The 57,671-nt window shown below is 47.5% G+C and carries 51 protein-coding genes and 4 pseudogenes (1 of these 55 running past the window's edge); 50 read left to right on the forward strand and 5 right to left on the reverse strand.

Annotated features, from left to right (window positions below; translation table 11 throughout):
• Positions 1 to 121: 121 nt before the first annotated feature.
• Positions 122 to 361 (reverse strand): hypothetical protein, encoded by a 240-nt coding sequence (locus tag B1728_RS24855; protein WP_079913130.1) that lies wholly within the window; start codon positions 359 to 361, stop codon positions 122 to 124.
• A gap of 342 nt (positions 362 to 703) precedes the next feature.
• The gene (locus tag B1728_RS24865) at positions 704 to 1,249 is read right to left on the reverse strand and encodes a TetR/AcrR family transcriptional regulator (protein WP_079913132.1); all 546 of its coding nucleotides are present in this window, start codon (positions 1,247 to 1,249) and stop codon (positions 704 to 706) included.
• 227 nt (positions 1,250 to 1,476) lie between these two features.
• Between B1728_RS24865 and B1728_RS24870 the strand changes: the two genes are divergently transcribed.
• From B1728_RS24870 to B1728_RS24920, 11 genes are all read left to right on the forward strand, one after another.
• Positions 1,477 to 2,535, forward strand: coding sequence for a metallophosphoesterase family protein (locus tag B1728_RS24870; RefSeq protein WP_079913133.1), 1,059 nt, complete (start codon positions 1,477 to 1,479; stop codon positions 2,533 to 2,535).
• A 154-nt stretch (positions 2,536 to 2,689) separates the two neighbouring features.
• Positions 2,690 to 3,631 (forward strand): quinone oxidoreductase family protein, encoded by a 942-nt coding sequence (locus B1728_RS24875; RefSeq protein ID WP_079913134.1) that lies wholly within the window; start codon positions 2,690 to 2,692, stop codon positions 3,629 to 3,631.
• 176 nt (positions 3,632 to 3,807) lie between these two features.
• Complete coding sequence (locus B1728_RS24880; protein ID WP_079913135.1) at positions 3,808 to 4,647, forward strand: helix-turn-helix transcriptional regulator; 840 nt, start codon at positions 3,808 to 3,810, stop codon at positions 4,645 to 4,647.
• A gap of 144 nt (positions 4,648 to 4,791) precedes the next feature.
• A complete protein-coding gene (locus B1728_RS24885; RefSeq protein WP_079913136.1) occupies positions 4,792 to 5,505 on the forward strand; it encodes a GntR family transcriptional regulator in 714 nt (237 codons plus the stop codon).
• A gap of 199 nt (positions 5,506 to 5,704) precedes the next feature.
• A complete protein-coding gene (locus B1728_RS24890; protein ID WP_079913137.1) occupies positions 5,705 to 6,529 on the forward strand; it encodes an ABC transporter permease in 825 nt (274 codons plus the stop codon).
• A 15-nt stretch (positions 6,530 to 6,544) separates the two neighbouring features.
• Positions 6,545 to 7,591, forward strand: coding sequence for an ABC transporter ATP-binding protein (locus B1728_RS24895; protein ID WP_079913138.1), 1,047 nt, complete (start codon positions 6,545 to 6,547; stop codon positions 7,589 to 7,591).
• A gap of 30 nt (positions 7,592 to 7,621) precedes the next feature.
• Positions 7,622 to 8,812 (forward strand): extracellular solute-binding protein, encoded by a 1,191-nt coding sequence (locus B1728_RS24900; RefSeq protein ID WP_079913139.1) that lies wholly within the window; start codon positions 7,622 to 7,624, stop codon positions 8,810 to 8,812.
• 7 nt (positions 8,813 to 8,819) lie between these two features.
• Positions 8,820 to 9,656 carry an ABC transporter permease gene (locus tag B1728_RS24905; RefSeq protein ID WP_079913140.1) on the forward strand — a complete coding sequence of 279 codons (837 nt, stop codon included), beginning with the start codon at positions 8,820 to 8,822 and terminating at the stop codon, positions 9,654 to 9,656.
• Complete coding sequence (locus B1728_RS24910; RefSeq protein WP_079913141.1) at positions 9,657 to 10,985, forward strand: hypothetical protein; 1,329 nt, start codon at positions 9,657 to 9,659, stop codon at positions 10,983 to 10,985.
• A complete protein-coding gene (locus tag B1728_RS24915) occupies positions 10,982 to 11,467 on the forward strand; it encodes a hypothetical protein (protein ID WP_144028005.1) in 486 nt (161 codons plus the stop codon). Before B1728_RS24910 ends, B1728_RS24915 begins: the two co-directional genes overlap by 4 nt.
• Complete coding sequence (locus B1728_RS24920) at positions 11,454 to 12,470, forward strand: CehA/McbA family metallohydrolase (RefSeq protein ID WP_079913143.1); 1,017 nt, start codon at positions 11,454 to 11,456, stop codon at positions 12,468 to 12,470. The genes B1728_RS24915 and B1728_RS24920 overlap by 14 nt, the downstream gene beginning before the upstream one ends.
• Before the next feature lie 116 nt (positions 12,471 to 12,586).
• Here the strand turns inward: B1728_RS24920 and B1728_RS24925 are convergent, their stop codons facing one another.
• A complete protein-coding gene (locus B1728_RS24925) occupies positions 12,587 to 13,567 on the reverse strand; it encodes an aldo/keto reductase (RefSeq protein ID WP_079913144.1) in 981 nt (326 codons plus the stop codon).
• A 124-nt stretch (positions 13,568 to 13,691) separates the two neighbouring features.
• On the opposite strand from B1728_RS24925, the gene B1728_RS24930 reads away from it, so the two are divergent.
• The 20 genes and pseudogenes from B1728_RS24930 (at position 13,692) to B1728_RS25040 (ending at position 30,078) form a co-directional block, all read left to right on the forward strand.
• Positions 13,692 to 14,582: a LysR family transcriptional regulator gene (locus B1728_RS24930; RefSeq protein WP_079913145.1), complete on the forward strand. Its 891-nt coding sequence runs from the start codon at positions 13,692 to 13,694 to the stop codon at positions 14,580 to 14,582.
• A 404-nt stretch (positions 14,583 to 14,986) separates the two neighbouring features.
• Positions 14,987 to 16,519, forward strand: a complete 1,533-nt coding sequence (locus B1728_RS24940) for a dockerin (RefSeq protein WP_079913147.1) — start codon at positions 14,987 to 14,989, stop codon at positions 16,517 to 16,519.
• 248 nt (positions 16,520 to 16,767) lie between these two features.
• Positions 16,768 to 17,433 (forward strand): GntR family transcriptional regulator, encoded by a 666-nt coding sequence (locus tag B1728_RS24945; RefSeq protein ID WP_079913148.1) that lies wholly within the window; start codon positions 16,768 to 16,770, stop codon positions 17,431 to 17,433.
• Between the two features lie 19 nt (positions 17,434 to 17,452).
• Positions 17,453 to 19,138: a dihydroxy-acid dehydratase gene (gene ilvD, locus B1728_RS24950; RefSeq protein WP_079913149.1), complete on the forward strand. Its 1,686-nt coding sequence runs from the start codon at positions 17,453 to 17,455 to the stop codon at positions 19,136 to 19,138.
• Between the two features lie 155 nt (positions 19,139 to 19,293).
• Positions 19,294 to 20,000, forward strand: a pseudogene (locus B1728_RS24955) (DNA alkylation repair protein).
• A gap of 850 nt (positions 20,001 to 20,850) precedes the next feature.
• Positions 20,851 to 21,018 (forward strand): annotated as a pseudogene (locus B1728_RS24970) (RCC1-like domain-containing protein); the annotation flags it as partial.
• A gap of 127 nt (positions 21,019 to 21,145) precedes the next feature.
• The gene (locus tag B1728_RS24975; RefSeq protein WP_079913152.1) at positions 21,146 to 21,508 is read left to right on the forward strand and encodes a MerR family transcriptional regulator; all 363 of its coding nucleotides are present in this window, start codon (positions 21,146 to 21,148) and stop codon (positions 21,506 to 21,508) included.
• Positions 21,509 to 21,582: 74 nt separating this feature from the next.
• Positions 21,583 to 22,505 (forward strand): annotated as a pseudogene (locus tag B1728_RS37485) (NAD(P)-dependent oxidoreductase).
• 512 nt (positions 22,506 to 23,017) lie between these two features.
• A complete protein-coding gene (locus B1728_RS24985) occupies positions 23,018 to 24,166 on the forward strand; it encodes an MBL fold metallo-hydrolase (protein WP_079913153.1) in 1,149 nt (382 codons plus the stop codon).
• 37 nt (positions 24,167 to 24,203) lie between these two features.
• Positions 24,204 to 24,512, forward strand: coding sequence for a rhodanese-like domain-containing protein (locus B1728_RS24990; RefSeq protein WP_079913154.1), 309 nt, complete (start codon positions 24,204 to 24,206; stop codon positions 24,510 to 24,512).
• A 27-nt stretch (positions 24,513 to 24,539) separates the two neighbouring features.
• On the forward strand, positions 24,540 to 25,112 hold the full coding sequence (locus B1728_RS24995; protein ID WP_079913155.1) for a sulfurtransferase TusA family protein: 573 nt from the start codon (positions 24,540 to 24,542) through the stop codon (positions 25,110 to 25,112).
• A gap of 36 nt (positions 25,113 to 25,148) precedes the next feature.
• Positions 25,149 to 25,547 (forward strand): DsrE/DsrF/DrsH-like family protein, encoded by a 399-nt coding sequence (locus tag B1728_RS25000; protein WP_079913156.1) that lies wholly within the window; start codon positions 25,149 to 25,151, stop codon positions 25,545 to 25,547.
• A 43-nt stretch (positions 25,548 to 25,590) separates the two neighbouring features.
• Positions 25,591 to 25,818, forward strand: coding sequence for a sulfurtransferase TusA family protein (locus B1728_RS25005; RefSeq protein ID WP_079913157.1), 228 nt, complete (start codon positions 25,591 to 25,593; stop codon positions 25,816 to 25,818).
• A gap of 59 nt (positions 25,819 to 25,877) precedes the next feature.
• Positions 25,878 to 26,354, forward strand: coding sequence for a DsrE/DsrF/DrsH-like family protein (locus tag B1728_RS25010; protein WP_079913158.1), 477 nt, complete (start codon positions 25,878 to 25,880; stop codon positions 26,352 to 26,354).
• Positions 26,355 to 26,434: 80 nt separating this feature from the next.
• Positions 26,435 to 26,695: a metal-sensitive transcriptional regulator gene (locus B1728_RS25015; protein ID WP_079913352.1), complete on the forward strand. Its 261-nt coding sequence runs from the start codon at positions 26,435 to 26,437 to the stop codon at positions 26,693 to 26,695.
• 23 nt (positions 26,696 to 26,718) lie between these two features.
• The gene (locus B1728_RS25020) at positions 26,719 to 27,105 is read left to right on the forward strand and encodes a rhodanese-like domain-containing protein (protein WP_079913159.1); all 387 of its coding nucleotides are present in this window, start codon (positions 26,719 to 26,721) and stop codon (positions 27,103 to 27,105) included.
• 220 nt (positions 27,106 to 27,325) lie between these two features.
• Positions 27,326 to 27,714, forward strand: a pseudogene (locus B1728_RS25025) (DUF302 domain-containing protein).
• 223 nt (positions 27,715 to 27,937) lie between these two features.
• Positions 27,938 to 29,323: a PepSY-associated TM helix domain-containing protein gene (locus B1728_RS25030; protein WP_079913160.1), complete on the forward strand. Its 1,386-nt coding sequence runs from the start codon at positions 27,938 to 27,940 to the stop codon at positions 29,321 to 29,323.
• Between the two features lie 110 nt (positions 29,324 to 29,433).
• Complete coding sequence (locus tag B1728_RS25035; RefSeq protein WP_079913161.1) at positions 29,434 to 29,751, forward strand: hypothetical protein; 318 nt, start codon at positions 29,434 to 29,436, stop codon at positions 29,749 to 29,751.
• Positions 29,752 to 29,883: 132 nt separating this feature from the next.
• Entirely contained in the window at positions 29,884 to 30,078 is a 195-nt protein-coding gene (locus B1728_RS25040; protein ID WP_079913162.1) for a hypothetical protein, read from the forward strand.
• Between the two features lie 144 nt (positions 30,079 to 30,222).
• Here the strand turns inward: B1728_RS25040 and B1728_RS25045 are convergent, their stop codons facing one another.
• Positions 30,223 to 30,627 carry a CBS domain-containing protein gene (locus B1728_RS25045; RefSeq protein ID WP_079913163.1) on the reverse strand — a complete coding sequence of 135 codons (405 nt, stop codon included), beginning with the start codon at positions 30,625 to 30,627 and terminating at the stop codon, positions 30,223 to 30,225.
• Positions 30,628 to 30,819: 192 nt separating this feature from the next.
• Here B1728_RS25045 and B1728_RS25050 point away from each other — a divergent pair, with 192 nt between their 5' ends.
• From B1728_RS25050 to B1728_RS25110, 13 genes are all read left to right on the forward strand, one after another.
• Complete coding sequence (locus B1728_RS25050) at positions 30,820 to 32,058, forward strand: S-layer homology domain-containing protein (RefSeq protein ID WP_079913164.1); 1,239 nt, start codon at positions 30,820 to 30,822, stop codon at positions 32,056 to 32,058.
• A 66-nt stretch (positions 32,059 to 32,124) separates the two neighbouring features.
• Positions 32,125 to 33,864 carry a Rieske (2Fe-2S) protein gene (locus B1728_RS25055; RefSeq protein ID WP_079913165.1) on the forward strand — a complete coding sequence of 580 codons (1,740 nt, stop codon included), beginning with the start codon at positions 32,125 to 32,127 and terminating at the stop codon, positions 33,862 to 33,864.
• A 312-nt stretch (positions 33,865 to 34,176) separates the two neighbouring features.
• Positions 34,177 to 35,916, forward strand: a complete 1,740-nt coding sequence (locus tag B1728_RS25060; protein WP_483310994.1) for a sensor histidine kinase — start codon at positions 34,177 to 34,179, stop codon at positions 35,914 to 35,916.
• 14 nt (positions 35,917 to 35,930) lie between these two features.
• Entirely contained in the window at positions 35,931 to 37,538 is a 1,608-nt protein-coding gene (locus B1728_RS25065; protein ID WP_256865491.1) for a response regulator, read from the forward strand.
• Between the two features lie 146 nt (positions 37,539 to 37,684).
• Positions 37,685 to 39,181, forward strand: coding sequence for an ABC transporter substrate-binding protein (locus B1728_RS25070; RefSeq protein ID WP_079913168.1), 1,497 nt, complete (start codon positions 37,685 to 37,687; stop codon positions 39,179 to 39,181).
• An 85-nt stretch (positions 39,182 to 39,266) separates the two neighbouring features.
• Positions 39,267 to 41,555 (forward strand): glycoside hydrolase family 2 protein, encoded by a 2,289-nt coding sequence (locus B1728_RS25075; RefSeq protein WP_079913169.1) that lies wholly within the window; start codon positions 39,267 to 39,269, stop codon positions 41,553 to 41,555.
• A gap of 177 nt (positions 41,556 to 41,732) precedes the next feature.
• On the forward strand, positions 41,733 to 42,665 hold the full coding sequence (locus B1728_RS25080) for an ABC transporter permease (protein ID WP_079913170.1): 933 nt from the start codon (positions 41,733 to 41,735) through the stop codon (positions 42,663 to 42,665).
• Positions 42,666 to 42,678: 13 nt separating this feature from the next.
• Positions 42,679 to 43,569 carry a carbohydrate ABC transporter permease gene (locus B1728_RS25085; protein ID WP_079913171.1) on the forward strand — a complete coding sequence of 297 codons (891 nt, stop codon included), beginning with the start codon at positions 42,679 to 42,681 and terminating at the stop codon, positions 43,567 to 43,569.
• Between the two features lie 38 nt (positions 43,570 to 43,607).
• Entirely contained in the window at positions 43,608 to 45,884 is a 2,277-nt protein-coding gene (locus B1728_RS25090) for a beta-glucosidase (RefSeq protein WP_079913172.1), read from the forward strand.
• Between the two features lie 399 nt (positions 45,885 to 46,283).
• Positions 46,284 to 47,081, forward strand: a complete 798-nt coding sequence (locus B1728_RS25095; protein WP_079913173.1) for a hypothetical protein — start codon at positions 46,284 to 46,286, stop codon at positions 47,079 to 47,081.
• A gap of 57 nt (positions 47,082 to 47,138) precedes the next feature.
• On the forward strand, positions 47,139 to 47,555 hold the full coding sequence (locus B1728_RS36420) for a hypothetical protein (protein WP_256865492.1): 417 nt from the start codon (positions 47,139 to 47,141) through the stop codon (positions 47,553 to 47,555).
• Positions 47,556 to 47,606: 51 nt separating this feature from the next.
• On the forward strand, positions 47,607 to 48,029 hold the full coding sequence (locus tag B1728_RS25105) for a tetratricopeptide repeat protein (protein WP_079913174.1): 423 nt from the start codon (positions 47,607 to 47,609) through the stop codon (positions 48,027 to 48,029).
• Between the two features lie 95 nt (positions 48,030 to 48,124).
• Positions 48,125 to 48,847, forward strand: a complete 723-nt coding sequence (locus tag B1728_RS25110; RefSeq protein ID WP_079913175.1) for an aspartate/glutamate racemase family protein — start codon at positions 48,125 to 48,127, stop codon at positions 48,845 to 48,847.
• A gap of 173 nt (positions 48,848 to 49,020) precedes the next feature.
• On the opposite strand, the gene B1728_RS25115 is transcribed toward B1728_RS25110, so the two are convergent.
• Positions 49,021 to 49,926 carry an ArsR/SmtB family transcription factor gene (locus B1728_RS25115; protein WP_079913176.1) on the reverse strand — a complete coding sequence of 302 codons (906 nt, stop codon included), beginning with the start codon at positions 49,924 to 49,926 and terminating at the stop codon, positions 49,021 to 49,023.
• A gap of 322 nt (positions 49,927 to 50,248) precedes the next feature.
• Here B1728_RS25115 and B1728_RS25120 point away from each other — a divergent pair, with 322 nt between their 5' ends.
• The 6 genes from B1728_RS25120 to B1728_RS25145 all read left to right on the forward strand — a co-directional run.
• Complete coding sequence (locus B1728_RS25120) at positions 50,249 to 51,559, forward strand: ABC transporter substrate-binding protein (protein ID WP_179136196.1); 1,311 nt, start codon at positions 50,249 to 50,251, stop codon at positions 51,557 to 51,559.
• A 401-nt stretch (positions 51,560 to 51,960) separates the two neighbouring features.
• Complete coding sequence (locus B1728_RS25125) at positions 51,961 to 53,727, forward strand: glycoside hydrolase family 2 protein (protein WP_079913178.1); 1,767 nt, start codon at positions 51,961 to 51,963, stop codon at positions 53,725 to 53,727.
• A 32-nt stretch (positions 53,728 to 53,759) separates the two neighbouring features.
• Positions 53,760 to 54,713 carry a glycoside hydrolase family 43 protein gene (locus B1728_RS25130; RefSeq protein ID WP_079913179.1) on the forward strand — a complete coding sequence of 318 codons (954 nt, stop codon included), beginning with the start codon at positions 53,760 to 53,762 and terminating at the stop codon, positions 54,711 to 54,713.
• 180 nt (positions 54,714 to 54,893) lie between these two features.
• On the forward strand, positions 54,894 to 55,496 hold the full coding sequence (locus B1728_RS25135) for a TetR/AcrR family transcriptional regulator (protein WP_079913354.1): 603 nt from the start codon (positions 54,894 to 54,896) through the stop codon (positions 55,494 to 55,496).
• 1 nt (position 55,497) lies between these two features.
• A complete protein-coding gene (map, locus tag B1728_RS25140) occupies positions 55,498 to 56,247 on the forward strand; it encodes a type I methionyl aminopeptidase (RefSeq protein ID WP_079913180.1) in 750 nt (249 codons plus the stop codon).
• A 170-nt stretch (positions 56,248 to 56,417) separates the two neighbouring features.
• Positions 56,418 to 57,671: the 5' portion of an LLM class flavin-dependent oxidoreductase gene (locus B1728_RS25145; RefSeq protein WP_179136197.1), read on the forward strand. Its footprint extends 120 nt past the window's final position; 1,254 of the gene's 1,374 nt are visible here — the first part of the coding sequence; the start codon lies at positions 56,418 to 56,420; the stop codon falls past the right edge of the window.

Consider the following 57,671-nt stretch of genomic DNA (forward strand, 5'->3'; position numbering starts at 1 on the left):
TTGGCTAATGGTAGGCGCTTGCCAGCCCCCATTCCGGACTTTCACCGTAGAGATGACGCCCATGCTGGGCGTACATAGCAAAGCCCTTGAGTATCTTATGATAGACTCGAGGGCTTGTTCCTTACTGTAAATTGTTCCCATCCGTCAAAGGGTCCTCGTCTAAATCGGTTGCAGCTTCAAACACGTTGTCTTGCGGAACATTCGTAAGATCAAGCTTTTGCTTCACCTGATCGCCGATGTTTTCATACCAGGCTTCAAAGGAGTCATCTAATTGCGCCTCCCGATGGCGATCCTCATTCACATCCGAGTCCGCTTCGATTTTATTGCCAAATACCCCATAATCATCCTTAGGTTGGCTCATTGAGTGCTTCAACTCCTTCGTTGTTGGGTCTAATTAAAATCTCCCAAAAGAATCCATTTTATACATGGACTTGTTCTGCAAGATTTCGGAGATGAATATGGAATCCAAGGAGTGGCATACTTTTATCGTATTGCCATCTCAGCAAAAGGAGGTTGGAAGGATGTCTCGCAATAATGCGAACAATAACGGCAAAAAATCTCAGCCTGGAAATAACCAGGACTCTGAGGTAGCCGGATCCAATGGCAAGACGAAGAAATAAAGGAGTAAGAAACCGCCGAACCGGCGGTTTTTTTTCGTGGGGGACATCCGGAAATGCTTTGATCAGTATGATCGGGCGGGCGGCTAAAGGCTTCTCTCGAGCAGTGTCCCAACTTGTTTCGCCATTTCTTCAGGCGGGTACGGCATATCATTTCTGATCCACCATTCAATGACACCTACATAAGCGGTTCCCGCATATTGCAGCATAACATTTTCGCTTAGATCCTTATTTTTTCCGCTTTCTCTATCAATCTCGCCTTGAAACCCTTCGGTAATATAATCAAGAAGCCGTTTTCGAAATGAAGGGGCCCCTTTACTCGCTAACATAGTCGAAAAGAATACATAGTTTTTTTCAAAATATTCGAAAAAGGGCAAGAGTGCGCTGCTCCAATCCAATCTGCAAGCCCATTCACCCATCTCCCTTAATTCGTTAATGTGTGACTCTATAAGCTTGTCCAACAGATCAAATTTGTCCTGATAATGAAGGTAGATAGTACCGCGGTTAATATTCGCCCGGTCGGCTATATCTTGAATGGTAATTTCATCGAAACTTTTTTCTGTCATTAACTCAATAACCGCTTTTTTCATAGCTTCTTGTGATTTAAGAATTCTCCGGTCCACTTTGGTCATCGTAACTACTCACCAAGCTTTCATAGATATTGAGCATTTTCAAACACTGTGTTGAATAATCAACAGATTACGGATCTTTAACCATTGATAAGCATAGTCTTACTTATATAATAATAGACGTAAGTTGATTAATCAATTTAGTTTGATTAACAGTATGAAGTTAACGCTTATTTATGCCAAGGGGAACGGAATTCATAACCTTATTCTGAAAGGAAAATCATTACTCAATGACAAGACGAAACTTTATTAAATGGTTGATCGCAGCTGTTTGGGCGAGTATCCTAACCATTTCTGGACTTATTATTGCCCGTCGATTTCGAGGGGCCGCAGGCGATAATATAGCGATGCCTTCGACGGCTTCACCACCAGGCAGCGTAACAGATGAGAAGCAACCAACGGAAGACGATGGACCGTTACTTTCCTTTTTCATTATAAGCGACCTGCATATCAACTCGGGAATTACCGCCCAATCCAATCACCTGCGAAAGGCTCTTGACGATATAAAGACGTTCGGAGATAAAGTACAAGCAATCGTTATTACCGGGGATATTACCGATTCGGGAACAACGGCTGATTACAGGGAGTTCAAAAATATCATGTCACGATACGACCTTCCGCCGGTATATGCCAATATGGGGAACCACGATTATTATAATGTTTGGATCGGAAAGGATGGTGCATGGAATCAGGATTCGTTCCCGAACGGTAAGACCGATAGCATGGCTCGGCAGGCGTTCACCTCCATGTTCAATCTTGAGAAGCCTTACCATGACGTGTGGCTGAACGGGTTCCATTTTATTCTCCTGTCGCAGGAAGCGTATATTCAGGAAAGACCGGAAGTGGGCGAAGGCGCATGGTACTCGGACGAGCAAATGAGCTGGTTTCGGAGCAAAATGGCAGAAAACAATGACGGTAAGCCTGTCTTTGTTATGATTCACCAAGAGCTGCCGCCGATAGGCCAGGATGGAGGCAATCATATGCTGATCAAAGCCAAGGAGTTCCGAGAGATCTTGAAACCATACCGTAACGTATTCGTTTTTTCCGGGCATACGCATCAGGACTTTACCGTAAACACGGAGCATTATATCCAAGAAACGTTCCACTGGTTCAGGAACTCGTCAATTGGTCTCGTGATGAATACCAAATACGAAAATGTAAGGAAGGATGCTGCACAAGGCTTGTACATAGAGGTATATCCCAACAAGGTCGTGCTGCGCGGCCGTGAATTCAGCGACAGGACATGGATCAAAGAAGCAGATTGGTCTGTTCCGATTTCAGAAAGCTAATGCTGCATTTTGTATGGCAAAAGACAAATGGTCTGTCCCAGTCGAGGTGCAACCTGTTACTTTTTATACCCGTATAAACTGAACCTGTCTGTCTTAGACCCTCCTTGGTAAGATAATCCCATGAATATTACTATTTTTCCTGGAGGTTATCACAATGAAATCGGTTGTTATTGAAAGAGCAGGCGGGGCAGAGGTGCTTAAGGTCAAGGAAATGCCGGAGCTTGCACCTAGATATGGGGAGATGATCATAGATGTAGCTTATGCGGGCGTCGGGCTCGTGGATATTTTGATCCGTAAGGGCGAGTTCACCGAGCTATTTCCTTTTCCGCTGACTCCAGGAATTGAGGTGTCCGGATATGTCCGCTCCATAGGAGACGGGGTGGAGGGATTCCGGAACGGCCAGCCGGTTGTAACACCTCAGCTTACAATACCGCTAGATGCGCTGGAAGGAGAGCTGAGCATGGCCGAGGCGGCAGCCTCCATCGTAAACTTGACCACAGCCTACATGGCGGTTAAGCAAGTGAACCGGATGCGGGAGGGGGACACGGTTCTGGTTCATGCCGCAGCAGGCGGACTCGGCAGCTTTATCGGGCAAGTCGCCAAGCGGTTTGGTGCATCGAGGGTACTTGGAACGGTTGGTTCGCCGGATAAAATCAAATTGGCCGCATCGCTTGGATACGATGAACTGCTGCTGCGGTCGGATTTTGTGGAGGAAACGAAACGGATTGCAGGAGCACAGGGTGTCGATGCCGTGTTTGACCCGGTCGGCGGAGAGACGCGGGCTCGCAGCCTGGAGCTCTTGAGACCGCTCGGACAAATCGTCGCTTTGGGCAATGCCAGCGGCGGCGAAGTGCTGCACAATACGAACGATATTTGGTTGGGCAACATGAACATCGCCGGATTTAACCTGGGGGCGTATGCCGTCTATGATCCGAAAGCCGTGGGCCAAGCGGCAAGCGAGGCGATGCAGCTGCTTGCCAGCGGGAAGATCCGCTCGGAGGTGTACGGCATCTACCCGATGGAGAACGCATCCGAGGCGCACCGTCTGCTCGAGAGTCGGCAAACATCGGGAAAACTGGTCCTGCAGATGGGCTAAGAGTTATCGCTTTATTGTTCCCTGTGGTCTTGTGAACACTCGCAAAAAGGGGATTACCCTGCTGCCTCTAGCCCGCCCCAAGCGCGGACTGGAGGCTTTCTTTTGTGGCGGGAGGGATGGTATCATTTGAATGTTACAGTTGAGGAAACGTTGAACATCTCGGAGGTGCTGCTGCAATGACGCAAACCCGGAATTTGCTCGGGGAATTTTTAAAATCGCGCAGGGCTAGGCTTCAGCCAAGTGACGTCGGTATCGGCGGGGGATATGGAAGAAGGAGAACCCCAGGACTTCGCCGTGAAGAGGTGGCGGAGATTGCCAATGTCAGCACCACCTGGTACACGTGGCTGGAGCAAGGGAGAGATGTGGCCGCTTCCAGGGAAGTCATGGAAAATATCGCCAGGGCGCTGCTCCTGTCGCCCGACGAAAAGCTGCATGTCATGCGGCTGGCGGGATTCGGCGATCTTCCGGAATGGTCCGCACCATTGCCCTTCACGCCGGTGGAGCCGGGAATACAAAAGATCATTGATCAATTCATGTATCCCGCCATTATTGTCAACCGCCGGACCGAAATCATGGCATGGAATCGCCAAGCGCCGCGATGGTTGTATGACTTTCTGGCAGAACCCGGAATGGGCCGCAACATGGTCTGGTCCATCTTCATGAATCCATATTTGCGGGATCGCGTCCTGAACTGGGAACAATTTGCCGCATACAGTGCCGCCATTCTCCGTGCATACCATGGACAATCCAACGGGGACCCGTGGTATGAGATGTTTGCGCAAAAGCTTTCCGAGGAAAGTGAGGAATTCGCGGTGTTATGGGAGCGGCATGATGTCCGGGAGAAGCAGGCGCAGCCATTTCAGCTTGACCACCCGGATCTTGGCCCGCTATCCTTTGAAATCAATACCTTTGCCCATATTAACGGCAATGAGGACATTCACTGCTGCGTCTTTACGCCGATGGAGGGCACAGGAACCGAAGAAAAGCTGAAGCTTGACGTGCAAAAAATGCCGTAACCGATCATCCGGATGCCGCCTAAGCCCCGATCAATTGCAAAGGGTGGTTAGGCCGTTGTAACCGGTCAGCACAGCGTTGACAAGTTTCCATGCTTCGTTCACAATAGGAAGTGTAAAGATGTCTAGAGGAGTAGATGTTATCATATGCTAGCGAAGCAGCAATTGATCAAGCAGTCCCTGGAGTCCATGATGGAGAACGGGCAGCTGCGCGTCGGCCAGCGTCTTCCGTCCGAGCTGCAAATGGCCAAAGATTTCGGAGTCAGCCGCGAAACGTTCCGGGCTGCGGTCCGCATGCTGGAGAAAGAAGGGAGGCTGCTTGTCAAACACGGCGTAGGGACCTTCGTTATTCAGCCGCTGCCGCTTATCCCGAGTTCGCTGGAGAAGCTGACGAGCATTGGCCATATCATCCGGACGGCGCAGCTGGACGAAGGGGAAAGCCGCGTGTCTCTCAAGACGGAGGCTTGCTCTCCGGAGGCTGCGCGGGCGCTAGACATCCGTCCGGACGATGAAGTTGTTATCCTGGAACGCGTGCGCACCGCGGAGGGGGAGCCGGTCGCCTTTTCCATCAATATAATTCCGCGCAGTATTGCCGGTGATGCCTTTGACCAAGGCGAATTCCACGGTTCACTGCTGGATTATTTCGAAAGCCGCCTCGGCCGCAAAATTACGACGGCGGATTCGGAAATTTGTGTGCCGCTTCATATCGACCGCAATTGCCAGCGGCTGCTGCTCCATCCGCAAACGACAGTCCTGCTGCTAAAGCAGGTACATTATGACGACGCCAACAAACCTGTCCTATACTCGCTCGATTACTTACGTAACGATGTGTTTACGTTCCGGATTCGGCGCACAACTTAATTCCACAGCTTCCGATTAAGCCCCGGTCTGTCCTGCAGACCGGGGCTTTTCATTGATTACGAATCCATGCTTCCAACACCCTGCGTATCGTCCAAGCCTTTACAAATTATTTATCCCCGCTTGATGATCTGCTAATAATCATCGGCTACTATATTCTTATAGATGTCTATACCTCTTAGAAAATGGAAAGGAGCATTATATGAGCTGGAACCTGAGAATCTTCTCCGGCAAAGCGTGGTTCGAATGGGCTGCCCTGCTGATCTTCGCCATCTTCTTCATGGGACCGCTGCTTAACCTGTTGGTGCTGGCCTTCTCAGGAAAGTGGCAGTATCCTGCAATTTTGCCTCAGGAATGGTCGCTCTCATGGTGGACCTATGTATTGACCCAGAACGAGGTGATCGAATCCATCTCACTCTCCTTCGGGATCGCCGCGGTCGTAACCCTGTTGTCTGTCATCCTCTGTTTGCCGGCGGCTTATGCGTTTGCCCGGATCCGGTTTCGCTTAAGCAAGCTGTTTTTATTTTCGTTTTTGTTAACCCACGCTTTTCCCAAGATGGGGCTGTACGTATCGATTGCAGTTCTCTTCTATAAGCTGAACCTGATGAATACGTTTCTCGGTGTCGTGCTCATTCATATGGTCAACACGCTGATGTACATGACCTGGATTCCAGCGGCGGCCTTCAAGAGCGTCCATCTTTCCCAGGAAGAGTCGGCGCGGGATGCGGGGGCCGGTCCGTTCCGGGTGTTCTGGTACATCACGCTGCCGATGGCGCTTCCCGGTATCGTCGTTGCCTCGATCTTCACGTTTCTTTCTTCTCTGGACGAGGCCCAGGGAACCTTTATGGTCGGCATCCCGGATTTCCGTACGATGCCGCTGATCATGTATACGATCGTTCAGAACTATCCGACGACCGCAGGAGGCGTGTTCTCAATACTATTGACACTGCCCACGCTTCTTCTGCTGCTAGCCGCACGCCGTTTCATCAGCGCCGATGTATTATCGAGCGGATTTACCATCAAATAGGGGGCATAGGATGCAATGACTTTCCAACAACCTCAGTTATCGATTCAAAACTTTATGAAGGTGTTCAAAACGGGGGATGGAGTCAAGGGCGTAAGCCTGGATGTAAACAAAGGGGAGCTGGTAACGCTTCTCGGACCGTCCGGCTGCGGAAAGACGACAGTGCTCCGCGCCGTAGGGGGCTTCCTGGAACCGGACAGCGGAGACATTCTAATCGAAGGACGAAGCGTCCTCCAAGTGCCGCCGGAGAAGCGCCCGACGGCGATGGTGTTTCAAAGCTACAACCTGTGGCCGCATATGACGGTCTTCGATAACCTCGCTTTCGGATTGAAAATCCGCAAGAAGAAAAAAGAGGAGATACGCGCCGCCGTCGATAAGGCGCTGCAGCTTGTCCGTCTGCCCGGCATAGAGAGCAAGATGCCTGGTCAGCTGTCCGGCGGCCAGCAGCAGCGGGTTGCCGTCGCCAGAGCCTTGCTTCTTGAGCCGGCGGTGCTGCTGCTCGACGAGCCGTTCTCGGCGCTCGATGCGAAGCTCCGGTTCGAGATGCGCGAAGAGCTGCGGGATATACAGGCAAGCACGGGACTGACGATGGTTTTCGTCACGCACGATCAGGAGGAGGCGCTGTCGATCTCTGACCGGATCGTCGTCATGAATTCCGGACGCATCGAGCAAATCGATACGCCTCAGCGCATCTACGATCATCCGGAGACGTTGTTCGTTGCCCAATTTATCGGACGAATGAATTTCCTGTCCGGACGCGGGCACGGAGTTTCGGTCGATATTCAGGGACGGAGCTTCCCGGTCGGGCGCGAGCTGGACGGGGCGGTTACCGCAGCGGTCCGCCCAGAGGATGTGTTCATCTCCGAATGGGAGGGACAAGACCGCGCGGACGTGTTCCCCGCGACGATTCGTCAAGTGATGATCTTGGGACATTACGCCGAAGTGACGGCCGATACCACCGCCGGACCGGTCAAGCTGTTCGTACCCCGTGAGCGGGCTGTGTCGCTTCATTCCGGACAATCCATATCCATCGGTTTCACGCGGGTAACCGCATATGCAGGATAAATACGAAGCGAATTTGAGGAGGCGGCATTGATGAAAAAATGGGTGAAACAGATCAGAGTTCTTAAGGGCAAGACCTTGGTGCTTGCCGCTGCGGCGATGGTTGTCGCTCTGAGCGGCTGCGGCAAGGTAGAACAAGCCGCTACGAATGGCGGTGCGGCGGGAGCTGCACAATCCGGCGGAGCGAAGCCTGTCGAAATCAACTTTTACTTCTCCGGCTCCGCCAATGTCAAGGAAATGTGGGAGACGCTGGCGCCGCAATTCGAGAAGGCGAACCCGGAAATCAAGGTCAAGCTCGTTCATTTGCCGGACGGTCAGGCTGAGGGAGCGGCGATCGACAAGGTGCTTGGAGCCAAGAAAGCAGGTCAGAAAAGCATCGACATCGACGTGTTCGAGACCGGGCTGAGCAATCTGACCAAGGGTGAAAAAGACGGCGTATGGCAGAAGCTCGATCAGTCCGTGATTCCGAATTTGAGCAAGGTTGACTCCGCCTATATGAACGACGTTCATCAGCTGGCCGTGCCTTACCGCGCTTCCTCTGTCGTACTGGCCTACAACAGCAAGAATGTACCCGAGCCGCCGAAGACGGCGGACGAGCTGTACGACTGGATCCGCAAGAACCCGGGCAAATTCGCGTACAACGATCCGGCTACCGGCGGTTCAGGGTCGTCGTTCGTGCAGACGGCAATTTATAACTTCCTTCCTCCCGAAGCGATTCACAACGAGGATCCCGCAATCATGAAGCAGTGGGATAAAGGCTTTGCGCTGCTCAAGGAGCTCGGGCCTTCCATGTATCAAAAAGGCGTTTATCCGAAGAAAAACCAGGGCACGATGGACATTCTGGCTAGCGGTGAAGTCGACATGATCCCCGCGTGGTCAGATATGGCGCTCGAGCAGCTGAGCAAGAAAATGCTGCCGGATACGATCAAGCTGACCCAAATCCAACCGGCCTTCACCGGCGGCCCTTCCTATATTGCAATTCCGGCAATGTCGGAGAAGAAGGAAGCGGCGCAGAAATTCATTAATTATGCCCTGACCCCCGAAGCACAGACCGTCGTTATCAACAAAATGTACGGTTATCCGGGGATTAAGTGGTCCGAGATGCCGCAAGAATTACAGAAGAAGTTCGAAAGTGTAGCTAAGGGCTACCGCACCTTCACGATCGGCTCGCTCGGCGACGAAATCAACAAGCGCTGGCAGCGTGAAGTAGCCGGAGGCAACTAAGAATGCTATGAATAACAAACAGCATAATTATCTAGGGATAGCGATGGTTATCCCTTCTTTTCTCATTCTGCTGCTCGTCGTCGTTATTCCGATCGTGCTTGCGGTACTCGAAAGCTTCAAGGACGATGACACCGGAGCTTTTACGCTGAGCAATTATACCTTCTTGTTCGCCGATTCCTTCATGAGACGCAATATCGGGTTCACGCTCAGCATCACCCTGGTATCGATGGTAGTCGTCATCTTCATCAGTTATTTGCTTGCGATGTATTTGCGGTTTAACCAAGGGAAGATTGCCGATTGGATTCGGCGGCTCTATTTTATTCCCATGTTCATTCCGTCGGTTATTGGTACCTACGGCATCATCTCGATGTACAGCAATCACGGCTGGCTGGCGAGATTTGTACTGCTTGCGGGAGGAGACTACTTTCCGAAAGTTATCTACAGCTACAGCGGAATCGTTCTTGCGAATCTATGGTTTAACATTCCGTTCGCAACGATGATGCTCAGCTCCGCACTATCGGGCATACCGAATTCCATCGTGGAAAGCGCCAAGGATGCGGGCGCCGGGCGGCTGCAAATTTTGCTGCGCTTTATTATCCCGCTGTCCTACAAGACCATGCTTGTAGCGATGACGTTCGTATTTATGGGCATCATCGGCAGCTTCACCGCGCCGTTCCTGATCGGTCCGAATGCGCCTCAGGTGCTTGGCGTCGCGATGGAGCAGATGTTTGGTGTCTACAAGGAGATCGGCCGGACGAGCGCGACTGCAGTATTTATGTTCATCCTGTGCTCGTTCATGGGTTATTTCTACATTCGCAGTATGATTCAGGAGGAGCGACGATAGATGAAACAACGGATGATGATTTACGAGCCGGCGGTTCCGGTACTGGTGGATGCCGGACAGGAACTTAAACTGAAGTTCCAGATGGACAAAGCGGGGCTTGCAGAATTTGCGTTAACCGCAGCCTGCGACGGGGATTGGCTGATTGAAGGCAAGGAATCCGTCCTGCTGCAAGTGCTGCTGAACGGGGAATACAATCAGGTTGTGGTCTTGTTCTACGGCGACCGCTGGCTGAAATACCCTCGGCTGCTCGGTTATCTGGAGCCAGGCGATTACGAGCTCGAGCTGCGGTTTCACGAACAATCTTCTCCGGGCACACGACAAGCGGCCGTAAAGGCGGCGGCCATCTACCGGGTGGACCGCGATTCCTCGCTCGGCATGATTTACCGGTACGCCCCCATGCTGTACGGCAGAGATTTGGGTCATCCGGTGGAGAGCCGCTACACGGACACACCGCTATTGATGCTGTACACGCTAACGCAAGGGGAGGACAGGACGGTTATTGAATATCACGTGCTGTACAGCCACGAGGACGAGGGAACACCGGCTCCTATGCTCATGTCCAAATGGGGACGTCTGACCGATATCGAGTGGACACTTAGAATAGTGCTGGGTCGCGATGGAAAGATCATCGAGACGGTCTATCAAGGGCTTCATCATAGAACAACCCCGTTCAGGGGCGAATTTGTGCTGGGAGGTCACCCGGCGCTGCAATCGGCGAGTGCTCACGGCATGGTCACCGATGTTCCGACCTCGCGTTACCGGATGCTGCTTGCCCCGGTGTACTGCTGGAACCCGGCGATCGAGCCGCGCGAGAGGGTGATGGACGCATACCCGTACACATATCAGATGATGGCTTGGGAGTTGGAACGGCACCGCCGCTTGTCGCAAGTAATCGCCATGGGCACGGGCTCCGAGCCTTGGCAAGTGACGGATGTGAGAGAGTATTTATTCGTTCAGACATCCAAATGGGCGGAAGACCCGGCGCTGCAAAACCGCACATGCGTCGATATACGCGTTAGGCTGAAGGGAAGTACTGCGGTGTACTCCAGCTCGTTCGGGGACCTTCGCGCAGGGGAGTTCCGGGCCGCATATACAGGGCCTTACGAATGGTTCGCCACAACAGTGAAGCTCCCTGCAGGGACGGTGCTAGGCGATATTGAAGCGATTGAGGCAGAGCTGCTTGGAGGTGGCGACCATGCTGTGACGGTTCGCGGCCTGAAAGCGTTCATGCTGGAGGCCGATTATTTGCCGGGTGACGCCGTAGAGACGCTGGTGGAGCTGCGCTTGACGGTTGACGAGCCCGTCGGCTCGCTGTGGTGCGCGCCATGAGAATATTGATGGAAGCGCAAGGCACCTTGACGCCCGTGATGTCCAAGACTCAGGTCGTGTACGCGTTTCCGCTGCCGGAAGGCCTGGCCGGGCTGACAATCCATTTCCGCTACTCACCTAAATTGCTGGAGAATACCGAACGAGCCGAAGAGCTAATCCGGCAATCGGCCCCGAGGTACATGGAGGAGCCCCAGCTCAGCCGTTATTTGGAACGCTGGGAGGATGCGCTCCCGCTGTCCAACTTGCTTACGCTGTCGCTCGACGATCCGAGCGGCTTCCGCGGAGCGGCGCATCGACATTCGCCGGAGCAATCACACCGGATCGGCCGGACCCTAGCGTCGCCGGGATTTCTCCCGGGACCGACGGCCGCAGGGATATGGCGGATCACCATCAGTGCTCATGCCGTTGTCACGGAGGAATGCGGCTATTCCTTGAAGGTGACGGGCTGGAACGAAGAGGAGGCTTATGATGGGCTTGCATAATAAGGGAGAAGCTGCAGAGGAACGTTGGCTTGCCTGCGAGCTTCATACGCATACGTATCACAGCGACGGCCGCCATTCGCTGCGTGAGCTAGCGCTCGCCGCAGCGACGCTGGAGCTGGACTGGATAACTCTGACCGATCATAATACGACCTCGGGGCTGCTTCACAAGGAAGAGGCAGAACACGAATCCGGCATCTCGATAGAGAACGGGTTGGAATGGACGACCTTTTACGGTCATATGCTCGTCCTGGGTTTGCCTTCCGGGAGCTATGCGGATTGGCGTATGTTGGGCGTCAACGATTTGGCTCAGGGCTTGCGCGAGGTGAAAGCGCTCGGCGCTTTGGCCGGTCTCGCGCACCCGTATCGGGTCGGCAGTCCCATGTGCACCGGGTGTTATTGGGAATACGAAATCGAAGATTGGAGTGACATTGATTTTATCGAGGTATGGTCAGGTACGTTTCCCACCGTGAAGACAAGCAATCAGCGGGCGTTTGCCCTATGGACGGAAGCGCTGAACCGGGGCTATCGCATAGCGGCGACCTGCGGCCGTGACTGGCATGATTCGGCGCCGGACGCGGCGGAGCGGGAGCCGGTCGCCGTCACCTACATCGCTGGCGATACTCCGGTGTCGGGCATTGCCCGCGGGGCAGTCGCCGTGTCAATGGGGCCGCTGATGACGATAACGGCCTCCGGAGAGGGCGGAGAGACGGGCATCGGCGGCGTCATGAAGCTTATGGAGCGGTCCAAGACGATCGACGTATCGGTTCAATTGGATTTTGGGCGCCGGGCCGCCTGCTGGTCACTGCCTGAGCAGACGCTTGAGGTTAAGCTAGTCGGCAACGAAGGGGTTATTCAATCGATAGCGCTGCCGTCAGGCGTTCGCGAGACAATTGTCTCTCTTGATGCTTCCGCTTTATCATGGCTTCGGGCGGAGCTGTACGGCACGATGAACGGGTGCCGGACGATGATTGCTTTTACCAATGCCATCTATATCGAGATCTGAAATAACGAACTAGGCCGCCGATATTCTCGGCGGCTTTGCGTTGGCGTGCTGCTATGTCAATCGTTGGTCATCATTGCCCGTTGACATGCTAAGCTTTCTTTTCGCAGCAATTATATTTACAAGAGATCCCGCAGCTTAGCAATATCTTCATCCGTTCTGTTACCGTGGATCTCGATTTTAGCAAGTTCATTCTCAATTTGATTATATTCATCATCCGTTAGCTCGACATCAGCCGCCCCCAGATTTTCCTGAATTCGCTCAAAATTTCGTGAACCGGGGATGGGGACAATAAAATCTTTTTTATGCAGCATCCATGCCAGAGAAATTTGTGCCGGGGTGGCATTCTTTAATGCTGCAAATCGGGTTAATAAATCCAGCAGCGGCTGATTTGCTAACCTATTCTCCTTGCTGAAGCGGGTGATCACCCTTCTTGCGTCAACTCCAACAAACTCCGTATCTGCTTGGATTTTCCCGGACAAAAATCCGCTGGCAAGCGGGGAGAAAGGTACGAAGCCAATTCCCAGCTCTTCACATGTGGGGATCACATCCCGTTCAAACATCCGCTCCATGATTGAATACTCGCTCTGAATCGCAGTCAATGGAGTTACCGCATGTGCGCGTCGGATTTCATCTTCTGTGGCCTGCGACTGCCCCCAGCCCAGTATTTTTCCTTCTTTAATCAGCTCGCCCATACAGTATGCAATTTCTTCCACAGGTATGTTCTTATTCACTCTGTGTTGATAGTAGAGATCGATACGATCGGTTCCAAGCCTCTTCAGAGAAGCATCCACGCGCCCTCTAATTTGCTGCAGCATCTTTTCGGTCGAGCTCGCTTCGTCGCTTTTTTCATACATAATCTTCGTCGCAATCACAACTTGATCCCGGATCGGCCTCAGCGCTTCACCCACCAGCTCCTCATTGGACCCTATACCGTAGATCTCGGCCGTGTCGAAAAAAGTACAGCCTAATTCATAAGCCTCGTTAATCAGGCGAATCGCATCACGGCGCTCCGGTACAGCACCATATCCCATAGATAATCCCATGCAGCCATAGCCGATCGCGGACACTTCCAAATCTCTCAATTTTCTTTTATACATTGCTGTTGCTCCTTCCATTTTCTCTGAGTTCCTCTCTAATGTTACAGTTGGAGTGCTTGATACGGAAGTTCAAATAGGTTAGCATGGTATTAACTATTAGTTTATACGGAGAGAAGGCTTAATAATGAATGAACAGTTGAATACGTTTATTCAGGTGGCGGAGTCCGGAAGCTTTTCCAAGGCGGCTGAGAAGCTATTTGTTTCTCCAACCGCAGTGATGAAGCAAATGAATTTGCTGGAGAAGCAAGTAGGAGTTCCTCTTTTGACTCGCACGAATCATGGTGTTGGACTCACTGAGGCCGGAAAATCGTTTAGCAAGGATGCGGCATTTATGCTGCAGTATTTTCAAGAAGCCCTGCTGCGTACACGTCATGCCGCACAGACAAGTCAGGTTATTCGCGTTGGGACCTCTATGCTTAATCCATGCAAGGTTTTGCTGGATCTATGGAATGAAATCAGCGATCAATATCCGCAGTTCAAGATCAACATCGTCCATTTTGAGGATGATGCTTATACACTCCCAACTACGTATCGTACCCTTGGCCAAAACTTTGATTTCATCGTAGGGCCAACCCTTACAGAAAACTGGAAGGATTATTTCCGCGTGCTAGAACTAGGCAGTTACCGCTTTTGCTTTGCAGTCTCTCGCAACCATCGGCTGGCTTCCCAAAAAACATTGTCTGTCAAAGATTTATATGGGGAGAAGCTGGTTGTGGTGAACGGCGGAAAATGCGCCGCAATTGAAACAATTCGCGATTTTTTGATCAGGAACCATCCTAAAATCAAAATTAAATATATTCCGCGCCTATATGATCTTGATGTATTCAACCGCTGCGTAGAAAGTAATACAATCATGCTTACATTGGATGCATGGAAAGATATTCATCCGTCCTTGGTGACCCTTCCTAGCGATTTGGATTTCACTATACCCTATGGTTTGCTATATCCTCTGCAGCCATCCGAGGATGTCCATCAGTTTCTAGAAATCATTAAGGAAATGCAATCTAAGAACTAAGAAAAAAAGAGAATCCAATGGTGTGAGAGCAGCCCTCTTCTTGGGAACAAGATGAGGGTTATTTGGGTTCCGGGTTTTACCCGGCAAATTACTGGCACTAACATAACTTTTTCTAGGGGATTCTCTGTGTCAGCAGCTTTTTGTTAAGCAAAAAAAAGGTAACTACCCTACAACTATGATGTGTGCCCCCCATAAGGATTTTGAAATAATAGGTATAATGAAGAACTGTAAGCGCTTACTGGTAGTGGAAATTGATGAGGTCTATACCGGCAGGGCAGCGGCTTGCGGCATCAAGTTTGCAGAGCAAGGGGGGGAAGTCGAATCATTGGATGCGCCAAGCTCAATCATGGTTGTCTATTTCATTACTGAGACTCACAGCTAGATTATAATAGGAGGTTACATTTATGCTCAAATTGAATAAGTCAAAAATGAAAAAGCTATGCGGAATTTCAGTTTGCCTATCGGTGACATTATCATTATTTTGCACGACTGGCAACCATGTCAATGGTGCGGCGGCAGCTGCTCCCGCAAATGTCATTGCCTTCCCCGGAGCTGAAGGCGGAGGGAAGTTTGCAACCGGCGGAAGAGGAGGCGATGTAGTGTATGTTACTAATCTGAATGATAGTGGCCCTGGTTCATTCAGAGATGCGGTTGGCACGCCTAATAGAATCGTTCTATTTAAAGTTGGAGGAACCATTGAATTACAAAGCGATGTCGTTGTCAAATCCAACGTGACCGTAGCAGGCCAGACCGCCCCGGGCGGCGCAGGAATTACATTGAAAAACTATAAAATCGGTCTTGGCGGCGATAATATTATCCTTCGGTTTATCAGTTCAAGGCCCGGTGAACGAGGTGTTGCGAAGGATTATGATGCATTCGGAGGTTCAAACGGAAGCAACTCCATCGTCGACCATGTTTCCATTGGCTGGGCGAATGATGAGCAATGGGGGCTTTATTCAAAAAATGACAACTACACGGTACAGTACTCCATTATTGGTCCATCGAATTCATTCTCCTACCATTCCAAGGGAATTCACGGGTTTGGGGTTATGCTTGGCAGAGCTAACGCTTCATGGCATCATAATCTGATTGTGCATAACGTATCTCGCAATTTCCGAGGGAAAGTGGTAGGAACCAATCCAATCGATTTTACCAATAACGTCATTTATAATTGGGGATATGAAACGGCTTATGGAACTTTAGGTCATGAAAATTATGTAAACAACACATTGAAAACGGGTGTTTCAACCAAAGGGGGCTTCAATTATATAAGTGTCGGCGATAGCGGAACAAGTCCCGAAAACTTTTCTATTTATTTAAAGGGGAATCGTTTCCTTAATAAGGACAATACAGAATACAGCACGTTTACCTCGGATAACTGGACTGGAATTAAATACGGCTCTGGAAAAACAGAAGAAAATACCCGTTCGGATGTACCTTTCGAAATGCTCGTAAACGGGGTCAATGTATCTACAGCCGTCTACGCGGAAAGTGCGGAGGATTCCTACAATCATGTGTTGCATTACGCCGGTGCAGCGGTAAGTGCGAATCAAAGGACGGAAATTGACAAGCAGGTTGTTCAGGAAACTAGGACGGGTAAAGGATCGCTTACAGGTGCTAGACCTTATTCGGAGGCTACGGATGAACAAAAAGCTCAGCTCGATAAATATCATATTGAGACTGGAGTTAAGTACACCTATCCTGATGCAGTGTTGACCGGCGCGCCGACAGATACAGATGGAGACGGTATGCCTGACGACTGGGAGAAGGCGAGAGGTCTTAATCCGAACAGCGCTTATGCGCCTGATGGTACTCTGGAATCGAGGGGAGATTACTTGGGACAAGGATATACAAATATAGAATATTATATCAATGATCTGACGGTACATGCATTTCCAGCCAACACAGTTCAGTTATCTCCCAAGAAAAAGAAGTAAGGAAGTAGCATTTCTTACTAGATCTGGATAAATGCAAATGAGAGTATGGACGAAGCCTATGCTAAAGCGTAGGAGCGTCCATTTTTTTTGTAGATGGCAGTTTAACGTAATGGGGTCCTAAATTGATTTCAACTAGGAAGTGATGAATTCATTATTGGGTTACAAATAAATATTAAAAATAACCTATTGCATTTCACATACGTATGCGATATATTGCATATAAGATTAAAAAAGTAAGGATGATAAAATTGCCAGTACCCAAAAATTTCGTTTCGCCTGCGCGGATGTCCGCAAAAGAAAGAGCCTTTTCCCAAATTCAACGATGGATTATCGATGGTACGCTCCAACCAGGGGAAAAACTTATTGACGCTGAATTAGCGGAGTCGCTTGGAGTAAGCCGTACACCGATTCGGGAAGCATTTCAGCTGCTCGAAGTGCAAGGGCTCGTTTCGACGCATCCTGGAAAAGAAACAAAAGTGACGGAAATTGAGAAGGATGACATCTTCAAGATGTATTCAACGATGGCAGTTCTTCAGGCTTTAGCAGCTGAAATTACCTCTAAGATTATTGCACCAGAGCAAATCGAGCAGCTTCGATCGATTAATCATGATTTTGCTCGTGCCATTAATAGCGGTCAAGCTTACCAGGCCATGGAGGCGGATGAACAGTTTCATAACCTTATCATGGAGCTCTCGGACAATCCTTATATCGCTTCATTCAGCGCGTCGCTTCAGATTCATATCCGGCGCTTTAAATACGTCTTCTTAAAGCAGCCGGTTACGGCGACACAAGCTTCAGTCGATGAGCATGCTTCGATTATTTCAGCTTTTGAGCAGAAAGATAGCGATCGCGCTCAGGCAATAATGAAGCAAAACTTCATCCGTCCGATGCAGGAGCTGCACGAATTACTTTAATAGACAGGGGAGAGGAATAATGGCGAGCGGAAAGGATCTTCGTATTCGCAGTAAGGTAATCAGCGAGGGTGTGAACCGGGCACCGAACAGAGCGATGCTGCGTGCCGTTGGTTTTAAAGATGAGGACTTCAAAAAGCCGATGATTGGCGTAGCCAGCACCTGGAGTGAGGTAACACCGTGCAATATGCATATTAATGAATTGGCTGTTCAAGCTAAGCTTGGGGTGCGTAACCATGGTGGTGCTCCGCTGATTTTTAATACGATCACAGTCTCAGATGGTATTTCAATGGGCCATGGAGGCATGCTGTTCTCGCTGCCAAGCAGGGAAGCAATCGCGGATTCTATTGAGATTGTAACCGGAGCTGAGCGGTTTGACGGTCTTGTGGCGATCGGTGGATGCGACAAGAACACGCCCGCCTGTTTGATGGCAATTGGACGGTTAAATATTCCTTCCGTTTACGTATATGGAGGAACGATCCAACCGGGCAATCTTGACGGTAAAAAAGTTGATATCGTCACGGCTTTCGAAGCGGTCGGACAATATCATGATGGAAGAATGACGGATGAACAGCTCCATAAGGTAGAATGTAGCGCTTGTCCGGGTCCAGGCTCTTGCGGCGGCATGTACACCGCCAATACCATGGCCGCTGCTGCAGAAGCAATGGGCATGAGCCTTCCGGGCTCCTCTTCTACGCCAGCTATTTCGCCTGATAAAGCGGCAGAATGTGTTGAGGCTGGTAAACAAGTCATATCGCTGCTTGAGCAGGAGATCTACCCCAAAGACATTATGACGAAAAAAGCATTTGAAAATGCGATTACGGTCGTTATGGCTTTGGGAGGTTCAACAAATGCTATCCTGCATTTGCTCGCCATTGCGCATTCGGTAGGTGTCGATTTATCATTGGATGATTTTGAGCGAATCCGCCTCCGTGTTCCCCATTTGGCAGATCTGAAGCCAAGCGGCCGATTTGTTATGCAGGATTTGAACGAAATTGGCGGCATTCCGGGTGTAATGAAGTTCTTACTCGCTGAGGGTCTTCTTCACGGTGATTGCCTCACGGTCACAGGCAAGACCTTGGCAGAGAATCTATCCAAGGCAGCTCCACTTCGAACTGATCAGGAGATTATTCGCCCGTTGGATAAACCGCTGAAGCCTAGCGGACCATTGGTTGTTCTTAGAGGCAACCTCGCTCCTGAAGGCGCCGTTGCCAAAATGTCCGGTATGAAGAAGCAGCAGTTTGTCGGACCTGCAAAGGTGTATGACAGTGAAGAGGATGCAACGGAAGCCATTTTGAGAAATGAAATCCATAAAGGGGATGTCCTAGTTATTCGCTATTGCGGTCCCAAGGGCGGGCCAGGTATGCCGGAGATGCTATCTGTTACTGCACTGATTGTAGGCAAGGGTCTTGGCGGGGAGGTTGCCCTTATCACGGATGGCAGATTCTCGGGTGGTTCCCATGGCTTTGTAGTCGGTCATGTATCACCTGAAGCGCAGGTAGGCGGACCAATTGCATTGCTGAGGAATGGGGACATCATCACCATCGACAGTGAAACTCAGCAGATTAGGTTTCAAGTGACGGAAGAGGAGCTTGCTGCCCGGGCGCAATCATGGGTACAGCCTCCGCTCAAAACAAATTCGGGCGTACTGGCCAAGTACGCAAGACTAGTTTCCTCAGCATCTACAGGTGCAGTTACAGATATGTAATAAAATGAAGAATCGCCAAGCTTTTGGCGGTTCTTTTCTTTTATGCCGGCAAGGCCGTGGTCCTGATTTCATTGGATTATGGCCGATTTATGATATATTCAATGATAAGAACGGCTAAAGCACTAGCGACTATCTATAAAAAGGAAGTGCGAACAATGAATCTAGAAATGGTCATGCAAGAGCTTGAGGCTCTCGGTAAGGAGCGTACCAAGAAAATATACCAGTCCAACGGCGCGCACGAGCCCCTTTTTGGTGTAGCCACAGGTGAAATGAAGCCCCTTTCAGGAAAATAAAACGAAATCAGCCATTGGCAGAGCAGCTCTACGCTACAGGGAATTACGATGCTATGTATTTTGCCGGGATGATTGCAGATCCTGTAGCCATGTCAGAGGCCGATTTTGAACGGTGGATTGATAAAGCTTATTTTTATATGCTATCGGATTATGTGGTTGCTGTCACTTTGGCAGAAACGGAAATAGCTCAACAAGTTTCGGATAAATGGATTGCAAGCGATATAGAGCTCAAAATGTCAGCGGGTTGGAGCTGCTACTGCTGGCTGCTCGGGAATCGTCCGGATAGCGAATTTTCCGAAAAGAAAATTGCTGATTTGCTGGAACTTGTTAAACATACGATTCATGATGCCCCGGATCGTACGAAGTACGCGATGAACAATTTCATTTACACGGTGGCAGTATCCTACCTTCCGCACCATGAAAAGGCGGTCGCGATCGCAAAGGAAGTAGGACCGGTAGAAGTTCATACAGGTTCTGCAAAAAGCAAGTTTTTGAACGCTTCCGTTACGATTCAAAAAGCCGTAGATAAAGGGCAGCTTGGGTTCAAACGAAAATATGTAAGGTGTTAGAGATGTATGAGTCAATAATGATTGGCTGGAAATAGAATGGAATCAACATAAATAAAAGGTGAGCTATTCAAACTCCTAAATCCAATTGGGGGATTAGAGGACATCTAGTTCGTCATCGGCGATATCACGAATGTAGATGCATTTGCAGCGGTATTGGCGAATTGCGACGTCTTATTTCATACAGCAGCCTATTTCCGGGAATCGTTCGGATTGGGTCAAAATCAATGGCCGATGTTGGAAAAAAATCAATATTACCAATACGATTCGATTGTTCGAATTAGCTACCTCAAAAGGTGTAAATAAGATCGTACATACGCGGGTAACAGCTTTCCGGCAGGTAATTCAGTCATCAATCGGAACTATACAGCTTCAGTTTCGCATGATCATTAAAGATCCCTTATAATGATAAGTGAATAAAGTGTAAGTAGAGGTGAAAAAAATTGAGCTTGACTCCACTGCAACAATCCATTTTACTAACATTAACCACGGAATGGCAGACACCGGTACAGATTGCAGGTCAACTTACGGAAGCTGCGGATCTATCCGATGTAAATCAGTCACTAAAAGACCTTATACGTGAAGGGTTGGTACAGGTTAATCCCGTGGTTCTGGGTCTGTATCGATTATCCACTCTCGGCACGCAAAAGACGAAGGATATGGGTGAGAATCAATAAAACAGCCCGGCACAAGAGACTTTCGCATACGCTTATTCAATGAAGCTAAGTTCCAAAAACAACGCGGTTGCCGATATGCATCGGTAGCCGCGTTGTGATATCCCGTATAGGGACTGATAGAGATGCTCTAAGGATAGGGGATTATCAAGCGAGTAACCTTTACAAGCAGGTAAACGATGGATTACAATTCACCAAATGAAGCGGTGTTAAAGGTGAAACGGTGGCCTAAAGATACCATAGCGGCGGGTCGTCGTCATACCGTTCGCCTTAAGTCGGACGGCACAGTGGAGGCTGTGGGGGATAACGAGTACGGACAATGCGATGTAAGTATCTGGCGAGGCATCCAGCTGCCCGGCGTCAAAAACAATGCCCATTAGACCTATCTACATATGGGGAAGTCAATTAAGATAATGCCATTTCCGACAAGCGTCTTCTTATCCTATATCGAACATAGAAGGAGGTTCAAACGGGATGAAAATAAGCGAACTGTCGCGATTGACCCGCGTAAGTATACGGTCGATCAGGCATTATGACAACAAAGGCCTTCTGAACGCCGTTAGAATGGAGAATGATTATAGGGATTTCGGCGAATCTGCCGTAGAAAGAGTCAGAGCGATTCAACTATACTTGAAGCTCGGACTAACGACCGATGAAATCGGAACTTTGTTCAAAGGCGAGACGGCGGATCCCGATGAATATGAATTTTGCGAGGAAATGCTGGCGACGTACGAACAGAAGCTCGGGAATGTGAATCATCAGATCGAAGCGCTTCATGCTCTGAAAAGATTATTGGAGAGACAAATCGATATAACGAAGAGGAAACAAACACCGTGAAATGCTCCTGGGCTGTTTTTTTGTGTGTTGACTTTGACACTAGTGTAATCCTTTATGATGTCCTTGAGGTTATCATGAAAGGGGTTTTCACATTGAACAGGAATGCAATTACCGTTGGGAAAAGCAAATCGGTGACTATCATCGGCCTGGGTCCGATGGGCCAGGCGATGGCGGGTGTTTATCTGGAGCGCGGTTATAAGGTAACCGTATGGAACCGAACCGCCAGCAAAGCGGACGAGCTTGTATTGAGGGGAGCCGTCAAAGCATCCTCCATCAAAGAAGCGCTGGACGCTAACGAGCTGGCGGTCCTCAGCCTTACGGACTACGATGTAATGTATGCAATCCTCGAACCGGCTTCGGAACAATTGTCCGGCAAGGTTCTCGTCAATCTGAGTTCGGATACTCCGCAAAAGTTCGTACGGCAGCAAAATGGTTAACCGACCGTGGGGCCAGCCTGATTACCGGGGGAGTACAGGTTCCGCCTTCCGGTATCGGTAAGCCGGACTCTTACACGTACTACAGCGGTCCAAAAGAGGTGTTCGAGGCTCACCAGAAGGATCTTGAAGTCCTTACCGGCACTGACTATCGAGGCGAGGATCCCGGACTAGCCATGCTGTATTATCAGCTCCAGATGGATATATTCTGGACGTCCATGCTGGGCTACCTGCACGCATTTGCAGTGGCGAGTGCGAACGGCATAACGGCGGAGCAGTTCCTGCCCTATGCTTCAGCAACGCTGTCATCATTGCCAACATTTGTTAAGTTCTACACACCGCGACTTGACGCCGGTAAGCATCCTGGCGAAGTGGACCGACTGGCTATGGGGGTTGCGAACGTCGAGCACGTCGTTCATACAACAGAGGATGCCGGCATCGATATTGCTTTGCCATCTGCGGTTCTGGATATTTTCAAACGAGGGGTAGAGATGGGTCATGCTGGGGACAGTTTTATCAGTCTCATAGAAATCTTCATGAAATCATCCGATGTCCGTTCATAAATTGAAGGCCATTCCTAACGGGATGGCCTTAAAATCTTTGATCACTACAATGAAGCTGACCAAGGCGGAAGCAAGCCTGGCTGCGATAATCACCCCATGACGGTATGGCGGGAACGATTCTCCTGTGACAAGGAGACGGGAGGATGCTGTAGAGTATCCTGCTGTCGTTCTGGCATTCGCGATTTATCGGTAAAGTACTGAAACTTTCCATAAAGGGAAGTTGACAAGGAAAGGCGCGTCAAGGATGGATTGGAAGTCGGTACGGGCACAGTTACAACAAGAAGCTTGACGAACAGAACAAAAAGGATTATATTATCCACATACCCTGACGGGTATATGTATATAAGAAGAGCGTCGATACTTTAAACAAATATATTATAGTCACCGTAAACAGATTGTCAGTACAAGTAATTTATTTTTTTGTCTTTTTATATACCCTATAGGGTATTAATGAAGTGAAGAAAGGCAAGTGAAATATGGATATCGATTCTATTTTCAGGAGGAAATCAACAATGACGAATCAAATTCAACTTCAAGGAATGACTGTGGCACAGCTGACGGCAAAAGTCCTGAATCATGAGCCGCTTTTTATCTTGGATGTACGAAACGAAAGTGACTTTAACGATTGGAGAATCGAAGGGAAACAGGTAAGGATCATCAACAAACCGTATTTTGATTTGATTGACGGAGTAGAAGAGGTCCTGGATCTGATCCCAGACAATCAAGAAGTGTTGGTTGTATGCGCCAAAGAAGGCTCTTCGAAATTCGTTGCAGAGCAGTTGGTCGAAGCAGGGAAGCATCATGTTTCCTATTTAATTGGCGGTATGAAATCTTGGAGCGAGCATTTGGAGCCCGTTAAGATAGGCGATCTGAAGGGCGGCGGAGAAATTGTTCAGTTTGTCCGCATCGGCAAAGGCTGCTTGTCCTATATGGTGATTTCGAACGGTGAAGCCGCTGTTATTGACGCAGTTAGGATGACCGATGTTTTTATAGATTATGCCCAAACAAATAATGCGAAGATCAAACATACATTGGACACTCATCTTCATGCCGATCACATTTCCGGAGGAAGACAATTAGCTGAACAAACCGGTGGAACCTACTGGCTGCCGCCAAAAGATGCTGACGAAGTGAGTTTCGATTATGAAAAGCTGGAGGAAGGCAAATCCATCGTTGTAGGCAATACGCAAATCAAGATTCAACCGGTTTATTCTCCAGGTCATACCATTGGGAGCACATCTTTAATTGTGGACGATCAGTATTTGCTGTCGGGCGATATTTTATTCGTGAAATCTATCGGCCGTCCCGATCTGGCTGGCAAGGCGGAGGACTGGGTATCGGATCTAAGAGCAACTCTGTATGAGCGTTATAAACGGCTCTCGGAAGATCTGATCGTGCTTCCAGCGCATTTCGGCAAGTTTACAGAACTAGGTGAGGGTGGCAAGGTATCAGCACGTCTTGGTGATCTATATAAGGAAAATCCGGGATTAAACATTCAAGACGCTTCCGTATTCCGCAGTACGGTTACCGAAAATTTGCCGCCACAGCCAAATGCTTATCAAGAAATTCGCCAAACCAACATGGGGAAAATCACTCCAACCGAAGAGGAGCAAAGGGAAATGGAGATTGGTCCCAATCGCTGCGCAGTTCATGACGAATAATCCGGGATGATCCGATTCGATCAAGGAGGTGAAGCATATGTACAAGGAGCAAATGCCGGAAGAGGTTCTTGAGAGGCAGAAGCAGAATGAGAAGCTCGTCATCCTAGATGTTCGTGAGCCTGAGGAATGGCAATTCGGACACATTCCGGGTGCCAAGCACATCCCGCTCGGACAAATCGCAAGAGCGTTGAATGAATTAGATCCGAAGCAGGAAACCATCATCGTCTGCCGCAGCGGTAACCGAAGCGGTCAGGCCTGCGATTTCCTTTCTTCGATGGGCTTTAACGTCGTCAACATGCTAGGTGGCATGTCGAAGTGGACCGGAGATACCGTATACGGGGCTTAAGCATTTAATCAATAGGGAGGGTTTATCATGTCAACATTGCAAGTAGATCGCACTATAGAATGTGAAGGACTAGCTTGTCCTCTACCCGTTGTTAGAACCAAGAAAGCCATCGATGATATGAAAGCAGGCGAAGTATTGGAAGTCCGCGCAACAGATAAAGGTTCCGTCGCAGATCTTAAGGGCTGGTCCAGCCGTACCGGGCATCAATATATTGGCTTGAAGGAAGAGAATGGGGTGTTCCGCCACTTTATTCGCAAAGCGGAAGCAGCCGAAACGAAAGCCGAGAATAAGCACCCGCATACGGCAACGAATGAAGAGATTTACGCCAAAACGGCAGCCGGAGAAAAGTTGAATATCATCGATGTTCGGGAACCTGCAGAGTATGCGTTTGGTCGCATCCTGGGGGCGATTTCGATTCCATTGGGCCAGCTTGAAGAGCAGATGTCGTTGCTCGATCCAAATAAGGAATACTACGTAGTGTGCCGAACCGGAAACCGAAGCGATATGGCCTGCCAGATCCTAACGGAAAAAGGTTTTTCTCATATCAAAAACGTTATTCCCGGCATGTCGGAGTGGACACATGAACTGGAGCAAGATTAATATAACGAGATTAAATAAAAGGAGACTGTGTATATCATGACAAATAAAAAAGTAGCTCTTATTGCATCTTCCGGCGGTCTGGAGACAGCCTATAAGGTTCTGAACATAGCCACAGCAGCGGCGGCACTTGATGCCGAGGTAGCCATCTTTTTCACCTTTGAAGGGCTTTCTATCATTCACAAGCAGTCGGAGCAGCTGCTTCAACTGAAGCCCGGCAACGAAGGATTAGCGGAAGGCTTCAAGAATGCCAATGTCCCATCCATCGGTGAGCTCATGGAAATTGCAAAGGAATCCGGAGTACGTCTCATCGGGTGCCAAATGACGATCGATGTTATGGGACTGAAGCCGGAGCATTTTATTGATGGAATCGAGCTCGGCGGTGCAGCGACATTCCTGGATTTTGCCTTTGATGCGCAAGTGAGCTTGAATTTCTAAAAATTGAAGAGACATTAGCTGAAAACTAAGGAGAGATATCCACATGGCAAACTTGACTGTAGACGCAAAAGGACTGGCATGCCCGATGCCGATTGTAAAGGCGAAGAAGGGAATCGATACATTGGAACCCGGACAGACTATGGAGCTGCAAACGACGGATAAAGGCTCCATGAAGGATTTCCAGGCATGGGTCAACCAAACCAATCATGAGCTGGTAGAAGCAAGAGAAGACAACGGCGTCTTTACCTTTATCGTGAAGAAGGGCTCCTGATTAAATTTTTTTGGATTTCAACATACCCATACATGTATAAGTAGTGAGGTGAATGATAAGTGAATCAAGAGAAATCGACAATAGTTTTATTCAGTGGGGAATTGGATAAAGCGATAGCTGCGTTCATTATTGCTAATGGGGCAGCGGCTTACGATCATGAGGTAACCATTTTCTTCACCTTCTGGGGATTGAATGCGCTGCGTAAGGATGAATCGGTATTCGTGAAGAAAGGCTGGCTGGAGAGAATGTTTGCGAAAATGATGCCGCGCGGAGCGGATAAGCTTGGTCTCTCCAGGATGAACTTCGGAGGTTTTGGCCCCAAAATGATTAAGCACGTTTTGAAAAAGCACAACGCTTTGACACTGCCGCAATTAATCGAACTGGCCCAGGAGCAAAGGGTTAAATTAGTTGCCTGTACCATGACGATGGACCTGCTTGGGCTGCAAAAAGAAGAGCTTCTGGACGGTATTGAGTACGCAGGCGTTGCCGCCTACTTGGGTGACGCTGCAGACGCCAAAGTCAATTTGTTTATTTAACGAAGCCTGCGTGGCATTGTTTTATGATGCTGTTTTGCAATTATATACCTATTCCGGTATTAAAGAAGGGCGGTTATTCCATGCATTATGATGAGGATGTTCAAAAGAGATTAAAGCGGGTTGAAGGACAAATTCGCGGCGTACTGAAGATGATGGAAGAAGAGCAGCCATGCAAAGATGTTGTGGCCCAACTGTCAGCGGTTAGGAATGCTGCGGATAAAGCCATCGCCTACATCGTTGCCGTCAATCTGGAGCAATGTATTATGGAAGAAAAGGAAGCCGGAAGAGATACGGGTAAAGTCGTACATCAGGCTATCGAATTGCTGGTGAAAAGCAGATAAGCCCAAGAAAGGAGGCTACTCCAGTGGATGTCAATCTGATGATTCGAATTGCAGTCATCGCGCTCCTGGTTTGGTTTATTTATTCCTGGTTCGCCGGAGTCAAAGGACTTAGGAATTTAAGTACGGAGCAATTCCGGGAGGCCCTGCAAAAAAACCGCAATAATGTCCTGATCGATGTGCGGGAACCGAATGAAGTAAAGCTGGGGTATTTTCCCGGAGCGGTCAATATTCCATTATCGCAATTCAAGCTGCGGGGCGGTGAAATCCCGGCAGGGAAAAGCATTTATTTATATTGCCAAAGCGGAATGAGGAGCAAGCAGGCGGCACGAATCCTCCAGAAAAAAGGCTTCCGTGAGCTCGCCCACCTGCAAGGCGGCATCATGGCTTGGAACGGGAAACTATCGAAGTGAAGCAAAAAATCATTAGCTCCAGCGTGAGAGCTAATGATTTTTTTACATGAGTATAGAATAATTGCAAATACTTATTTAGTCGCTGTAGTGTAATGTTCTACATAGCCTTCTAGTGCGGGGTTGAATTATACCTCCAAATTCCGATTTATATACTATGAATTATTATAAAACGAGAAAAGCTTGATTGTAAATAAAATAAAGTTGAAAGGGAATACAAGACATGTTTCATTATACGATCGATACCGATCAAACAACCGCGCAAACAATAGAGAAATTGGAACAGCATCTGAAGGAAGAGAAGTTCGGTGTACTATGGCATCTGGATATGAGGAGAAGTTAAGGGAGAAAGGAGTAGAGCTTGAGCAACGCTATCACATCCTAGAGGTATGTAATCCAATCGAAGCCAAACGTGTACTTAGCGAGAATGCCATTGTAGGGTATTTTCTGCCATGCAAAATAGCCGTTTACGAGGAACAGGGAAAAACAAAAATCGGTCTGCCCAAACCAACGGCTTTAATTGGAATGGTAGATAACAGCGTACTCCAAACCATCGCGGAGGATGTAGAAAAAAGATTGATTTCTTGTATAGATCAAGCAGCATTATCTTAATGGAAAGAGACCGGACCTGTGCCGGTCTTTTTTGCTATGTGTTAGGTGCGAGAGCAATCAAAAGTTGTTCTCAATTTCTTCACACGATGTTAACCCTAATAGCCCTATCGGGTGATAGGAATTATGACCATAACGCGTAAAATTAAAATTGGAATTTGTATGGAAAGGAGCTGCTGCACGAGAGATAGCGAATAAAAATAATAGATAAGGATTGGGAAAAAAGATGGAGAAAAATAATTATAATCGTTTTTGGCGATGGCATTTTTATGCAGCGTTATTTATTACACCGCTTCTCATTACACTAACGTTAAGCGGTATCGGGTATTTGTTTTATCCAAATGTTGAAAATCTCTTGTACAAGAATGAATTTTTTAACAAAAGCAGCCAAACGGAACAAATAACGTTAGATCAAGGTATTGAGAAAGCCAAGCAAACCTATCAAGATTTTTCTGTTTCAAAAGTTATTGTTTTAGATGATCCATACAATACGCGTTTAACAATGATCAATGGAGCTGGAGAACAAAAATATGTATTTTTAGACTCCAATTATCAAATAGTGGGCAGTCAGAATCCCAAATATACGTTTTCTAATGTAATGAGGGACATTCATAGTTCTCTCTTTGTTGGGGGAACTGTTGTCAACTATCTCGTTGAATTGGCTGCATGCTGGACAATCTTCCTGTTGCTCTCCGGAATGTACATGACATTCAAAGGAAAGGTGTTGAAGAAGGAGCCGAATCTAACCAAACGGCAAACAAATCTGAAATGGCATGCGAGAATCGGTATAATCATTTCCATACCATTGATAATCCTTATTTTTACCGGGTTGCCATGGTCAGCCTTTATGGGCGATATCCTATACTCCACAGCGCAAAAGCATCCGTCTATCGGATTTCCAGTATTAAAACAAAATCCGCCGACATCGGATATGAAAGAAATTCCTTGGGCCACTCGTAAAAATGAACTACCGGCATCAATCGGTGGATCTCATGAAGAACATAACGGCGTGGCACATCAGAATATTATGTCTGTACGAAACGGAATGATAAACCTCCAGCAATTAATGAACGAAATTAATCAGGCCAATATTTCCAAGCCGTACTCCATCATTTATCCTAAAGACGAACATGGTGTATTCATTGTCTCTAAAGGAAGTAATTCAGGAGTGACAGGATTAGACGTTAGCCCTAATGATGAAGTAACCGCATATTTTGATGCATATAGCGGCAAAATGATTTCAAAGGTTGGTTATGAAGATTATGGGATACTAGGAAAATTGTTCACCTGGGGAATTCCTTTACATGAAGGGCATTTATTCGGATGGCTCAACAAAATTATCAATCTCCTAGTATGTGTTACGTTCCTGCTTGTTATTTTCTGGGGGTTCAAAACATGGTTGGCTCGTAAAAAGAAAAGTACTTTGTCTGCTCCGCCGAACCCAACAAGCAAGCTATCGATTGGATTTATTATTCTCATGCTGGTATTAGGTTGTATAATGCCGTTATTTGGCATTTCTTTAGTTTTGGTCTTCATGGTGGAAATCATTCTATCCTACAAAAATAGAACTAATAATGCAGGGCCTTTTAAAAATATTAATCCGCCATCTTAACTAAATAATTGGTGATAAACAAAAACTGGAAGAAACTTAATGCCGATAGATGAGGAATCATGGGAATAATGTAAACAGATATTATGGTATAAGAAGGGAGAGGAAGCCTCATGTTTGATTTATCGGAGCTCGAGAATGTTCACGCGGATATCCAGGCGGTGCACGAGATCGTTTCATCGTTTAAAGCACGCATTGACGGGAAGGAAATTGGAATTCGAATTCTAAGGAATCGGACGGATGATTACTTTTATGAGCTCAGTCACTACTATAGGGGAGCGGACCAGGCGGATCCAGAGTTTTCCGAGGAAAACCGTTTTACATCGGTGGAAGCTGCTGCAAAAGGGGCCCTTCGATCGGCTACGATGTTCTACCGAAGTACAGACGAGGGAGGAGCCTGGCATACTAACGAGTCGTACATTCTGCACTAGTTAAAATTTTGTTATTTTTTTGAAAAGCAGGACAAGCACATAGTAATCAAAAATCGTTCTTGTATAAATCCTTTACAGGCAGGAAAAAGTATTTGGGGATGAAACCTTTAAATAAGAGAGGTCTATACATTCATGCTCAAAGATAATAATAAAGAAATAAAAGAAAAAATGAACTTCCAAAAGGCAAGCTGGGAATTGCCGGAGACAGAGGCGACGGAAGCAACTATGGATCAGGACGAAGTTCCGTCCAATTACGAGAGCTTATCGACCACTAGCTATACCGATTCGACTACATTTGAAGTTAAAAAAACACCAGGCAGGCTTTAACATTTAGACTAGGAACGTTCAACTCCCATTTTAGATTATGAACCGTGACGAAAAAAAACTGAGATCGCTGTATCTCATGATATCTCTTGTCAAAATAAGCAAAGCAAAGACCCGATCTTTTCAAACGATCGGGTCTTTTTGCAATTAATCCGTAATATTCCGGGTGTAGAATTCGATGATGTCTTTACGCCGAATGATCCCAAGAAAGATGCCATCGTCATCTACGACTGGAACAAAGTTCTGATCAGCGGCAAGCGCAAGCATGTCGTCCAAATCGGCGCCAATCTTGACGCATTCGATCTTTAACCGCTTATTGATGGAAACGACGGGAATTTCATGCATCGTATCGAAAGTAAGGCCAGGTGTGGCCTTCATCTTCCATAACAAGTCTCCTTCGGAAAGCGTTCCGTAATATACTCCATTGTCCTGCAGGACCGGAATGGCCGAATAATGGCAAGCCTCCAATTTGTCTAAGGCTTCTTTCATATTGGAAGATGTCGTGATGTAAGAGACCTCATTCTTTGGATGTAGAAAAGATTTAATGTCCACAGTATCACGCTCCTTTGATATATTAAAACATATTTTGCCACGCAGTGCATATGGCAATTTCAATCAGCATCAGTAAAAATATGGTATATTTTATACATAGGCTTTAACGGAAGCATGGGGGACAGGGTATTTTTTTATAAACTGTGTGTAGCGAAAGGATCATGTTGAGTGAGAAGCAGGAGGAGAAAAAGCATGGTGAAACCAAGTAAAAATAGGATGTGGTCCGGCACGCGGCCTTGCCGTACGCGTTGCAGCGACTCAACACGCGCCGGGAGACTGAGGCTAAGCATCCTTGTTGGAGGGATATGTCTGGTACTGGCTGGTACATCGTTGATCACGGAACCGGTCCTCGCAGCCGCAGGTAAAGCATCCGCCGATTTCCACGATTTGGACAAGGCAGATGCCAAGACGAGAATGACCGTCGATAGTTGGCTAGACAAAGGATTAATCGATGGGGCGGCGAAAGATCGCTTCGGATTGACGGACCCAATCAGCCGTGCGGAATTTGCGAAATTCGTCGCACTGTCCCTAAGTCTGAAAGTGGATAAGTCGCTTTCCGTATCCCGATACACGGATGTGAGGGCGGATGATCCGCTTTACGGCGATATGCTTCCTTACATCGAAGCATTACGGGAAGCGGGTGTGATCGAAGGCGTAGGCGAGGACCAGTTTGATCCGGCCGCTCCGGTAACCAGGGAACAACTCGCCGTCTTTCTTATTCGCAGCTCATTAAAGCAGCGAGAAGCGGAAACGATGGCTGCAATAAACGACGAAACCGTATCCGACTATGCGAAACGTTACGTCACCTTGGCCGTCCAACTGTATCCGTTTTTACATGCAGACGGATTTTTCGAAGGACACAAGCCGATTACTCGGCAAATGCTGTTCCCTGCCTATGAGGTGCTGACGGCCATGCATTGCTGCACTTCCTCTAACACATTACCTAGAATAAGCAAGTCTGTACAATCGCTTGAGCAGCTTGAGAATAAAGTTTCATTATTCACTATAGCCTTTGATGAATTTATGTCCATGGACGACGCCTTAAACGACGATATGAAATACATTTCCTTACATATACAAAACATGAAAGGAGCATGGACAGAGGAGGAGCAGAAGCAGCTAAAGCAATATTTTGAAACAAAATACAAAGTGGATGTCATATTTTATTCCTACGAAGAGCTGCTTGATGGACAACGGACGGATGAAACAAAGAAAAGACTGCAAGGGATTCTTCTGAATGTAGAAAAGGTCCAATCGGACGAAACGGGCACGGTTGTGGCAATTGACGGCTACAAGTTTCGCTCTCCTTTAGGTGCCGCAGGGCAGCAGCTTATTTTAAAGAAGCAGGATAGCGGGTGGGAGGTTCAGGAAAGGAAAGGGTTCTGGATCAGCCAGATGCAGAAAAAACTTTATAAATATACATATTTATAAAGTTTTTAAAGTATGATATGGTATAAGCAAGGAAAGAACATTATACCGGGAATTGGAGGCGTTTTCATGAATGGTTGGATCCAGGCAGGTACCGTCGAAGAGCTTCGAGAGCAAGGTCCGAAGCTGATCAAAGGGGGCATTGTAGTTTTCTTTCACAAGGATGAAGTGTATGCGCTTGACAACAGGTGCCCTCACCTCGGATTTCCCCTTCACATGGGAAGCTTGTGCAACGGAATTTTGACCTGTCATTGGCATCACGCGCGGTTTGACGTATGCAGCGGCGGAACGCTCGACCCTTGGGCAGACGATGTTCCGGTGCACGAAATAGCCGTTCATGAAGGAGTGATTTGGGTCGACCCGAATTCCCGGAACGGTAATCAAGTACAGCTATATAAGGACCGGCTTCTGAGCGGTCTTGAGCAAAACATCGGCCTTGTCATTGCCAAGGCCATAGTCGGTTTAATGGAATCGGGTGTTCCCGAGTCGGAAATCGCTGCAATCGGGATCGAATTCGGGGTCAAACAGCGCAGGCAAGGGTGGGGCTCCGGATTAACGATTCTTACCGCGATGGCCAACGTCCTGCCGAAGCTTGATAAACAAGGACGGATCCTGGCGTTGTTTCAAGGCTTGCTGCACACAGCGCGCGACTCAGCCGGAAGCGGAACGCGCTTCTTGCTCGATCCGCTCCCGAATACAAGCGTCTCCGAAGCACGGTTGACGGAATGGTACCGTGACTGCATCGAGGTCCGGGATACCCGCGGCGCGGAGCGGGTGCTGCTGACCGCCGTACAGGCGGGGACGGATGAGATGCAATTATTCGCTATGATGAGCATGGCAGCAACGGACCATTTCTATATTAATGGAGGCCATACGCTGGATTTCCATAATAAAGCATTCGAGAGCTTGAAGTATGTCAGGGACGAGGAGCGCAGCTATATCCTCGCCTCACTGCTTCCGATGTTTGGAGACGCCTCACGCAGCGAAGAGCTTCACAGCTGGCAGTCGCCTGTCAATTTGGTTCAGCCGTTGATGGAAGCGTTCGAGGAGGTTTCCAAACAAGGCAATGTAACTGTAAGCGGGAACCCCGGTATCGATGATGAAGAGCTGCTCCAAGCGCTGCTCGGAGACGATCCGTTACGGACAGTTCGTGTACTGAAGGAAGCCTTGCTCGGCGGCGCTTCCCCGGTACGCATCTCGCAAATTGCCGCGTTAGCTGCGGCGGAACGGGTCGTCCGCTTCCATACGCAGAATGATTTTGGAGATTGGATTTCGGTACTGCATACGTTTACGCATGCTCATGCCGTTCATGAAGGTTTGATCCGCTCCACTAATCCATGGCTGATTCGCGGAATTTTCCATACAGCAGCTGCGATATACCTGGACCGGTTCTTGAATATCCCGGCGGCCCCAAGGCCGGTTGTGATTGAAGAGGCTGGGGAAGTGCCTCAGCCCACGGAGCTGCTGGACATTCTCGATAAGCAGCAGCAGGTAGCTCCGGCGGCGGCATGGGTGATCCGCTATCTGCGCAGCGGCGGAAAGCCTGAACCTTTATTCAACGTATTGGGTCATGCTTTGCTTAGAGAGGATGCGGAATTCCACTCCTTCCAGATGTACGAGGCGGCCGTCGCGGAATATGACCGCTGGGCTACCGAATCGGGACCGTTCGCAGAGAAAGCTCGCGAAACGATGATCCTTGCTGCTACCCGTTATTTGGCGGCTCACGCCCCAACTTCCCGCGAGAGGCCTCATACGGCAAAAATTGCATGGCGGCTCCATCGTGGCGAGAAATTATTTGAAGAAGAATAAGATGATAGGGTGTTGACAGACTTCCGAGCTTATCAAAATAATTACTTGTCGGATGACAAGATGTGAACCAATCCAGACCCGCGTATAATCGTGGGTCTTTATTTTTATCTGAACATTTCCTTGTCTCAAGTCAATGACCAGAAGCTATTCGATACAAGCTTAAATGTCGTGAAATGCATTATGCAATGTCGTGAAAACAGTAGCTTGGAAATCATTTTATTTGTTATGATTCAAAAATCGGTTCTATAATCGAAAATAGGATATAACAAGACTGTCGGGCAACGACAGTTTTTAAATTTGTAGTAGGGGTGTGTGCTTTTGAGGATCCCGCATATTTCATGGAATTCGATTCGTTTCAAACTGGTTATGGGATTACTGCTTGTAACCGTCCCTCTCATTACACTGCTGCTGTACAATAACTTCTACAGTATTCGTGTCGTGCACGACCAGGTCGCATTATCCAATAAAAATTTAATTTCTTTGTACATGGGACAGATCGATACGCAATTAAAGGATGCAGAGCGTAATCTGATCGGCTTGCTGACATCTGATTATGATATTCAATCCATGAATGCTCCGAATTCGGAAGACGAGTACCAGCTGGCCAAACATAGCGTCTCCGATAAGCTAGCAAGCGATATTGTATTATATAAATCCATCGATGCTTTTTTTGTCTATTCTCATTCCAGGAATGATTTGTTGGACGTCTTCAAGTCGACCATTTCATTTACCGACAGGGATCGGGTTGAGCAGCAATTGCGTGAATCTCTGAGCAGCGAGCCAAACCTTTCGAATAATGAAGGCAGCCGATGGTTAGTAAAGCGAATCGGAGAAGAGTACTATGCACTGCGAATTTTGAAATCGGGTGATTTATATCTCGGCGCTTGGGTCAATGTGAAGACACTGCTAGTTCCGCTCCATTTGATTGATTTAGGGAAAGAAGGAAGCGCTTTGCTCGTGAATAGTGATGGGAACGTGATGGTAAGTACAAATCCGCTGCCGGACGAGCAGATAGATTTTACAGTGGACTTCAGCGAGTATTATATGACTGGCAGCAAGAATAGTTTACTTGTTGTCGGGGAACCTTCACAGGTAGGGAATTTTAGCCTGGCTGCTGTCATTCCGGACAAGCAGATATTGCAAAACTTGCCTAATTTATCGCGGCTGACCTTGTTTATTTCTATAGTATCCATAGGATTACTGCCCATCAGTCTACTTCTCCTTCGTCATATTTTGCTAGTGCCGCTGCAGCGCTTGATTGCCGTCATGAAGAGAATTAACGACGGGAACGTCAACGTACGGGTAGAATCCTACCCTGCATCGGATGAAATTTTATTGGTTAACGAAACATTCAACCGCATGATGGGACAAATTGAAGAATTAAAGATCAACGTGTATGAAGAACAACTGAACAAGCAAAAGGCGGAGCTTCAACATCTGCAGCTTCAGATTAACCCGCATTTTTTTATGAATTCGCTTAACATCCTGTTCAATTTGGCTCAAGTGAAAAATTATGAATTGATTCAGGAGCTAACGCTATGTTTGGTTCGGTACTTCCGTTTTATGTTCCAAAGCAACCTGACATTCGTATCCTTAGGTGAGGAACTGCAGCATGTCCGTAACTACGCTCGAATTCAGGAGCTTCGCTTTCCCGGGGGCCTTACCTGTACGATAGATGTCCCGGATTTTCTTGAGCGTGTTCCGGTACCACCGCTTATCATTCAATCATTTCTGGAAAATTCAATCAAGCATGGGATCACTCTCGATCAACCGATCCATATCAGTGTATCTATCGATTTAATGGAAACTGGGTTGGAGCCTTACATTGAAATTATCGTCCGCGATACAGGAAAAGGTTTTTCTGAAGACATATTGTCGGAGATTCGTTCAGGGAATAGGGTGATAGACGAGGAGGGGGAGCACATCGGGATATGGAATGTTCAAAGGAGGCTGCAGCTGTTGTATGGCGAAGAAGCTTCTCTCTCTTGTTATAACGGTTTTCCGAGAGGTGCGGTAGTCGAGATCAGGCTGCCCTATGCTTCAGAACGGTGAGAAAGGGGATATTGATGATGCCTCAACTTTTAATTGTTGACGATGAAATTCATGCGGTTGAAGGAATATTGTCCGGGGTTCAATGGCAGAGGCTTGGGATTACGGCGGTATTAACCGCTTATACCGTGAAACAGGCAAAGGAAGTATTCGAGAGGGAGCAGGTCGACATTATGCTCTGCGATATCGAAATGCCGCAGGCTACCGGCTTGGAATTGGCGGAGTGGGTTCGAGAGAGGTATCCGCGAACGGCCACCATTTTTCTCACATGTCATGCCGATTTCAAATATGCCAAGCAAGCGCTACAGATGGGGAGTCTTGACTATATTCTCAAGCCGATACCGTTTCTTGAACTGGAAAAAACGATTCAAAAAGCGATCGAAAAAAATCTCAAAGATTCGGAGATCGAGCAGTTTAGCCAATATGGCCAATTTTGGTTTCAGCATCAACCTGTGCTGATCGAACGATTTTGGCTGGATCTTATCCATCAAGTGATTCCGGCCCGTGCGGATGCAGTGAAGCGTGCCGCGGCGGAACGTAACATCCCTTACGACGAATCTATGACTTTTATCCCGATACTGATCGGCGTTCAAAGATGGCATAAGCCGCTGACGCTCCGGGAGGAGAAAATTATGGAGTATGCTCTTAAAAATGCCGCGGAAGAAATGATTATTGGTGATCATCAAAAAGGACAAGTGGTTTCATTAGACAGAGGCCTGCTTGCTATATTACCGGCAACCAGCCGTGACGATTTTGAAATGTCGATGGAGCGGGCGTGCAATCGTTATATTGAGGCCTGCAAGCAATATTTCTCTTGCGATCTTTCATGCTATATCGGGGATGCCATTCACGGGCAAGATATGTTCGGGATGGTTAAGGCACTCCGTGACTTGGAGAGAAATAATGTAGCCTATAATAATAAAGTGTTCTTCATTTCCGACGTTTCGTTACGATCATCACTCCACGTGCTCCCGGACATGGGGGTTTGGGCCGTTATGCTCAAGGAAGGCGAGTATGGCAGGGTGCTTCAGGAGGCTACCGCTTATTTGGATGGGATGCTGCAGCGGGATACTGTGGATGCTACGCTGCTCCATCAATGGTATCAGGATTTTCAGCAAACGATGTATGTCGCTCTTCAAAATAAGGGGATTCAAGCGCATCAATTGTTTAGCGACAGCATTTCTTTAGATGCGTCGGCAAACGCGACCCGCTCCGTTACCGATTTGGTTTCCTGGATGAATCATGTCGTTAATCGAGCGCTGGAGTACGTTAACACTGTGGAGCAATCTCAGAGTGTGGTCAACCGGGTTATCGGATATATCAAGCTTCACTTGGCAGAGGATTTGTCCCGTGAAGAGATCGCAAATCACGTGTATCTAAACCCCGATTATTTAAACCGGCTATTCAAAAAGGAGACGGGAATGGCCATTTCCGATTACTTGTTTCAGGAAAGGCTTAAGCTTGCGCAGGAGCTGTTGTCGAAAACCGAGATGCCGATCAGTGCAGTTGCTTCGCATATCGGGTATGCGAACTTTTCGCATTTTTCCCGGATGTTTAAGAAGTATACCGACATGAATCCGAATGAATATCGCCAAAAACACCAGCAAAAGGGACAGAAGGATTAGATAGTCTGCAAATGCACATTGAAAAGTCGTGACCGGAGCAGTGCCATAATTGCAGCGGAAGTACAATAGGCGTATATTCACCTTTTGAATCCGCTTGCTCGCAATCGGTTTCAAGGTGAACGACACTACGCAAATGGGGGAGTACCATGAGGAAGAGATTTACAGCAGCAAGCGGGCTCGTAATAGGGTCCATGCTTTTCTTATCCGCTTGCGGCGGAAATAATGGAGGCGGCGCTTCTGGAGGGAATGCCTCGAACAAGAAATTGCCGGAATTGAACATCGCTTATCCGATTTTTGGTTCGGTGCCGAAAGACTTGCCGGTGGTGCAGGACTCTATTAACAAAATTGCGCAGCAAAAGATCAACGCTACTGTGAAACTGACGCCGATCAGCTTCGGGAATTGGGAGCAGCAGGTCAACCTGATGCTAAGCAGCAATGAGAAGTTGGATCTGATGGTGGTTACGAGCAGTCTTTACAGCAGTTTGGTTGCCAAAGGTCAAATCATCGCGTTGGATAAGTTGCTTGAAGCTCAAGGACAAGGAATTAAACAATCCATGGACCCGGCTTACTTGAATGCTGTAAAAATCGGCGGATCGACGTACGCAGTGCCCACAATTCGAGATTTTGCCGCTAGCCAGGGCTTGACCATGCGGAAGGATCTTGTCGAGAAATATCAAATTGACGTCAGCAAAATTCATACGCTGGATGATGTAGAAGCGGCATTGAAGTTAATCAAGGAGAAAGAGCCGGATTTGACCCCGCTGGTTCCTGGTAATATCGGCAGAACGATGCTCGATTCTTATCGATGGTTCGATATGCTCGGTGATTCGATGGGAGTGCTTCCAAATTACGATAATAACCTAAAAGTCGTGAATTTATACGAAACACAGGAATATGCCCAGTTCGTGCAAAAGATGAGAAGCTGGTACACATCCGGGTTGATTTTGAAGGACGCTGCCACTAATAAGACTTCTCAGTTCGATCTATTAAAATCTAACCGCGGCTTCGCATACTTTTCCAATATGAAGCCGGGATTTGAGGAGCAGGAATCGAAGAGCAGCGGCGTACCAGTGGTGACAGCCAACCTGGTTAAACCGGTCTCAACAACGACAAACGTCACGAGTATTATGTGGGGCGTACCCGTTAATTCCAAGATGCCGGAAAAAGCGATGGAATTCCTTAATTTAATGTACACCGACAAAGATATCGTCAACCTGTTCGATTGGGGTGTAGCAGATAAGCATTACGTCGTTAAATCCGGCAATGTGATTGATTTTCCACAAGGTGTAGATGCTAAAACCTCTGGCTACAGCTTGAATATGGGCTACTTATTCGGCAATCAATTCTTGTCTTACGTGTTTAATGGAGAAGACCCTAATATTTGGAAAAAGATGGATGATTTCAATAAGTCGGCTATAAAATCCAAAGCGTTGGGCTTCACGTTCGACGCTACATCGGTTAAGACGGAGTATGCCGCCGTGTCCAACGTGATCACTCAATATAAACTTCCGCTTGAAACGGGAAGCGTCGATCCGGATAAGATATTGCCGGAATTCATATCCAAGCTGAAATCCGCCGGTATCGATAAAATTATCGCTGAAAAGCAAAAACAGCTTGACGAATGGGCGAAAGGTAATAAATAAGACGAAATTCGTTGCCCGTCAACTTTCTGGTTGAACGGGCATTTTTTGCCGAGTATCGTCTAGATCCCAAGAAAAGAGGTCGTTCATGTTGAAAATAATTCCATTAAATCAGCTTTGGATGTTCACCAAAGAAAACAGTCCCTCTTATGCCAGCACCTTAATAAAAGAAGGGCAGTCAGTTACATTACCGCACACTTGGAATGATATGGACGGACAAGGGGGGACAGAGCCGTATTACAGGGGGGCCTGCTGGTATCAAAGAACACTCCATATCGCTCCAGAAGATATTGGCAAACGTTTCTATTTGGAAATCGGGGCAGCCGGCAATATGGGCCAGGTTTATATCAATGGTCATCTTGTAGGGGAAAGCCGATGCGGTTACGCAATGTTTCGTGCAGCATTGAATCCTTATTTGACGGAAGGAGATAATCTAATCTCTATAAGAGTGGACAATAGCTATGATAATGAGGTGTACCCGCTGATGGCGGACTTTACTTTCTTTGGCGGCCTCTACAGGGAAGTGAACCTGTTTGTCATGGACGACATCCACTTTGATGTGATGGATCACGGCCGAGACGGTGTATATCTAACGCAGACAAGCAGCGGCGACAATTCATTTCGGCTGGATGTACGCGGACGGGTCATTAATGAATCATGCGCACCAGCCAATGGAAGCGTCTTGATTCAACTCGCGGACCTGGAAGGAACCGTTGTGTGGGAAGCAAGCTCCGAGTTGTCCTTTGCAACCGAAACGGAGTTCTCCTTGCATGGAACCATCAGCAATCCTACGCTTTGGGACGGTGTGGATAATCCCTATCTGTATAAGGCTGTGATCACCGTCAGCGTCCAAGGAGAAGTAGCGGATGCTCGTCAAATTGAAATCGGCTTTCGAACTGTCGAGCTTACGGCCGACCGAGGCGTCATTTTGAACGGAAAACCGGTCAAGCTCAATGGAGTGTGCCGCCATCAGGATTTCGGAGGCGTGGGCAATGCCATTACGAAGGCTCACATGGAATTGGACATGGAGCTCATTCGAGAGGTCGGCGCCAACAGCATTCGGCTTGCCCATTACCAGCATGACGATTATTTTTACGGTCTCTGTGACCGTTATGGTTTGCTGGTTTGGGCCGAAATTCCGTATATCAGCATTCCTTCCACCAAGGATCCGGAAAGCCGTAACGCCTTCGAACAGTTGGAGCGTTTGATTAAACAAGCCTATAATCACACTTCTATTTATTGTTGGGGAGTTCAAAACGAAATAACGATCGCCGTTGAGACGGAGAATACGTATCGAACGATTCAAAAGCTGGTGGAGGAAGCCAAACGGCTGGATCCAAGCCGTTTCGTCGCACAAGCGAATATTAATGGAGTTGCGGACGATAGTATCATCAATAATTTCACCGACCTTGTCGGTTACAATTTATATTATGGCTGGTACTATGGCGAAATCAAGGATCTTGGGGAGAGGCTTGACGAGTTTCACAGAGTTCGCCCTGACGTTCCTGTGTTAGTCTCGGAATATGGGGTCGACACGAATCCCCGATACCATTCTTATACTCCACAGGTTCAGGATTATACAGAAGAATACCAGCTATTGTTCCATCATAACGCGCTGGAAACCTTTCAGGCGAGGCCATTCGTTCTTGGCGGATACGTCTGGAACATGTTTGATTTCGGTAGTGCGAATCGTAAGGAAGGCGGAGAAGTCGGCAAAAATTTGAAGGGACTTGTCACCATTGACCGGACCTTGAAGAAGGATGCTTTCTATCTTTGCAAGGCCTATTGGTCGAAGGATCCTTTTGTTCACGTGGCCGGACGCCGATTCTACCATCGGCATAAAGAGGGGAACGATATCATCATTTTATCGAATCTGAGTCATATCCGCTTGTATCACAACGATATATTGCTGACGGAGACTCAGGACGGTAAGCCGGTATACGTCGTTAAGGACGTATTGTTGAAGCCAGGGGATAACCGCATTAGAGTGGAAGGTGTGGATGAACAAGGTACGGTCTATACAGATGAGATCGTTTTGCGCTATGTATCGGAGATCGACACCAGCTATATTCATGTGAAGGAAGAGAAGAGCAAGCACGTCGTCAATTGGTTCGAACAATTCGACTTGTCCGAGGCCGGGCAGATTGAAGTGAAGGAAGGCTATTATTCCATCTATGATACGATCGAGGATCTGTATAGCAACGACGCTGCCAAAGCGGTGTTTCTCAAATATTTCGCACATGTGACGAGCAATCCGTTCTTTGAGGTGACTCAAGGGGTTATGTCCATCGACAAGATGTCCCAGCTCGTGTTTTACGGAATTCCTCCGGAATTGCTGCCGGTCATTAACCGGGAGCTCAACATCATATCGAAGTAAATCGCTGATGAACTCGCTCTGTTAGGCTGAAAGGCCTGGCAGAGCTTTTTTCATCCATTGACGGATGGTCGGCAAAGTGCAAATTGGAAGTCGTGTGAGCGGTAGTGAGAAAGACTGCCGATTGATTACTATAAGAGTACAACAAGAATTTCGTTACTACGGAAAGGGGAACCAGAAATGACAAATCGTTCACAGAGTGTGGCTATGAAGAAGCTATGGAAATACAGCCCGCTCTACTTCATGATGCTGCCGGGGATTGCGTATTTGCTAATCAATAACTATCTGCCAATGTTTGGCCTCATCATTGCATTCAAGGATATTAACTTTGCCAAAGGCATCTGGGCAAGTGACTGGGTAGGCTTTCAAAACTTTAAGTTCCTGTTTCAAACGTCGGATGCCTATATTATTACCAGGAACACGATACTGTACAATGCGGCTTTTATCGTTATTGGTCTCGTCGTTGCTGTCGCTTTTGCAATTCTTCTCAATGAAATCAAAAGCAAGTTTGCCTCCCGGTTTTATCAAAGCGTAATTATTCTTCCTTTTTTGATTTCGATGGTTATCGTCAGCTATTTGGTCTTCTCGATGCTCAGCATGGAGAGCGGGTTCATGAATAAAACCGTTTTACCGGCTTTGGGCATAGATCCGATTTCGTGGTATAACGAACCAAAATACTGGCCTGCGATACTAACGCTTGTGCATACTTGGAAGGGAGTCGGATACTCGTGCATCATTTACTTGGCGGCCATCATTGGAATTGATCCGGAGTATTATGAAGCAGCCAAATTGGACGGAGCATCCAAGTGGCAGCAAATCCGCACAATCACGATTCCGCTGATCACACCCGTTATTATCATGCTGACCCTCCTTCAGATCGGGCGGATTTTCTATTCCGACTTCGGCTTGTTCTACCAGGTTCCAATGAATGCAGGAGCGTTGTTCAGTACAACGAACGTCATTGATACGTATGTATTCCGCGGGTTGCTTCAATTGGGCAATATCGGGATGTCGTCCGCCGCAGGCTTTTATCAATCGCTTGTCGGATTCATCCTCGTCCTTGTATCTAACTACGTAGTACGAAAAATTAATAAGGAAAACGCATTGTTTTAGAGGAGGAATCATCGTGAACACAGAAAATCGTGCTTGGCAGTGGATTGCCCATACCATCCTGTTTTTATTTTCGCTATCGTGCTTGCTTCCGTTTCTATTGCTGATTATGTCCTCCATTAGCGATGAGAAATCCATCCTGCAGAATGGCTACTCTTTCTTTCCTAAGCAGTTCAGCCTATCCGCGTATGAATATTTATGGGAGCAATCCTCCCTAATTTTTAACGCATACGGGATTACTATTCTAATTACAGTGGTAGGAACAACGGCCAGCTTGATCATCACGTCCATGCTTGCTTACCCGCTCTCCCGGCGCGATTTGCCCGGAGGCATGTTCTTCGCCTTCCTGCTGTTCTTTACCTTATTGTTTAACGGCGGTCTTGTTCCTACGTACCTCGTCTATACACAGCTGTTGGATATAAAAAATACGATTTGGGCGCTTATTGTTCCCGGATTACTATTGAATGGCTTCAACACGCTGTTAATGCGGACGTTTTTCATGACAACCGTACCGGTGCCCGTTCTGGAATCGGCCAGTATTGACGGTGCAAGCGAATTTAAAATGTACTATAAAATCGTTTTGCCCTTGTCATTGCCCATCCTTGCCACAGTAGGCTTATTTCAGGGCCTTGCCTATTGGAATGACTGGAATAACGGGCTCATATATGTGACCGATCCCCAATTGTTCAGCCTGCAAAATGTTTTGAATCGCATCATGAGCGATATCCAATTTCTTGCAAGCAACGGCGATCTGAGCGCGAGTGCCGGCGAGAAGGTTGCTCAGCTGCCTAGCGAAACGTTCCGCATGGCCATTGCGGTTATTGCCGTCATTCCGATTCTGATAGCTTATCCGTTCTTCCAGAAATATTTCGTGAGAGGAATGACGATCGGAGCTGTGAAAGGATAAATAACAGGTTCCGTACCCATAGAGAGGAGAATATATCAATGAATCGCGACTTGAAAAAACTGATTTCCACTATGACTCTGGAGGAAAAGGCTGGACTTTGCTCCGGGTTTGATTTCTGGAATACCAAAGCCATCAAGAGACTTGACATACCATCCATCATGATGACAGACGGGCCTCATGGCCTTCGGAAACAACGAGCCTCTGCAGACCATCTGGGCTTATTCGATAGCGTGCCTGCGACTTGTTTCCCTTCAGCGGCAGGTCTGGCTACATCGTGGGATCGGGAACTGCTTCACAAGGTTGGCGTTGCTCTAGGGGAAGAATGTCAGGCAGAGCAGGTAGGCATTCTTCTCGGACCAGGGGCAAATATAAAGAGATCGCCGCTTTGCGGACGAAATTTCGAGTACTTCTCGGAGGACCCTTATTTGTCAACGGAATTAGCGGCCGAGCACATTCTAGGCGTTCAGAGTCAAGGCGTAGGTGCTTCACTCAAGCATTTTGCGGCTAACAATCAAGAGCATCGCCGAATGACAACGAATGCGGTTGTGGACGAGAGAACGCTGAGAGAGATTTATTTGGCCAGTTTTGAGGGAGCGGTCAAGAAAGGGCAGCCATGGACAGTTATGTGTGCCTATAACCAGCTTAACGGGGAATATTGTGCGGAGAATCATCGCCTGCTTACAGAAATACTGAAGGACGAATGGGGACACGAAGGCTTTGTTGTATCCGATTGGGGCGCAGTTAACGAAAGAGCCGATGGAATAGCGGCAGGACTCGAACTAGAAATGCCTGCCTCAGGAGGTGTCGGCGACCAAAAAATTATTGATGCGGTTAGGGAAGGCCGGCTTTCTGAGCAGAAGCTGGATGCCGCTGTGGAAAGAATACTGCGGGTCATATACAAAGCGGTCGATCATAGAAAACCTGCCGCCACCTACGATATGGAAGCTCATCACCAGCTGGCCCGAGAGGTAGCCCGAGAAAGTATGGTTCTATTAAAGAACGAAGATAGAATCCTTCCGTTAAAGAAGGGGGGACGTATTGCGGTCGTTGGCGCCTTTGCCAAACAACCACGCTATCAAGGTGGAGGGAGCTCCCACATCAAGCCTACCAAAATGGACGATCTTATGGTGGAACTGGCCAAGGCAGGGGGTTCAGCAGAGATATCCTATGCGGAAGGGTATACGCTAAACACGGATGATATGGATAATGTACTCTTAAATGAGGCAATTCAAGCTGCCAAGGATGCGGATGTAACTATCATTTTTGCCGGTTTGCCCGATCGCTACGAGTCGGAAGGATTTGACCGTACCCACCTGGGTCTGCCGAATAATCAAATGAAGCTCATCGAAGGGATTACCGCCATACAGAAACAGGTCCTCGTCGTGTTAAGCAATGGCGCTCCGATTGAAATGCCATGGATCGATGATGTCAAAGCCGTCTTGGAGGCATATTTGGGCGGTCAAGCTATGGGCGGTGCAATAGCGGATCTATTATTCGGCGACGCGAACCCTTGCGGCAAATTGGCAGAGACGTTCCCGGCCCAACTCAGTGACAACCCATCTTACCTCTTCTTCCCTGGGGACGGGGATACGGTGGAGTACAAAGAGGGCATCTACGTCGGGTATCGTTATTATGACAAGAAAAAAATGCGTCCTTTATTTCCTTTTGGTCATGGCTTAAGCTATACAAATTTTGAGTATTCCGACATGACAATAAGTAAATCGCAAATCGAGGATACAGAGACGCTGGTAGTAACAGTTAATGTCAAAAATATCGGAAAGCTGGCGGGAAAAGAGATCGTACAGCTGTATGTTCGTGACGTGAAAAGCAGCGTGTCGCGCCCCGATAAGGAGCTGAAAGGTTTTGCCAAGGTAAGCCTGGAGCCCGGCGAGCAAAGCACGGTTTCATTTACGTTGGATAAACGTTCGTTCGCCTATTATCATGTAGGTTTGCAGGACTGGCATGTGGAGACGGGAGACTTTGAGCTCTTGGTGGGCAAGTCTTCAGCAGAGATGGTTCTGACAGGGACAGTTCATGTAAATTCCACCACAGCAATCAAACCGCGATATACAAGAAACTCGACGGTCGGGGATATCATGGAAAACCCCCTAGCGGCACCGATCATTAAGGAGCTCGTGAATCAGACTCCATTTGGCGGATCCGCCAATACGGGAGAGAGCGATGATTCGTCATCGGATATGATGGCGGCGTTTCTGAACTATTTGCCGCTGCGCGGACTAGTGTCATTCAGCGCCGGCAAGCTGACGGAGGAGAGTCTTGATCAAGCTCTGGTCAAGCTTAACGACGAGCTGTAGGTTCTAGAAGTAGATGAACTAAAATAGAGCGTTTGTCCTGCGAACATATCACGTATTTTGTTCGGTGGTACGAACATTAGGAGACCATTAAGGTATACGGACGTGTGCCTAGATGGTCTCCTTTTTACGCAAATCTGACCATTAGTTTTCACAGTAACTTGAAGATTTATCCAATCTATTGTATAAAGATATGATAAGTATTCAGTCCGCAGAAAGACACAGGGTCTATAAAGTGAAGGTATACGAGAGTTGCTAGATCCGCTCTTTGATCCATTGAAAAAGCAAGTTTTTTTCTCCAATTGGAACGAATCCGGAGTATTGGTCTTCACTGTATCAGATGACATAATTACAAGGGAATGGGATTGGATTACACGGAGTTAATGATAGAGGTGAAAATCTATGTGTACAGGGATGGCTATGTACGACACAAGTAAAATCACTCCACTTGATGCTTGCATTGCAGGCGAGTCTTTCTTTGAAGCAATCGGTGCAAGGATTACAACTGCCGGATATTATACTTACAAGAATGGCGAAGATGGACTCGATGTTGATTTGATAGAAGCCTCACTCTCCGAACTCAAGAGTAAAATAATCTCAAAAGAAGTTACAGCATTTAGATTATATTGTGAGCAAAGCAGCTACTCTCCATGGTTTGCATCCTTTGGGTACATGACCGATGAGTTTGGCAGCTTTCATCACATCGATGGTCAGTGTGCTGTGCCTTTGGAAGAGATTTATGAAATTATGATCGGATTTGTGATGGATGTATCGAAAAAATTTAGCTACCCGTATGGAATCGTGTATGCTGCTAAAAGAGTGGCAGATGGATTTTATTATGCTCAGGGCGAGAATCTGATCAAATTATTTCCATACGAGGATTCGAGGATTTTTAAAGAAGAAACTCCCGGAAGATTTAAAGGGAAAGTTCGTTATAGAGGAGATATGCTAAGAATGGTATATCCTTGCAATATGATAAACGAAAGCCATCTGCATATAAAAATTCAAGGAACGACACTCGGAGAGTGGATTGTCAAAGAACGCGGCCGCGGTACTCTAAAAAAAATCAGCAATGAAATGTGGCTTTGGGAGGTTGGAAGAGATAATATGGAAGGAGTAACCAAATGCTGCGGAGACGCCGGAATCCTGCTAGCCTGGAAGCCGCCTCATCCAACAAAGCCATCCAGAACTTTGCCATAGAGTCTTTGCCAAATGAATCGGCGGGTTGAGAATATCCAGTACAATGGGAGAGATATTATGTCCGTAATACATGCCTACCTTGCGAAGTCATCCAATCCATACTCCCAGGAGCGTCTTGCTTCTGAGTTAAGCGCCTACTTTGATTTTGATACAAAGAATGGACTGGAAATGGGAGCGTCGGCAAATCCGTTTACGAAAGAGAAGTACTTGATTCTCCGTTGGCCGGGTTGGAATTTTACAGCGCATTTTGAAACTGGCCATAATGTAGTTGAAGATGTAAATTACATTACAAGCACCGTCGAGGATTGTCCGCCTGAAATCAAAGAATGTACCGAACGTATTCGCTTCGTATTCTCGCCTGATGAAGGAAGGGATTTCACGAATCATATCATTTGGGCGATAGACTATTTGTCGGAGATACCAGGCGCAATCCTTTTTGATGTAAGTCAAAAAACAATAATTCGCTGCTGGTAAAAAAAATAAAACATGCGGCGGATTCAAATCGAATAGATAGGAGAGATGACGGTGCAGCTTTCAGATTCCACCCATGCCGAAATTACCGCACTGTGTAAACAAGGCGATGATCTGGTTAGTGCAGGCAATCTCGAGGCGGGAAAGAATAAGTACGTCGCGGCCCTCCGATTATTGCCGGAAAGTCATCGAGAATGGGAGGCCGCAACGTGGATCTATGTGGCTATTGGGGATGTCCATTTTCAAATGAAGAACTACGATAAGGCATTCAAGTGTTTTTTTAATGCTGTACAGTGCCCGAAGGGGTTAGGGAATCCCTACATTCATCTTCGACTAGGGCAATTGTATTATGAACAGGAAAACCTTGAAAAGGCGGCAGACGAGCTGACCCGGGCTTATATGGGTGCCGGGATTGGTATCTTTATGGAAGATGATCCAAAGTACCTTGAATTTTTGGAGACAAGAATAGAGGTTTGAAGTACCAGGATAGCCATACAGGTTTATTATTTGAAGGCCATTCTGTGGCAGATTCCGCGATATATGGAACCATAATACAATGAGGTGCTTAACCAATGAAAACTATAGGTCTTATTGGTGGAATGAGCTGGGAGTCATCTCTACTCTATTACCAAATCATTAATCAATGTGTAAAAGAAAGACTTGGCGGGCATCATTCCGCTAAAAGTCTCATGTACTCGGTAAATTTTCAAGAAATCAAGACTTTACAGCATCAAGGGAACTGGGATGAGGCTGCAAAAATTATGATTGATTCAGCACAAAAACTTGAAACGGCCGGAGCAGATTTAATCGTCATCTGTACAAATACAATGCATAAGATGGCACAAGAGGTAGAAAGTTCGGTGTCCATTCCGTTAATTCATATTGCAGACTCAACAGCGATCGAAATCGTTAAAGATGGAATTAAGAAGGTCGCGTTATTAGGGACTGCATTTACGATGGAACAAGATTTTTACAAGGGCAGACTCACTGAAAAGTTTGGACTTGAGGTTATTGTGCCGAATGAAGAAGATCGATTGGTTATACATGACATCATTTATCATGAGCTTTGTCTTGGTCTAATTAATGAAGAGTCCAAGCAAGCCTACTTAAAGATCATAAATAAGCTTAAACAGCAAGGAGCAGAAGCCGTTATTCTGGGATGTACAGAAATAACGCTGCTCATCTCACAAGATGATTGCAGTATACCTGTCTATGATACAACAAGACTTCATGCTGAAAGTGCCGTTGACTTCGCTTTAAAAGGGACGACTAATAAGGATAGGATCTGGACTTGAATACCTAAATACATTCAGCCGATTAACAGCTGGAACCCTGCTGGATTAGTAATCGCTGGTGCTCCCTATGGATTGAACTAGCTCCGAAGATTGCGAAAAAAGAAACGAAAACAACCTAAAACCAATTAAATGGGGTTAGGTTGTTTAACGATCGTTTTTTTATAATTAGAGCTTTAAACTGAAATAGTTACTCGAATATCCTGCGGATAGTTGCCGAAGTTCTTGCCAAAAAGGCTGACACCTCCGCAATTCGCAGCGGATTCGGGACAAGAGATTCGGAAGAGCAGCTCCTGACCTGCTGTTACGTTCAATTGATGAATTCGAACATCAGAAAACCTTACCCCATCGATAAATGTACCCTCATCGGTAATGGAGAGGACCTTAAGAAGTCCGTACTGCGTATCCACCCACCACTCGGGTGTGTATTGTCCGCGCTTGCTGCCAAAATCCCCCGGGCAGGTCCAAGTAGCCACTTCCATGTTATTGACGGAAAAGGTAATATCCGAGGGCCAATTGTCGTTATAATAAGGGGCTTCGGAGCAAATCTCCAATGAAATGCTAAGGCTTGACGCGGTTTCTTTTCCCACCAAATAGTTCGGAATCCGATATTCGACAAAACCGCTTGCAAACCACAGGTGCTCTGCCATCGTGCGCTCAGGGTCGTCGAAATAACGGGGATCGTCCATCATGCCGATGCGCTTGTCGGAGGATGCCAAACCACAGGTTGGGTGAACCTCATACCGGATGTATTGACCGACCGGCAGGTCGACCGTAAATCCAGTTTGGTTCTGTGGCTTTTCTATTTCGGCAGTTCGGAGTACTAGCGTCATTTTATCCACATTCAATGAACAGCGCTTCTGCGTCCCTCGTTTTCCTACCGTATTCTCCGTAGAAACAATCCTGGCTTCCTCTAGCTTTTGAATATGCTTTGTAATTATGGCTGAGGACAAGCCTAAAGCCTCTGCGAGTTCACCAATGTTATAAGGTTTCTCATTCAACAATTCAATAATCCGAACTCGCGTCTCAGAAGAAAAACACTCCAATACGTTCATATTACTAGTGGTTACGTCTATTTTCATACAGCACGCTCCTAATGCTCCAATTATATAACCAAATTGTTAATTAATCAACTTTAGATTGACAACAAGTCAGGGAAGGGGATATTATATTAACAATAATAGAATAAAGATAATTAATTTATTAATTAAACGAAAAAAGGGGGGCGATGGTCCAATTTATTAAACGAAAGGGGGTTCTTTCGCAAAACGAGCAAAATTAGTAGAAAATATGTAAGCGTTTACCAGGGCTGGCTCGATGAAAAGAGGATTTTTCAAAGGCAGCGTGTGAAGTAAACTATAGAGTTTGTGCTGGATAGTTACAATGAACATGGAGGGATCTAATTTGAAACGAAAGTTAGTTCTTACTGCCACAGTTTTAACATTGCTCCTGAATGCCGGCTGCCAAAGTCAAAAGAGCCCTGGCGATAAGGGCTTGGATGTACCGGAGTCGGAGATCAGTACGGAACCCGTGACTTTAAAGTTAATGGTTGCCCACGGCTTTTTCGCGCAAGAAGATTTTGAGGCTTATTTTGCCCAACCGGTAAAAAAGAAATATCCGCATATTACATTGGAAATGGTTAGTGGCAAGCTGCAGGAGATGATAACATCGGGTGACGTGCCTGATATTTTAATAGCCGGGTTGCCTGGGATTCCTGCTTTACAGGAATTGCAAATCATAGAGGATCTCAATCCGTATATCAAAAAATTTGGATTGGACTTGTCCAAATACGAACCGGTCCCGATTGAATCCATCAAGAAGTTTGGAACAAAAGGCGAAATGGTTGCGCTTCCATTCCGAATGAACATCCCTGCCCTCTTCTATAACAAAGACATATTCGATCGATTCGGAATCGCTTATCCCAAGGAAGGCATGACATGGGAGGAGACCATCGATTTGGCGCGCAAGCTGACACGCGATGATGGAGGTGTCCAGTATTTGGGTCTGTACGCAGGCGGGGTGGACCGCTTTGCAATGGGGCTTACTTTGCCGTATGTGAATAAGCAGACGAACGAAGCCGTATTGACAACGGATAGCTGGGCCAGGGTTCTGAATATGCATAAATCGTTGTATGACATTCCGGGATATGTAAAGGACGGTAAACTTTCTAGCAACTCACACACCGTATTTGTGAAAGACCAAAAAGTTGCTATGGCCGGCTATTGGGGCACAGATGTCATCGGAGAAATCGATAAACTGGTAAAGAGCGGTCAGGAGCTTCATTGGGACATGGTAACACTCCCTACGTTTGAGAAGGACAAGGGCTATGCATGGCAGGCGGAAACGCATAATATGATTGTGACCACGACAAGCAAACATAAGGAACAAGCCTTCCAAGTGTTGTCCTATGTCGCTGGTGAAGAGGTGCAGAAGCTAATCAATAAGAGCGGAAGAATACCGGTTCTGAAGAAAACGGAAGAATTGAAGAAAGACTTTGGCGTGGATTTGGAGTTCCTGAAGGGGAAAAATACGAATGCGTTCTTTACCCTCCAGCAAGGAATACATGAACATACAAAATATGATACAAAAGGCAGAAGCTTAATTGTTGAAGCCGGCAACGATATGATATTGAAAGGTATCGATGTCAATACTGCCTTGCGGAATGCACAGGAAAAACTGAACCAGTATATCAGGGAACAATCCGCTGCCCGATAATCATTCGTTCTGAATGATAATGGAACATGGAACATACGAAGCTCCATAATATTCACATGTAGGACCTGAGGAGGACTCCGGCATATGAAGTAGTACAATGGCGGGGAATGAGGAGGATGCGAAAACATTATCGGCATTCCAAAAACATGAGATTCAAAGAAGGTTCCCCTCAAATATTTACATCATGGGGGGAACTTTGTTTTGTCGACCTTACAAGAATTATTCCTATTCCCTATGGAATAGCGGATCACAGTGAATAGTACGAACTACCACCACACTAAATAACTATAAAGTTAACATATGAACTATAAGGTTGACAAAAAGAAAGGCAACACCTATTATATTAACATAATAGTAATTATATTAATTATTATATTAATCATTTAAAAAGGAGTGCAGACATGAATCAAGAGATCCAAAGACTGGAGTACCCTCGTCCGCAGCTTGTAAGGGAGAAATGGCTTAACCTGAATGGAACCTGGGATTTTGAATTCGATGATCAACGTATAGGAGATGAACAGCAATGGGGTTCGGTCACGAGAGAATTTACGAAAGAAATTCAGGTTCCTTTTGCTTACCAGAGCCATTTAAGCGGAATTGGAGAGACGGGTTTTCACGATCTGGTGTGGTATAAGCGCAGTTTCACCATTCCCGAGGATTGGACCGGCAGCAGGATCATTCTTCACTTCGGTGCAGTAGATTATGCGGCAACGGTGTGGGTGAATGGCAAAGTAGTTGCCTTTCATGAAGGGGGACATACGCCATTCCATGCAGACATAACAGCCGCACTGAAACAAGATGAGAATATCATTGTCGTTCGTGTTGAGGATTTCAGCCGTGATGTCACCCTTCCGCGCGGAAAGCAATATTGGAAGGATCATTCAGCTTCTATCTTCTATACACGGACGACCGGCATATGGCAGACCGTTTGGCTAGAGCCAGTCAACCCGCTGCACATTAAGAAGATTAAATTCAAGCCGGATATTGATAAGAACGAAATTCAAATCCGGACTTTCTTGAATCAGGCTCCAGTGGTCGATAAGGTAGAAGCTCGCATCGATATTCGATATAAAGATGAATATTTCACCAGCACAACGTTAAGTATTCATCATTCGGAAGAAACAAGGACCGTAGGGCTGCACGATTTTAACGATCATGGATTGGGGCGTTGGTGGTCGCCGCATAATCCCAACCTGTACGACGTAACTATAACCTTGTTGGTGAACGGAGAGGTAGTCGACTCCATTCAAAGCTATTTCGGCATGCGTAAAATCTCCGTTGAGGCAGGCAAGGTCATGCTGAATAATCGGGTCTATTTCATGCGTCTTGTCCTTGATCAGGGTTATTTTCCGGAGGGAAACCTAACAGCTCCGAACGACGAAGCATTGAAACGGGATATTGAATTGGCAAAGGAAATGGGATTTAACGGAGCGCGTAAGCATCAGAAGATTGAAGACCCCCGCTATCTGTATTGGGCGGATAAATTAGGTTTTCTCGTATGGGGCGAGATGGCTAACGCTTATCAATACTCGGAGGAGTATGTTCGAAAGGTCACCTTCGAATGGCAGGAGGCCATTGAACGAGATTACAATCATCCTTCCCTTGTCGTCTGGGTACCCCTTAATGAAAGCTGGGGTGTCCCGAACATCCTGATCGATAAGCGGCAGCAGCAGCATGCACTGGCAATGTACCACTTAACCAAGTCTCTAGATGATACTAGACTGGTCGTTTCTAATGACGGCTGGGAACACATGAGAACGGATCTCTTGACCATCCACGACTACGAGTGGAGACGAGAAGAGCTGGAGGAGAAATATGCTACACTGGAAAAAACATTGGGAATGAAGCGCACACGTCGTGAGCTGCTGGTTGGCGGCACAGTCTATGAGAACCAGCCGATTCTAGTGACGGAATTTGGTGGTATTGCCTTTAAGAAAAACGATCAGGAGGGTTGGGGGTATTCCGGAGCCGAGAATGAAGAGGATTTCTTAAAGAGGCTTACTGATGTAGTCGAGCCGTTATTACAATCCCCGCAGGTCCAAGGTTTTTGCTACACCCAGCTAACCGATGTAGAACAAGAGATTAACGGGCTGCTGAGCTATGACCGTACTCCCAAATCTTCACTACAAAATATTCGGAAAATAATAGGCGGGCGGGTTAAGTATTAATCGCCGAAGTCAAGGCGGGAAGGAGATTCAGCATGTCTAGAACCTTCAATCCGTTGCTGCTGCAGGGGGCGGATCCTTGGCTTTATCAGCACGAGGGACGTTATTATTTTATGGTGACCCGGGGGAATAGGCTAGATCTGTGGGAATCGACTACGATATCCGGCATATCGGAAGCAGCCCCGGTCACGATCTGGACGCCGCCTGAGCAGGGAGCTAATTGCCAACACATATGGGCTCCGGAAATCCATTTTATTCGTGGAAAATGGTACATCTATTACACGGCTAATGACGGCAAAGTAGGGAAGGCGGGCGATGCGTGCCGCCGGATCTTCGTTCTCGAGAACTCTTCTCCCGACCCTATGAAGGGTACGTGGACCGATAAAGGCCAGCTTGACACGGCTTATCCCGGGCTGGACGGAACCGTTCTGGAGCATAGGGGGGAATTGTATTTTATCTACTCCGGCTATGGCTGTTATCCGGATTACGGGTCGGCGATTTATATCGTGAAGATGAGCAATCCTTGGACGCTGGTAGAAGATAACGTGCTGCTTTCTGCCCCGACAGAGCCATGGGAGAAACAGGGCGGCATGGCCATCAATGAAGGGCCGGTCATACTGCGTAAGGGCGATAAGCTTTACCTTCTATTTTCGGCAAGCGCCTGCTGGTCGGACGATTATTGTCTCGGGATGCTTACGGCATCAGCATCAGCTGATTTGATGAGGCCGGAAAGCTGGATCAAATCGCCGAGCCCTGTATTTGCCAAAAGTGTGGAAAACGGTGTGTTCGGCCCAGGTCACAACAGCTTCACGAAATCGCCGGACGGCACGGAGGATTGGATAATATACCATGCGATCGATATTTCGGGCGGCGGAGCACAGCGCAGAAGTACGCGAGCACAAAGGTTTACCTGGGATGGGAACGGAATCCCTGACTTTGGGGTGCCGGTTTCGACAGATACGGAGCTTATCGTGCCGTCCGGTGAATAGGTTTGATTGACCGACCGAAAAACATGGCTTGCCAGCGACTTATGGTAATAGTCAAGCCCCATGACATCTCTTTTGAAGCGGGAGACATGAGCCAATCGTTGTCGATTTGACTGAAAAGGAAAATTAATGTATTCTTATTTTGACATTACAGTAGGTCAAAAAAAGGAGGACTTTCCGATCATGTCTCCCCGAACGAAGGAACAGAACGAAGAGATTCGTGCGCTTCGGATCCAGCAAATGCTGCAGGCCGCCGCGCAGGTATATATTGATAAAGGAATCACTATGGAGATGCGCGATGTCGCGGCCCAGGCCTCGCTCGGTTACGGAACAGTTTATCATTATTACAAAAATAAATACGAATTGTTTGATGAATTGCTGTGGTGCGCTTTCGAAAAAGCGAAATCGGTCACGGAAACTGCCTTGAGCGGCGAAGGACCATGGCCTGAACGGCTGCGGAAATATATCGTGCTCATGCTTCGCCAGTGGTCGGAGAATCTATCGGTGTTCATTCTGTACAAAATGTCGGTGGAAAATTTTCACCAGCTGCCCGGCGGCCGCTATAGGGATCTGTCCGAGCGGTTCCACGAAGAGCTGTACTTGCCGCTGACGGAGGTATTCCGGGAATACGCCGGCGGGCGAAGCCCGGAAAAAGCGGCCAACATGCTGATTGGCTCGCTTGTCGGCTATGCCGGATTGCATATTCATCATCAGCATGAAGAGATGGATATCGACGAGGCAGCGGAAACTTTACTGACTGGAATTTTGCCAGGAGGGAACCGATAATATGATCACTTTGAAATCGGCAGCGGAAATAGAAGAGATGAAAATAGCCGGGCGATTCGTGGCGGTATGCCACAAAAGAGTGGCCGAAATGATTCGCCCGGGCATTACGACACAGGAGATTAACGACGAAGTTGAGAGGCTCATCGCAAAAGCCGGGGGGAGAGCGCCCACTTTGGGCTACAATGGCTACCAGTATGCAACATGCGCTTCCGTGAACGATGTGATCGCACACGGGTTCCCGAACAGCAAGCCGCTTCAGCAGGGAGACATTGTCACCATCGATATCGTTGCGGAGTTGAACGGCTGGGTTGGCGATTCCGCATGGAGCTACGCGGTTGGCCCCGTCTCGGAGGAAGCCGAGAAGTTGATGCGGGTCGCGAAAGAGTGCATGTACATCGGTATCGAACGAGCAACCGTTGATAGCCGGATCGGTGATGTTGTCCATGCGATTCAACAACATGCGGAGCAAAACGGTTTTGGTGTTGTGCGCGATTTGCTTGCCCATGGAGTGGGTAGAAACATGCATGAGGAGCCTAATTTTCCGCACGTCGGCTTGCCGGGCAAAGGCTTCCGCCTTAAGGAAGGAATGGTTTTTACCATTGAGCCGATGTTGAACGCGGGAACGTATCGCATGACGATCGACGATGATGGTTGGACCGCGCGAACCGCTGACGGAAGGCTATCCGCTCAGTACGAGCATACAATTGCCATTACGAAAGAGGGACCTGTCATTTTAACTGCGCAGGAATAAGTCTTTAAAAAAATGTTTTGACAAATTAAAAAATGCATGTTACTTTATTACCTAGTAATTCCATAGGAAATATAGTACTTGACTACCGGACAACCGGAAACTTGCTGCGGCTTGTTTCCGGTTTTTTCTATTATCCGGAGAAAAAATCGTTTGAATGGAGCGTGTGTAGCTTGAGTTCAGGGAAAAAAAACGTGCATCTCAACGTGTTTGTTCGTATTGCAGGCCACCATGCCGGCGGCTGGAAGCATCCGGACGCAGAGCCTCAGAGGGATCTTGATATTGACAAGTATGTGGAATTGGCCCAACTCGCGGAACGCGGACTCCTCGACTCCTTGTTCACGGCAGACAATTATTCGGGCACGGGTCGCAGGCTAGAGCCTTTCACGTTGCTCTCAGCTCTGGCGGCCGTCACGAAACACATCGGTCTGATCGGCACGGTAAGTACCACTTACAATGATCCGTTTCATGTAGCTAGGAAGTTCGCTTCGCTTGATTTTTTAAGTAAAGGGAGGGCAGGCTGGAACATTGTAACAGGGCATTCGCCAGCGGACGGGGACAACATCACGAAGTGGGATGGGTATCCGGAGACGGAAAAGCGGTATGACATCGGAGATGAGTTCGTCGAAGTTACTAAGCAATTATGGGACAGCTGGGATGAGGAGGGAATTCAGATTCACGACGAGCATGAGCTTAGAGTGGACCGGGATCATATTCACGAAATCGATTTTCAGGGCAACTATTACCATATCAAGGGCCCTTTAAACATCCCACGCCCGCCGCAAGGCTATCCTGTATTGGTACAAGCCGGTTCCTCCGAGAAAGGCAAGGAACTAGCAGCGAAGCATGGTGAAGTCATCTTTACCGCACAACAGACGCTCGGGGCGGCACAGGAGTTTTATACCGATGTAAAATCGAGGCTGTCCAAATATGGAAGGAGTCCTGACGAGCTGGTGATCATGCCGGGACTTGGTGCTATTGTCGGTGAAACGGAAGCGGAGGCTAGAGAGCTCGAAGAGGAGCTATTTTCCCTGCTCAATCAAGAGCAAGCTCTAAAGCAGGCTTCACGGTTCTTCGCCGTGGATTTGTCGGAGTATTCGCTGGATGATCCGGTGCCGATTGATAAGATCAAGCCCGAAGACCCGCGCAAGCAGGGCGGGATCACCAGCCGCCGGGAGGTAGTGCTTGACGCAGTGCGCCGGGAGAAGACGACCATCCGGCAATTTATCAACCGCAGCGCGGGCGGACACGGTCATATTACCTTTACAGGCTCCTATATTCAAGTAGCTGATTTCATCGAGAAATGGCTGCGGGAAGGGGGAGCGGACGGCTTTAACTTGCTGCCGCAGGTGGTTCCGAACAATTTGGAGACATTCATCAACAAGGTCATCCCAGAGCTGCAGAACCGGGGGATTTACCGGACGGCT

It is taken from the genome of Paenibacillus sp. 32352, from assembly GCF_002042965.1.
GTDB classification, from domain to species: Bacteria; Bacillota; Bacilli; order Paenibacillales; family NBRC-103111; genus Paenibacillus_S; species Paenibacillus_S vulneris.

What these genes read in the sequence shown, in the direction of transcription:
- B1728_RS24985 (WP_079913153.1), top strand. Translation starts at nt 23,018, where the DNA reads ATGACGAATCAAATTCAACTTCAAGGAATGACTGTGGCACAGCTGACG.
- B1728_RS25070 (WP_079913168.1), top strand. Translation starts at nt 37,685, where the DNA reads ATGAGGAAGAGATTTACAGCAGCAAGCGGGCTCGTAATAGGGTCCATG.
- B1728_RS25080 (WP_079913170.1), top strand. Translation starts at nt 41,733, where the DNA reads ATGACAAATCGTTCACAGAGTGTGGCTATGAAGAAGCTATGGAAATAC.
- B1728_RS24940 (WP_079913147.1), top strand. Translation starts at nt 14,987, where the DNA reads ATGCTCAAATTGAATAAGTCAAAAATGAAAAAGCTATGCGGAATTTCA.
- B1728_RS25050 (WP_079913164.1), top strand. Translation starts at nt 30,820, where the DNA reads ATGGTGAAACCAAGTAAAAATAGGATGTGGTCCGGCACGCGGCCTTGC.
- B1728_RS25015 (WP_079913352.1), top strand. Translation starts at nt 26,435, where the DNA reads ATGCATTATGATGAGGATGTTCAAAAGAGATTAAAGCGGGTTGAAGGA.
- B1728_RS25030 (WP_079913160.1), top strand. Translation starts at nt 27,938, where the DNA reads ATGGAGAAAAATAATTATAATCGTTTTTGGCGATGGCATTTTTATGCA.
- B1728_RS25005 (WP_079913157.1), top strand. Translation starts at nt 25,591, where the DNA reads ATGGCAAACTTGACTGTAGACGCAAAAGGACTGGCATGCCCGATGCCG.
- B1728_RS25130 (WP_079913179.1), top strand. Translation starts at nt 53,760, where the DNA reads ATGTCTAGAACCTTCAATCCGTTGCTGCTGCAGGGGGCGGATCCTTGG.
- B1728_RS25000 (WP_079913156.1), top strand. Translation starts at nt 25,149, where the DNA reads ATGACAAATAAAAAAGTAGCTCTTATTGCATCTTCCGGCGGTCTGGAG.
- B1728_RS25135 (WP_079913354.1), top strand. Translation starts at nt 54,894, where the DNA reads ATGTCTCCCCGAACGAAGGAACAGAACGAAGAGATTCGTGCGCTTCGG.
- B1728_RS24920 (WP_079913143.1), top strand. Translation starts at nt 11,454, where the DNA reads ATGGGCTTGCATAATAAGGGAGAAGCTGCAGAGGAACGTTGGCTTGCC.
- B1728_RS24890 (WP_079913137.1), top strand. Translation starts at nt 5,705, where the DNA reads ATGAGCTGGAACCTGAGAATCTTCTCCGGCAAAGCGTGGTTCGAATGG.
- B1728_RS24900 (WP_079913139.1), top strand. Translation starts at nt 7,622, where the DNA reads ATGAAAAAATGGGTGAAACAGATCAGAGTTCTTAAGGGCAAGACCTTG.
- B1728_RS25110 (WP_079913175.1), top strand. Translation starts at nt 48,125, where the DNA reads ATGAAAACTATAGGTCTTATTGGTGGAATGAGCTGGGAGTCATCTCTA.
- B1728_RS24925 (WP_079913144.1), bottom strand. Translation starts at nt 13,567, where the DNA reads ATGTATAAAAGAAAATTGAGAGATTTGGAAGTGTCCGCGATCGGCTAT.
- B1728_RS25095 (WP_079913173.1), top strand. Translation starts at nt 46,284, where the DNA reads ATGTGTACAGGGATGGCTATGTACGACACAAGTAAAATCACTCCACTT.
- B1728_RS24990 (WP_079913154.1), top strand. Translation starts at nt 24,204, where the DNA reads ATGTACAAGGAGCAAATGCCGGAAGAGGTTCTTGAGAGGCAGAAGCAG.
- B1728_RS25075 (WP_079913169.1), top strand. Translation starts at nt 39,267, where the DNA reads ATGTTGAAAATAATTCCATTAAATCAGCTTTGGATGTTCACCAAAGAA.
- B1728_RS24915 (WP_144028005.1), top strand. Translation starts at nt 10,982, where the DNA reads ATGAGAATATTGATGGAAGCGCAAGGCACCTTGACGCCCGTGATGTCC.
- B1728_RS25065 (WP_256865491.1), top strand. Translation starts at nt 35,931, where the DNA reads ATGATGCCTCAACTTTTAATTGTTGACGATGAAATTCATGCGGTTGAA.
- B1728_RS25035 (WP_079913161.1), top strand. Translation starts at nt 29,434, where the DNA reads ATGTTTGATTTATCGGAGCTCGAGAATGTTCACGCGGATATCCAGGCG.
- B1728_RS25090 (WP_079913172.1), top strand. Translation starts at nt 43,608, where the DNA reads ATGAATCGCGACTTGAAAAAACTGATTTCCACTATGACTCTGGAGGAA.
- B1728_RS25040 (WP_079913162.1), top strand. Translation starts at nt 29,884, where the DNA reads ATGCTCAAAGATAATAATAAAGAAATAAAAGAAAAAATGAACTTCCAA.
- B1728_RS24855 (WP_079913130.1), bottom strand. Translation starts at nt 361, where the DNA reads ATGAGCCAACCTAAGGATGATTATGGGGTATTTGGCAATAAAATCGAA.
- B1728_RS24895 (WP_079913138.1), top strand. Translation starts at nt 6,545, where the DNA reads ATGACTTTCCAACAACCTCAGTTATCGATTCAAAACTTTATGAAGGTG.
- map (WP_079913180.1), top strand. Translation starts at nt 55,498, where the DNA reads ATGATCACTTTGAAATCGGCAGCGGAAATAGAAGAGATGAAAATAGCC.
- B1728_RS24875 (WP_079913134.1), top strand. Translation starts at nt 2,690, where the DNA reads ATGAAATCGGTTGTTATTGAAAGAGCAGGCGGGGCAGAGGTGCTTAAG.
- B1728_RS24975 (WP_079913152.1), top strand. Translation starts at nt 21,146, where the DNA reads ATGAAAATAAGCGAACTGTCGCGATTGACCCGCGTAAGTATACGGTCG.
- B1728_RS24930 (WP_079913145.1), top strand. Translation starts at nt 13,692, where the DNA reads ATGAATGAACAGTTGAATACGTTTATTCAGGTGGCGGAGTCCGGAAGC.
- ilvD (WP_079913149.1), top strand. Translation starts at nt 17,453, where the DNA reads ATGGCGAGCGGAAAGGATCTTCGTATTCGCAGTAAGGTAATCAGCGAG.
- B1728_RS24905 (WP_079913140.1), top strand. Translation starts at nt 8,820, where the DNA reads ATGAATAACAAACAGCATAATTATCTAGGGATAGCGATGGTTATCCCT.
- B1728_RS24865 (WP_079913132.1), bottom strand. Translation starts at nt 1,249, where the DNA reads ATGACCAAAGTGGACCGGAGAATTCTTAAATCACAAGAAGCTATGAAA.
- B1728_RS24880 (WP_079913135.1), top strand. Translation starts at nt 3,808, where the DNA reads ATGACGCAAACCCGGAATTTGCTCGGGGAATTTTTAAAATCGCGCAGG.
- B1728_RS36420 (WP_256865492.1), top strand. Translation starts at nt 47,139, where the DNA reads ATGTCCGTAATACATGCCTACCTTGCGAAGTCATCCAATCCATACTCC.
- B1728_RS24910 (WP_079913141.1), top strand. Translation starts at nt 9,657, where the DNA reads ATGAAACAACGGATGATGATTTACGAGCCGGCGGTTCCGGTACTGGTG.
- B1728_RS25115 (WP_079913176.1), bottom strand. Translation starts at nt 49,926, where the DNA reads ATGAAAATAGACGTAACCACTAGTAATATGAACGTATTGGAGTGTTTT.
- B1728_RS24885 (WP_079913136.1), top strand. Translation starts at nt 4,792, where the DNA reads ATGCTAGCGAAGCAGCAATTGATCAAGCAGTCCCTGGAGTCCATGATG.
- B1728_RS25125 (WP_079913178.1), top strand. Translation starts at nt 51,961, where the DNA reads ATGAATCAAGAGATCCAAAGACTGGAGTACCCTCGTCCGCAGCTTGTA.
- B1728_RS24870 (WP_079913133.1), top strand. Translation starts at nt 1,477, where the DNA reads ATGACAAGACGAAACTTTATTAAATGGTTGATCGCAGCTGTTTGGGCG.
- B1728_RS24995 (WP_079913155.1), top strand. Translation starts at nt 24,540, where the DNA reads ATGTCAACATTGCAAGTAGATCGCACTATAGAATGTGAAGGACTAGCT.
- B1728_RS25055 (WP_079913165.1), top strand. Translation starts at nt 32,125, where the DNA reads ATGAATGGTTGGATCCAGGCAGGTACCGTCGAAGAGCTTCGAGAGCAA.